We start from the raw sequence: 57,671 nt of genomic DNA, 5'->3' as shown, positions 1-57,671 counted from the left end.
TATTTTAACATCAAATTAAAACACTTTTAGCAGCATTTTATTCAACAGAAATAATAGTATAAATTAAGGATATTTGCCCTACGATAATTAAAATTCTTATGGCGTATTATTGGCTCTAGCAATTAGGCTTCAGGTTATCTACTAGACTTGTATTGATAAAAATTAAAGATTTACAAAACAAAATCTTAGCAATTCGCTGAAGTACTGCGAGATGATAATTAATAACAACACATAAAAAATACGGTGCAAAGATACTTTTTTAAACCCATTATAATACCATTTTCTTAAATTATAAAACAGCCAAAATCATAACGATTAATATCATCTAAACATGTTTATATATATCTATACCCCCTAGTGCTAATTCTCACGAATTAATATCTAGCGCTTTAGTAAAGCTCATTTTAAATATTATAAGCATGAAAAAATTAATCTATTTCAGATAAAAACGCATATTATAAAACTAAATTAAAACGAGCCACCAAATACACTATCTTTGCCCAATTAAATAATACGATGGCTTCTACATTACTTTCATCACCTTTACAAGGTTTTACAGATTTTAGATTTCGCAACGCTTTTCATCATTACTTTGGAGGTATTGATACATTTTACGCGCCTTATATTAGGCTTAACGGAAAATTAAAAATCAAACAGTCGTATCAAAACGATTTACTTCCAGAAAACAACAGCACTTTAGAGGTGATTCCGCAAGTTATTACCAATGATGCCGATGAGTTTATATATGTTGCAAAATATGTACAGAGTTTAGGTTACAAAGAATTAAACTGGAATTTAGGTTGTCCATATCCAATGGTTACAAAATCTGGAATGGGATCGGGTTTAATATGTAATCCGGCAAAAATCAATGATATTTTACATCGCGCACATAATGAAACCGATATTTTGGTGTCTATGAAAATGCGAATGGGTTATGAACATGCCGAAGAAATACTAGACGCTTTTCCTATTTTGGATGCCTATCCGTTAAAAAATATCGCAATTCATGCGCGTATTGGAAAACAACTTTATAAAGGTCCGGTAAACTTAGATGCTTTTGAAAAATGCATGAGTAGCACCAAACACAAGCTGTATTATAATGGAGATATTACTAGTGTTTCGGCTTATAAAGCTATTGAAAAACGCTTTCCTAATATTGATCATTTTATGATAGGTCGCGGCTTAATTGCTGATCCTTTTTTACCAAGTATGATAAAAAACGATACTACAGAATATCCTAAAGATCGTTGGCAGATTTTTGCAGAATTCCATGATACTATTTACCAACAATATGATGAATATTTATCGGGACCAACGCCTATAAAAATGAAAATGCTAGGGTTTTGGGAGTTCTTTGCACAATCTACATCCAATCCTCAAAAAACATATAAAGCGATTAAAAAAGCAACTAATCCTAAAAAATACAGATTAGCTGTAGATAGTATTATAAATACCGAAAGTAAATTGTAAACCCATTTGGTTTAAGATATAATCACTAACTTTAGTACATAAATTCGTCCTATTATGAAATTAAACTTATTGTCTTGCGATGCGCAAAGACCAGATAAAAGAGCTATTGCAAAATGTATTACAGAATTATCTTCTCAAGTGGGTTCTAGCTTAGCAAACGAACTTACTGATATTTTACTAGAAGGCGATCCCGTAGATATTGAGGTTGATGATAAAAATTCTGGATCGGCATTGAGAGCTTTAAGAAAGCTAGATATTGACTACGAAATTATAGAATAACCCGCATTTCTTCTACCTAAAAAAAACATAATACAACATCATAAAAAGTATTAAGTGATTTTTAACGCTTTACAGTTTAGGCGTGTCTAAATATTATTTATCTTTGCATAAACTAATATTTTTATGCTTACAAAATCCGAAGAAAATTACATCAAAGAGATTTATGCTTTAGAGCAGAAACACAAAACAGATGTAAACACAAATTTACTCGCTGAGAAAATTGACACCAAAGCATCTTCGGTGTCTGATATGCTAAAAAAATTAGCTAAAAAAGACTTATTAATCTATCAGAAATATAAAGGCGCAAAACTCAATACTAAAGGTGAAAAAATCGCGCTTTCAGTAATTAGAAAACACCGCCTTTGGGAAACCTTTTTGGTTCAGAAGTTAAATTTCTCTTGGGATGAAGTTCATGAAATTGCCGAACAATTAGAGCATATTCATTCTGAAAAACTCACCAATCAATTAGATGCATTTTTAAATTTCCCAAAAGTTGATCCGCATGGCGACCCCATTCCTGATGCTAATGGAAATTTCATTACTATAAAAACCATTTGTTTAAGCGCATTAGCTATTAATGACGAAGGTGTTTTTGTAGAAGTAAAAGATGATTCGGATAAATTCTTAAAATATCTTACCAAAAACAACATCACTATTGGCGCTAAAATTAAGGTGATAGATAAAGAAGATTTTGATAATTCTATCACTATTGAAATTGATAAAAAGCAGTTTAATATTTCTGAAGACGTCATTAATAATTTATACTTAAAACGATGACTTATAATCCACTCACAGCGCTCGCTATCTTTTTTGGGGTAAGCTTGTTATTATTTTTGGTTTTCAGACCTAAAAAAGGTTTGTATTTCAATCTTAAAAACACGTATCATCAAAAAGACAAAACGATTATAGAAGACATTTTAAAGTTTCTGTATCACAATCATATTTCAGAAAACACAATCACCACTAATGATTTAACGAATGCTTTAAGTTTTTCGAATTCATTAATTATTGAAAGTCTAAATAAAATGATTGATACTGACCTTATTTTTCTAGAAAAGGACGGTTATAATTTAACCACAAACGGTAATGAATACGCGCTACAAATTATTAGAGCACACCGTTTATGGGAAAAATACCTTTCTGAAAAGACAGGATTTCATAAAAAAGAATGGCACGAAAGAGCCGAAAAAATGGAGCATGAATTAAGCGCTGCCGAAATTAATAATTTATCAAGTCTTTTAGGAAACCCAAAGTTTGATCCACATGGCGATCCAATTCCTACAAGTAAAGGTAAAATGATGCGTAAACGCGGAGTGCAATTATCATCATTAAAAGTAGATACTATTGGTAAAATTATTCATATTGAAGATGAGCCCGATATTATTTACAAGCAAATTTTAGCCGAAAACATTCACCTCTACTCTACCATTCGTATTATTGAAAGCAACCAAACACGTGTTGTTTTTCATTCGGAAGGAGAGCAATTTGTACTCGCTCCAATTGTAGCAGGAAACATTACAGTATCGGTCTTAGAAAAAACAGAAATTGAAGAAGAAAACATTGCCCGTTTATCTAGTTTACAACTCGATGAAAAAGCTATAATTGTTGGACTCTCAAAAGAATCTCGTGGAGAAAGCAGACGTCGTTTATTAGATTTAGGCTTTGTAAGAGGTGCCACCGTTGAGATTGATTTACTAAACCCATTAGGCGACCCCAAAGGTTATCTTATAAAAGGGACCACTATTGCATTGCGAAAAGATCAAGCTGCAAAAATTTTAATCAATAAAAGTAGTCATGGAAAACAAAACTAAAAGTGCTTGCGAAACTTGTGGACATTTTAATGCTGACGGACTTAAAAAACTAGGTATAAAAACCGATGATTTTGATTTTGTAGTTGCGCTTGCAGGAAATCCAAATACCGGAAAAAGCACCGTTTTTAACGCGCTTACCGGATTGAGACAACATACAGGAAATTGGCCTGGAAAAACAGTTACAAGAGCTGAAGGTGGTTTTGAATATAACGATCAAAAATACAAATTGGTAGATTTACCAGGAACCTATTCGCTTTTATCAACATCAGAAGATGAAGAAGTTGCTAGAGATTTTATTCTTTTTGGAAAACCTACGGTTACGGTAATTGTTGTGGATGCCAGTAGACTGGAACGTAACCTAAATTTAGTCTTACAAATTTTAGAAATTACAAACAATGCCGTTTTGTGCTTAAACTTAATTGATGAAGCTGAAAGAAACCATATTGAAATTGACACTAGAGTTTTAGCTAAAGATTTAGGAATTCCTGTGGTACCAACAAGTGCGAGATTTCAAAGAGGGATTCCTGAGTTAATTCAAACCATAAGTGAATTAGCAACCGGAAAAATAAAGTGTAAACCTCGTAGAATAAAGAATATCCCTAAAAACATAGAAGATTCCGTTAAGGAATTGAGCGAAAGTATAGAAAAGGAATATCCAAATATTTCAAATAGTAGATGGATTGCTTTTAGACTTTTGGAAGGTGACACGCAAATTATAGATGCATTACGAACAGGAAAAATAGCCACTAATGAAAACTAAAAACATAGACGATATTATTGCTTTATCGGAAGAATTACGTTGGAAAATTGGTGATGATTTTCACGATAATTTAGCCGAAAGTATTTATGCTGATGCTTCAAAAATTGTTGAAGATGCAGTAACAAAAGACGATAAAAAATCTAAATTTAGACTAGACGCTAAAATCGATAAAATTGTAACGAGCAAAATTTGGGGTTTCCCTATTATGTTATTCATTTTAGGTGTGGTATTATGGCTAACCATTATTGGCGCTAATTATCCATCATCCATGTTAGCAACCTTATTATTGGATAATGTACATCCATTTTTAAAAGGTTTAGGAACAGATATTGGTTTCCCTTGGTGGTTAAACGGCTTTTTATTTGATGGTGTTTACCTCTCCGTAGCCTGGGTAATTGCAGTAATGCTTCCCCCTATGGCAATCTTTTTCCCTTTATTTACACTGTTAGAAGACTTTGGTTACTTACCAAGAGTCGCTTTTAATATGGATAATCTTTTTAAGAAATCTGGAGCACACGGAAAACAAGCTTTAACCATGAGCATGGGATTTGGTTGTAATGCCGCAGGTGTTGTAGCTACTCGTATTATTGACAGTCCTAGAGAACGATTAATAGCGATTATTACCAACAACTTTTCGTTATGTAACGGACGTTGGCCAACGCAAATACTATTAGCTACTATTTTTATTGGCGCTGTAGTACCAGAAACTTATTCTAGTTTAGCTTCTTTATCTGCCGTAATAGGCATTGCTGTTTTAGGAATTTTCTTTATGTTTTTCTTTTCTTGGGCCTTATCAAAGACGGTTTTAAAAGGAGAAGTTTCAACCTTTAATTTAGAATTACCGCCTTATAGACCACCCGTATTTTGGAAAACAATTTATACCTCATTAATTGACCGAACCGCTATTGTATTGTGGAGAGCTATTGTATTTGCTGCACCAGCAGGAGCGGTAATTTGGCTGATTTCTAATATTTTTATAGGTGATGAGAGTATTGCCACATGGACAATTAACTCCTTAGATGGTTTTGGTTTTCTATTAGGCTTAAACGGTGTTATTTTACTAGCTTATATAGTCGCAATTCCTGCAAATGAAATTGTAATACCAACCATATTAATGCTAACCGTAATGGTAACAGGTGTTGCCGGAGGTGTTGGTGACGGTGTTATGTTTGAGCTAGACTCTGTAACTGCCACAGCCGATATTTTACATTCTGGAGGTTGGACGCTACTTACCGCTGTAAACGTGATGCTTTTCAGCTTACTTCACAACCCTTGTAGCACCACGATTTATACCATATATAAAGAAACAAATAGTGTAAAATGGACAACAGTTGCTTCAATATTACCCGTTATTGCTGGTTTTATTATCACCTTTTTAGTGGCTCAAATTTGGAGAATATTTGTTTAGAAAATATATCATGAGCTATAAACACAACATTTATAGCTCATAATCTGGTTGTTTTTGAGCTATAAAATTATTTCAAATACAAAACAGCACTTTTTTCATAAATGGGGATATGTTATCATCGCTTTCAAAACAGTTCTTTTTTTTTTATAAAAATTGATTAGAATCCCCTTAATAACTAATCATAGAAGCTACTTATACTCCTTTTTATAAAGTTAACTACACCCAACTTAATTCTCACAAAGTCAATAATTTTTATAAAAAAATACTACTTTTAACCCAATCAAAAACTTATTGTTAATAAGTTTCATATAAAAGATGAGACCCAAGCTCCCGATAATTAGATTAATGACTAAAAAGCGATCATGAATAAAAGAAAATTAAAGAAAGCAATAAAGCGACTTTATTATTTACCTTTAAATAAAAATTTATTAATTTATTCATCCAATAAAATTAAGGGATTCTATTTTAAATTAATTAAATCTACAAAAGTAGCCTACCCTTCTACAATAATGCTAGAACTTACCAACCAATGTAATTTAGCATGTACAATTTGTCCTAGAGAGCATTTTTACGGAAAAGAAATGGATAAAGGGATGATGAATACCGACCATGCTAAAAGCGTTATTGACGAAGCACATCCTTATCTAGATTCTATTGGGCTTACCGGATTAGGTGAGACTTTTATGTATAAAAAAATTGAAGAGATTGTAGATTATATCAAGGCTAAAAACAAGGGAATTATTATCTCTATTTCTACAAACGCAGTACTACCTAATTTTATTGAAAAAGCAAAAGGAGTTATTGGTAAAATTGACACCATACAAATATCAATTGATGGTATGGATGATGTTTATGATGCTATTAGAATAAAATCTAGTTTTAAATTATTAGACAGTAATATTAGAGAATTAGCAATACTCTGCAAAGGTACAGATACTGAGTTGATGCTAAATATGGTGGTAACCAAAGAGAATTACACACATATGCCTAGATTGGTAAATTACGCACAAGAAGTTGGAATTACCTATTTAGATTTTTCTTTATTTAATCTTGCTGCAGTCACAGATACACCTATAGAATATTATGACTTTTATGAATCGGAAGCATTTTTAGCAGTTGCTAATGAGCTAGACCGTGTTAGTAAAACCGTTAAGGATGTTATTATTACCAACAAAAATTTCAAGACCGAAAACAGTTTTAAGACATGTAATTTCCCTTGGAATCATTTTTATGTAAGTCAAGATGGATATGTACCGCCATGTTGCGCAAAACCATTCCCCAAAGAAAAAAGTTTTGGTAGCGTAGGTTCAGATTCTTTAATTAATGTTTTAAACAGTGAAGACTATCAAGATTGGAGAAAATTATGGTTTAAAAACACGACACCAGATTTTTGCAAAAAATGTAATCTTGTAAATACCAATTGTAAAAGTAATTAGTTTAATATCATCTCATTCTACATGAAAAAAATAGCCTTTATGGTATGTACACTAGCTTTAGTTAGTTGTAAAACCGATACTAAAAACAACCACCAACCCGAAACGGTTTCAACAGAAAAAACGACAACAGAAGTTTCAAACATTACAGAAGTTGCTCATTTTAAAGGTCAGCAAGTTACTGGAGTTACGGTAAGTGATCAAGGGCGCATTTTTGCAAATTTCCCAAGATGGCGAACAGGTGTTAATAACGCTGTCGTGGAAGTTGATAGTACAGGAGCTTCTAAAGCATTTCCTGATGCCCGTTGGAACAACTGGGAGATTGACACCCCTGTAACAGATTCTACATTTATTGCCGTACAATCTGTAGTGGCTTTTGAAGATCAATTATATGTTTTAGACACCAGAAACCCACAATTTAAAGGACTTGTAGATAGCCCAAGAGTTTTTGTTTTTGATCTTAAAACACAACAATTAGCACACACTTATATATTAACAGAAGGGAGTTTTCATAACGATTCGTACATTAATGATTTACGTGTAGATAAGAAAAACCAAGTTATTTATTTTACAGACTCAGGACATGCAGGTCTTGTCATTTTAGACTTAAAAACTGGCGTTTCAAAACGTGTCTTAGATAATCACGCCTCAACATTAGCAGCAGTAGATTTCCTAACATTTAATGATAAAAAATGGGAGCGTAAAATACATTCAGATGGTATTGCTTTAGATACTAAAAACGATCTTTTATACTACCACGCGTTAACAGGTTACAATTTATTTTCGGTTCCTACCGAAACACTAATTAACGGTAGTAAAGAAGCTATTGAAAACAACGTAAAACTTGTTATGAAAACTTCGGCACCAGACGGTATGATTTTAGATGACAAGAACAATCTTTATTTAGCCGATTTAGAACATGATAAGATTATGAAAGTAGAATTATCAACAGGAAACAGTCGTGTTTTTGCTGAAGGCACACAGATAAAATGGGCTGATACATTTAGTATTTTCAACAATCAATTATATTATACTAATTCTAGAATTAACGAAATTGAAGGCGATATTAGTAACTTCACATTCACTATAAATAAAATAGATTTGTAGTACATTCTATTTTCAACATTTAAAAGCCCTAAAATTACACAATTAATTTTAGGGCTTTTTTTTTACAAGTTACTTTCCTTTGCTAAACGAGTAAAAAGGCACATATTTCAATTCATTTATTTTAAAGAAGACTATCTTTGCAGCATGCAGTCAAAAGTCCTTTTTATAACACCACCGTTTACGCAGTTAAACACCGCATACCCAGCAACCGCTTATTTAAAAGGTTTTCTGGAAGTGCATGATATTGTGATGCCACATTGCGATTTAAGCATTGAGCTATTTACGGCTGTTTTTTCTAGCGACTTTTTACAAGATATGTTTCGCGAAGCTGAAGATTTGGAGAATTATAATTATCCGGAAGTCAGCAACAAGAAAGCTCAATATATTTCTACTGTTGATACGGTGATTGCTTTTCTGCAACAGCATGATATTACAACGGCACAAGAACTATTAAAGTCTAATTTTTTACCCAAAGGGCACCGTTTAAAACACGTAAACACCCAAATTAAATGGGCCGATGGCGATGTGGGGATTATAGATAAAGCCAAACATCACGCCACGCTTTATATTGAAGAAATTGGCGATTTTATTCAAGCTAATGTTGATGAGTTTTTTGCATTCACTAAATATGCCGAACAGATTGCCACTTCTGCAAGTAGTTTTGATCAGTTAGATGAATTTTTAAGCTATCAACCCACACTTATCGAGGAGACAATGTTGGATCTTTTGGTGGCTCAAATTGAAACACATCAACCAAAACTTGTCTGTTTTACAATTCCTTTTCCAGGGAATTTATTCGCAGCCTTACGCTGTTCGCAATTTATAAAACAATTATTCCCAGACATTAAAGTCGCTTTTGGTGGTGGCTATTGTAATACCGAATTACGCTCATTAGAAGACCCACGTATTTTTGAATTTGTAGATTTTATTTCTTTAGATGATGGCGAAGGTCCGTTGCTTAAAATTGTAAATTATATTGACGGAAAAGTAGATATTAATCAACTAGAACGCACCTTTATTCTAGAAGATGAACAAGTGGTTTACAAGAATAAAATTCCCAATACCATTTACCATCACAAAAATTTACCAGCGCCTAATTATTCGGGGTTGCCTTATCATAAATATGTCTCGTTTTTAGACGTTGTAAATCCCATGCACCGTATGTGGACGGACGCCCGATGGAACAAGCTCACCATTTCTCACGGTTGTTATTGGAAACAATGTTCTTTTTGCGATGTTAATCTTGATTATATTGGAAATTACCAGAATACTACTGCTGAAGATTTAGTTCATAAAATTGAAAAAATAATTAACGATACCGGTATTACAGGCTTTCATTTTGTAGATGAAGCTGCACCACCAAAAATGCTCCGTGCACTATCAAACGCATTAATTGAACGACAGGTAAAAATCACATGGTGGACCAACATTAGGTTTGAAAAAACCTTCTCTTTTGAGCTCTGTCAACTTATGGAAAAATCGGGATGCATTGCTGTAACAGGTGGATTAGAAGTCGCCTCAGACCGTTTACTTTCTAAAATGAAAAAAGGTGTAGACATTGCTCAAGTTGCCCGAGTAACACATAATTTCTCGCAAAACAACATCATGGTTCACGCCTATTTGATGTATGGTTTTCCTACACAAACCGAACAAGAAACCATTGATTCGCTTGAAATTGTACGTCAATTATTTCAAAAAAACTGTATTCAGTCGGCATTTTGGCATCAATTTACCACCACAATCCACAGTCCGATTGGTCAGAATCCCGAAGAATTTGGTATCACTATTACTGGTCCCGAATTTCAAGGATTTGCTCAAAATGATTTACACCACAACGATCCTCAAGGTGCCGATCATCCTAAATACACCAAAGGTTTAAATTTGGCATTACACAACTATTTAAACAAAGCAGGATTTGATCTTTCGTTACAAGAATGGTTTCAATTTCCGGTACCAAAAACCACACATTCAAAAGATTTAGTTGAACGTTTTTTAACTGCTACAACCGTAAAATAATTTGGGCGTTACCGCAAGGGTCGCGCTTTACGTTACAAGTCCTCGTGCCAAAAAACTTCGTGGCACTGTGGGCTTTTCACTACAATCCCTAACGCAGAATTTTCAAACATCATAAAAAAAAATAGCCCCCAAAACGGCAGCTATTCAGTATTAAAAATCTTATTTTAAAAAAACTTAAAAATCACATATTAACGGTGTTTAACTTATGTAAGGCCACACCAATTAAAGTCTCTCCTTTTATAATTTCGAAAGTGGCATTATGCGCCACATCATCGTTAAGTGTACGCACTAAAGTTTGTGCCACATCATCTCTACTAATTTCACCGCGCTTATTTAGTTTTTCTTCTAATTCAATAGCGTTTGTTAAGCCCATATTTGTTAAACTTCCTGGTCTAACAATAGTGTAATTGAGTCCGCTAGCTTTTAAGTAATTATCGGCATTTTGTTTTGCCTTTAAATAGTCTTGTAACGCTGTTGCTTCCTCTGGATGATCTGCTCCCATTGAACTTAGCATTACAAATTTCTTAATATTATTTTTAGTTGCTTGGTCAATAAGACGTTTTGCCCCATCTTGATCTACTCCTATTACATTTTTTCCACCTGAACCAGCTGCAAAAAGCACTTTATGAATAGTGTTGTTTTTAAATATATGAGACATTTCCTTTTCTAAATCTCCTAAAACACTGTCTATTTGTTTTGCTTTAAAAAAAGCTTGCTGTTCCTCTTTTCTCACCATTGCGATGGGATTAAAATATTGAGATTCTTGCAAAAGATTAACTATTTTTTTTCCTGTAGTACCGTTGGCACCTGCTATTAAAATGTTTTCCATATGCATAAGGTAACTCTTGTTTTATGGTATTCAAAATAACACAAACGGTTTAACTTCAATTTAATATAAAACGGTCTGAACACATTAAACTGCTAAAATTTTTAACAATTTATTTTAGTTTAAAAGTATAACTAAATCTTCTAAAATTAGATTTTCATAATTAGGTCTTCGTCTTAAAAACATTTCTAAGGCCTTTAAAATTTGAGCATAAACATTAGGATAACACATTTTAAAGCTCAAAATTTAAGAAAATGTTATAACGACGCTAAAATTGATCGAAAACATTGTAAATTCTTACTATTTAAGTAAAACTTCCGCATCTTTGCATCTAAACTAGACACTGTGGATTTTACAAACAAAACACTTATTATATTTGATTTTGATGGTACACTTATTAACAGTATCCCAGATTTAACCTTGGCGGTCAACAAAATGTTAGTACATTATAAAGCCACACCGTTAACAATACAAGATGTTACTCCGTTTATTGGAAATGGTGCAAAACCACTTGTACAACGTGCTTTAGCTGAAGCAATGCCCGAAAAAGAGATTACCGATGCGTTTTTTAAAGAGGCATTTGACATTTATTTTTCGGCATATACCGAAGTTACTTGCCAACATACTTTTATGTATCCTGGTGTTTTTGATACGTTAACTAAGTTAGATAAAAAAGGCTATAAGTTAGTGATTTGCACAAATAAGCCTTCTAATTTTATTGCCCCTATTTTAGAAAAACTAGAGATAAAACATCTCTTTAAACTTTGGATTGGAGAAGACTCTTTAGCAACTAAAAAACCAGATGCAGCACCACTTTTACATTTAGCAAAGGAAATGCAAACCCCCATAGCACACTGCATCATGGTAGGAGATTCAAAGAATGATATTCTGGCAGCTCAAAATGCAAAAATGGATAGTATTGGTGTGAGTTACGGTTATAATTACAACGAAAATATTGCCGATTACAACCCAACAATGGTTGTGGATCGTTTTACAGATTTAGAAGCGCTTTTTTAGTATGAATACGAGTCATGATGTTGGAATTATTGGAGGTGGTGTTTCGGGTGTTGTAATTGCATTACAATTGGCCGAATATGGCATAGATCATATTTTGTTTGAACAAGAAGATAGCGTGGTAAATGGTCCGCCATTTTGCCATTTGCATGCTGGAGGGAATTTATATCCAGACATTTCTGATGAGCAATGTAGAATTCTCTTAAAACAATCGATAGAAATGGCGCGTTTATTTCCGCAGTCTATTGATGAAAGACCAACATTTATAAGTATTCCGAAGACAGAAAAATACGCGGTTTCTCAAATTGAAAACCGACTAGATATGTTGGTGGATTATTACAAAACATTAATTGCTGAAGATCCAGAAAACCAAATTCTTGGTGCTCCAGAAGATTATTATAAACTTTACAATAAAGCCGATTTACAAATTTTAGCAGCACAACCTACTACAGCTGTCCCAAATACGGCAGATGAATGGATGTGTAATGCTATTAAATTGATAGATTATAAAAAACTAAAAACACCTGTAATTTTAGTACAAGAATACGGGTGGAATCTTTTTAGATTGGGAGCACAAGCACAATTGGCGTTGAATGCTTCTGAAAAATGTGCTTTAAAAACAAATACTTTTGTTACCGATATTAAAGATGTTAGAGCTAAAAACCTGACTCATAATTGGGAAATATGTACAAAAGACGCTACATATAAGGTGAAATATTTAGTAAATTCTTCGGGGTTTAAAACGGGGAAAATTGATAATACGTTACACTTAAAATCTGAACGTTTAATTGAGTTTAAGGCGGCTTATGTCTCTAAATGGCACCCTATTGCTGGATTAATTCCGGAGTTAATTTTTCATGGTGAACGTGGTACGCCACATGGTATGGCACAACTTACGCCTTACTGTGATGATTATTACCAAATTCACGGTATGACTACAGATATTACGTTGTTTGATGATGGTTTGGTACAATCTAAAACCGATGATGCGCAACCTGAATTTAATGCTGATATTGAACAAAAACTCTCTCGTAAATGGACTGCAGAAGCTATAAAAACCAGAACTGAAAATGCTATTGCTTTTGTAGGGCAATTTGTGCCATCATTTGTAAATGCCACTGTTGGCGGACCTCCGTTATATGGTGCACAACAAATTTTTGGTGACGATCCTAACTTAAGGGTTGGAGAGGTACGTTTTCCTAGTCCGTTTTATGCACGTAGTGAGATTATAAAAGCGTCTTCGGCATTAACAGTTGCAAATCAAATTATACAAAAAATTATTGAGGAAGGTATTGTTGCTGAGCTTTCAAATGATTTGAAATCTACTACTTTACTGAATCATGTATTAAAAACCGATATTGATGTTTTAGCTGGAAAGTTTGCAGTAGATAGAGGTTATCCTGAAGCCTTATCAAAATTAGTGATTGACAAAGCCTAGTTATGATTTACCTAAGTAAACAACAAAGCATCTGCTACCTTAACGTATAACACCACAGCCTAAACCCCTAACTTTTAGTCTTAACTATGTTATGGCTTATTCTCTAATACAACTCTTGTTTTAAAACATTTACTGTGCTATTTTTTACAGTATTTTGTAGTACTTACTATTCTCCCCTCCTTCCTTTGGTGGTATTTGAAGTATACGGCTTGTTCTTTAGCTATTTGTAGTATTTTAATTCACATGAGGTATATACCTCCTCTTCTTTCTGTTTATCCTCCTATGAGGTATGTATTAATTTAGGTTGGCATAAAGTCGGCATATACTCGGCATAAAGTCGGTATAAGCATGGATAATCTAAGTCTGTTAGACTTGTTTTACACGTATTAAGTTAGGCTGGTGATTTGGTTGTTTTTGGATATTACCATGTGATCATACTGTGTGTACTTTTTGCTTTTTGAATAGGACTATGGACTAAAGTGACAAGTATTTTTTAATGGTCTTTAAAAAAAAAGATACTGATTACGGATTCCCGTAATGTTCTTGTTTTAATATTATTTACATTTGGGTGATTGCTTGAATATATTGTTGTTTCGTTTTAACATGTTTAAAATGTTAATTGTAGTTTTATTACTTACATTTTTTTCAATATATTTAACAAAAACATATTACAACCTGTTTTATACTTACGGGATAACAATACTAACAAACCTAGCATATCCTGACTTATTTACGGGATATCAGTAATAAAAGTAATTATATAACGAGTTAGCTAACATATAAATGAACAACATTTTCAAAACCATATTTCTTTTTATTATTAGTGTCAATTGCTTTTCACAAGAACTAAAAGTATTTGAAATTGATAGCCTTTTTGGATATAAAAATGATGCAGGAATTATTATTAAACCTCAATACCAATATGCTAATGAATTTGTTGATAACAAGGCAATCGTTTATAAAAACAATAAGGCTGGTGTTATTAATACCAATAACAAATTAATCATTCCATTTGAATATGATAAAATATACTTTTTTAATGATTCATTGATTTATGTTAAAAACCGAACTAAATATTCACACGAGTACAATTGTGGTGTTTTAAGTAAAAATAATAATGAAATTCTTCCATTAAAATTCAGCAAAATTTATCTAAAAGACGAAAAGTTATTTGTAGAAAAACGAAAAGATAGTCTGATTTCAAAAACACGTTTTACAGACACGAGAAGTATTAAAAAAACTTATGGTATATATAATTTAAACGGCAACCCAATATTGGAACCTATTTACGATTGGTTTAATAAAATCGGTTCGGATACTTTACGAGTAAGTAAAGGACAATATTATGCTATGGTTAAAAGCAATGGGGAATTTCTAACTAATTTGAAATATACCGCATTTGGAGATTTTCATAATAATAGAGCAGCTGTTAGAATAGATAGCTCATATGGATTTATCGATAAAAGTGGGTATGAAGTTATAAAACCTGAATTCTATTCGGTTAGCAAATATTATAACAAAATAACTGTATTCAGAAAACATAATGGTCAAGTAGGTTTTATGGACATTAACGGTAAAATATTTTTTGAATCCGACTATGAAATTTTACGTTATCCTCATTTAGAATGTGCAGCTGCAAGAAAAAATAAAAAATGGGGACTGATTGATTTAAAAGGAAACACTCTAGTTCCATTTATGCATAATGATTATATAAGAGAGTTTGAAGGAATAATTGCATTTAAGAAAAATAATAAATGGGCAATATTTGACCGAAAAGGCAATCAATTAACAGAGTATAAGTTTGAATCAGTATTTGTGTTTGGAAGCAAAGAATCACCATCTAGCTCTTTTTGGAAATTAAAGGAAAATGGATTTAAAGAATCTCTTGCCTTCGTTCAAGAATCAAATATGTATACTGTTATTAATGATAAAGGAGAATATATTATTCCATTAAACGAATCTAAAAATCAAGTTTTTGAGTCATTGGACAAACTAAAAATACGTTAGCTAACACCGTATATAATTTATTGCTAGTTCTAGCCTACTTACGAAAGTCCTCTCGGACTTTCTTGGTCGGTAATTATTTACTAAATTAGGTGCTTGAAACACGCAACAAACCATATACAACAACGTTATGTGTAACCTAAAAAAAAATGAGAAAAAGAACGAAAGTTGGAAAATGTAAACTATGCTTAGAAACCAAAGAACTAAATTTTGAGCATATTCCTCCACGTTCTGCATTTAATAAAGAAACAAAATATTACATAGTAGATCAAACGGAATATTATAAAAAAGCGAAAGAATATACTTTTGAAAACCTTAAACCAAAATCAAGAAAAGAACAAGGAGGTGTTGGAGAATATAGTTTTTGTATAGATTGTAATGGATTTTTAGGTTCTAAATACGTTAGAACTTATAAGGAATTTGCTCATATAGCAATGAATATAATTCAATCGAGTGACAAAAATGCTAAAGCCTTTCAATTTGATATTTCAGATATTAATCTTCTGAATTTCCTGAAACAAATAACTTCAATTTTTATTGCTTCTAATAATTTAATATTTACAGAATGTTATCCTGAATTGTTAGATTTTGTTAAAAATGAGAACTTAACAAAATTGCCTGAAAAATATAGATTTTATATGTATTTGAATAATGAAGGTCAAGCAAGAAATGGAAACATTCATTATACAAATTTGTACGGAGCAATATGTGAATTTACTTTCGCTCCTTTTGGTTTTGTCTTGAGTATTGACAATCCAAATCAATTAATGAAATTTACTGAAATAACGAGTTTCAAAAATTATGAAAAAAACAGGAAATTGATAAATCCATTAATTATTTTGAATAAATATGCTACATATTATCCTTTTCCAATGGACTATAGAACTAAAGATGAAATAAAAGGCAACACATAACACCGTATAAACTTTATTGCTGGTTTTAGCTCACTTGGGAAATTCCTTCGGAATTTCGCCGTTCGTGTTTTATTTACTAAATTCACTGCTTAAACAACGCAACAAAGCTTATACAACAACGTTAGCAACAATCTGAACAAAACATGATGTTATTTTATTCATTAGGAATTATTTCTCTGATTTCAATTGGAATTTATTATTTCATTTGGAAAGATAGGCTGAGTGACAAAAAAAATTTAGAAAAGGATTGGCAAAGGTTTCTTAAATCTGAATCCTTGAATGACGTAAAAGGAATTGCTTCTAATGGAGATAAATTGATTTGGAATAAATATCTTCTGACTGAACAACTTGACAAAATAATTGATGTGGTAAATTCAAGAATATCTGATTTTCCTGAATTAAAAAAACTAGAAAATAATGCATTCAATAAAAAATTGCATTACGACCGACCTTTGCCATATTCAGGGAGTAACGGAGGAAAAAAACAAAGTTGGTAACTCCGGAAAAATAAAGACTGTTGCTAACACCGTATAAAAAAAATTGCTAATTTTAGCTAAACCAAAGTTAGTTGCTTGTTTGCTAGCTTCTGATTTTCCTTCGGAAAATCCTCGCACACAAACACGCAACTTTCCTTATACATAAACGTTGTAAGTAATTTACCAGAACAATAGAAAATGAAGAAAATATTGACAAACGTTATTTTAATTTTTATAACATTAGCAAGTCAAGCACAGGTTAAAAAGATTGAATTAGAAAATCGTAATGGTAAATATTATGAAATAGGAAAAGAGATTCCTTTTACTGGAGAATCTTATACCTTCTATTCTGAAAACAAAAAAGAAACATTTACAGAATTCACTGATGGAGAATTGAACGGTGAAATGAAAAAATGGTTTCCTAACGGAAAAATTGAAGTTTCCGGAAAAATGGTTAAAGGAAAAAAAAATGGTAATTGGATAGCTTGGTTTTCTAATGGTAATAAACTGAGAGAAGGAATATACAAAGACAATAAAGAAGAAGGAAAATTTACTTGGTGGTATGAAAACGGAAAATTAAAAAAGAGAGGTTTTTATAAAAATGGAACTTCTAATGGGAAATGGACTTGGTACTTTAATAACGGACAAAAAGAGTCTGAAGGAAAATTATTAAGCGAAACTAATATTGGAAAATGGTTTTGGTGGAATGAAAAAGGAGAATTAATTCACGAAAAGGATTTTTCTGAAAAATTAGAAAATAAAGCCTTTAATAAATTAATAATTGGGAAATGGAATTATATAAAATCTACTGACAAAGAAAATAAATCTATTAAACACGTTATTCGTAAATACCCAAATGGGAAAGAAATGAAAATTGTTGCAAGTGGGCCAAATATTATTATTAAAAATGATGGTACTTACGAGAAAAAATTCACGAAAGAAAATACAGATTACGGGAATTGGGAAATGCTAAAAAAAGATGAAATTAAATTTGAAATGGTTATTCCTAAATAATTCTGAACAAGCAAAATTTATTGCTATAGCTCAAAAAGCTATGGGTAAAAAATGGAAAGAAGATGAAAAAGGAAATTATCTTGATTCTTCTACAAGTAAAATAATTTCATTAACAGATACAATAATGAAAATCGAATATGAAAAAAATTACGTTTTGATTTATAAAAAAGAATCCGAATAAAAACTACTTACAACACCGTATATAATTTATTGCTGGCTTCTCGCCTACTTACGAAAGTCCTCGCGGACTTTCTTGGTCGGTAATTATTTACTAAATTAGGTGCTTGAAACACGCAACAAACCATATACAACAACGTTGTGCATAATTTGAGAAAAATGAAATTCATAGGAAAATTTATCGTTTTGATTTTACTTGTTTCTTGTTCAAACAATGAAAACACTTTGGAACAATATGCGAATTTCCCAGTAAAATTTGCTAAACAGAAAGTCAACTATCCGAATAACGATTTCTCAATATTTATCCAAAAAGATTGGGAATGGAAAGTGGAAAATTATGACAATGAAAACATCCTTTTAGGAATTGACGCAAGTTCTAAACCTGACAAAGACGGATTTATAGATATAATCTCTATTCAAAAAATAAAAAGTTTCGGGGAAAATAAAGACCTAAAATCTGAATTTGAATATTGTCTAAATTTAATAGAAACGAACTCGCAGAACAGAAAAATAATTGAATCTGGACAAACGGAAATCTTAAATCAAAAATCCTATTTTTTGCATACGAAATCAGACACAGGAAAATATGGAGAAGCGGAAATTATTAGTTTTATTTTAGATAGCGGAATTGATGGCGTTTTTTATAATTTAACAGCATCAGCATCCCAAACATCGGATTTAAAGAAAAATATGTCGATTTTAATTCAATCTTTAAAGACATTTGAAAAGCTGAATAATGAATAAAAAAACTATGCACAACAACGTATATAATTTATTGCTGGTTCTAGCCTGCTTACGAAAACCCTCGCGGATTTTCTATTCGGTTTTTATTTGCTAAATTACGTTCTTAACCACGCAACAAACCATATACAAACACGTTGGGCATAATTAGAGCGACATCATCAAATTAAAAGAATATAGAAAAATTTATGGCTATAAATAAATCGACAAAAGCACCTGAAATTAATCCTACTTCTGAGAAGATAGATAAATTATTAAACAGAATTAATTCAGGAGATATCAAAATCCCAGCATTTCAAAGGTCATATGTTTGGAAACAAAATCAAATAATTGAATTACTTGATAGTGTATTAAACAATTATCCTATTGGAAGTGTATTATTATGGAATTCTTCAGAAAAATTGAGACACACAAGAAATATCGCTGGCTTTAATATTCCCGATAATACAGAAGAATATCCCGTAAACTATATTTTAGATGGACAACAACGTATATCTTCGATTTATGCTGTTTTTGCAAATAATTATATTGAAGACGAAACAACTTCAGAATATAACCCAGATATTGCTCTTTTTGATATCTATTTTGATTTTAATAAAAACACGTTTATACCTAGAGCCGAAATAGATGAAATTACTGATTCAATGATTTGTTTAAGAAACTTTCTTGATGCTTCTAAACTTATTGATTCATTAATGACTTTAAACACAGTACACCATATTAGTGCGAAAGAATTATATTCAAAATTCATAAATTATGAAGTTCCAGTTGTTACAATAAAGAATAGGTCAAAGCAAGAAGTAGGAATAATTTTCGAAAGAATTAATAATACTGGAACCAAATTAGGAACATTAGATTTAATGACAGCTTGGACTTGGACAGATGATTTTCATCTTCAAGAAAAAACAGCTGAACTTTTTGACGAATTAGACGAAAAAGGATTTGGAAAGTTAACTCAAAACATACTTTTACAATCACTTTCAGGTGTTATTCAAGGAGATTCAACAACTAAAGCGATTATTAACCTAGAAGGAAATACGATTAGAGATAATTGGGAATTCTATTGTGAAACATTAAGAAAAACTATTGATTTTTTATCAACTGAACTTCTTTGTAAAAATATTGACTTTTTACCATATCAACAGCAGATTACAGGATTAGCAAAGTTCTTTAGTATTTCAGGAAGACCACAAGCGGAAGAATTAAAAATTCTAAAAAGATGGTTCTGGAGAGGAGCTTTTTCTAATAGATATTCATCTGGTACAACAACCGCAAAAATGAATGCTGATATAGAATTTGTAACAAAAATCAGAAATAAAGATTATTCAGATTTAGAAGAATACAAAGTAACTGTTTCTGAATTAGAACTAATCAAAACAAAGTTTTCTAAAGCGAATTCAACTACTAGAGCTCTTCTACTTTTAATGGCTCAATTCACACCTAGAGATTTAGCAAAAAATATAAACGTAGATTTAGACAATGCATTATCAAAATATAATAGAAAAGAATTTCATCACGTTTTCCCTAACGCATTCTTGAAAGAGAAAGGTTTTGATAAAAATGAAATATTTTCATTAGTTAATTTTTGTTTTCTACCTTCAGATTCTAACAAATTAATATCAAGAAAAAGTCCATCAGATTATTTTTTCTCAATAATTAATCAAAATGAATTTAATGAAATCTTACAAAGTAATTTATTCCCTTTAGATAAGTCAATATATTCTAAAGATGACTACTTAAAATTTAGAGAAAGAAGAGCTGAATTAATAATTAATGAGCTTAAAGAAAGAATATAACTATGCCCAACACCGTGTATAATTAATTGCTTGGTTATCGCCTACTTACGAAAGTCCTCGCGGACTTTCTATCTGTGTTTTATTTACTAACTTTAGTGCTTAAAACACGCAACTAATCATACACAACAACGTTGGCAAACATTTGATGAAAAAACTGAACTACATATTAATTTTCTTTCTGATTTTAAGTTCTTGCTCTAATTTGGACGAAAAAAAGAATCTTAATGAATTGTACTCGCAGGATTTTAAAAAATTCCAAGTTGATAATGAAATCGGAATTGTTGATTTAGATTCCGTAATGAACTTCTCGGAATTAATAGAAAAAATGGGAGAATTGACTTGCTTGGGAAAAATTTCTGGTTTAAAATTTGAGCTAAACGAAACACGCTATTACATTACAGGGTTTTCAGATTGCCCAACTTCAGGAGAAATTGGATGTTACTTCAGAAGAAATCATTTGACAATTAGAAACGATTCATTAATACTTGGATATGGAAAAGAGAAAAAGAAAAAACCAATAAATTACTTGAAAACTGAACTGAATAATATTATGGCGAAACCTCATAATTTTAAATATAACGAAAACAAAGTCAAGCCAGCTTTAATTCATTTCTACGTAGAAGACAAATATCCGATTTTAACGACAAAAACTGTTTTAAAAGAAATAGCTGAACAATTTTCAGCCTTAAATACTAAAAACGATTCGGATTTTTTTACATATAATATACTTTTTGAGGGTTATGACATTTCAAGCATTCCACCACCACCACCACCAATACCGAATGAATTTGATACTGATAAATAAAAAACGATTTGCCAACACCGTATATAATTTATTGCTAGTTCTAGCCTGCTTACGAAAACCCTCGCGGATTTTCTATTCGGTTTTTATTTGCTAAATTACGTACTTAATGACGCAACAAACCATATACAAACACGTTAGCTGTAATACCAAAAAAAATCGTAATTGAGAAGAAACTAAATGGTAAATAGAAAAATAGATAGTAATTCTGGAGTTCAAGCTAATGTAGGTTTTGACTTTCAAAGAAATACGTGCATTTACGTTTTTTTAGAAAAGTACAATACTTTGAAAACTCAAGAGTATTTTATTATGCTTGAGCATTATGATGATATCGTATTTGGGTTTTTAAACCAAAACGGAGAACTATCAGAAGTTACAACTTATCAAGCAAAAAAATCTTCAAATGTTTGGACGACGAACAAAGTTTACGAAATTATTCAAAAAATTTCTAATTCTGGAATAGTATTACAGAAAGACAAACTTAAAAAATCTAAAGACTACAACCAATCTCAATTTTTTATTACAAACCATACTATTGCACTTGACTATAAATGTTCTGCTACTCATAAAAAAAAGAAGATTTATATAAATGAGACTAACGAAACTTTAGCTTATTCTACCTTAAACGAAGATTGTAAAACTGCATTAAAAAAAGGTAATTCAGATATCAATTTTGATAGTGAACAAATTAAACATTTTAAAAATTTAAACTTCTCATTTATTGATTTAGGAAGAAATACAAAGTCACAATTAGAACTTTTAACGGGCAAGTTTAAAGATGTTTTTGGTAACACAATTTTAGACCATAAAGCTGCAAGAGATACTTTAATTTATCATTTAAAAGAAATTGAGAGCACATATAATCAAGGAGATATACCTAAATTGAGTGATAAATATAAACGACTTGAATCAACGAAAATAGATTACATCTTAAATATATTTACTACTAAAAAATTAGCTCTTGATTTTTGCAGACAAAAAGCAGAAAGAATTTGCGAGGAACTAAATATAAATGTTTTTGACGCAATGTCATTTGAACTTGATTTTGAAAATAGTTTAGAGGCTTTTAAAGACTTAAAACAAGGAGAACATCAAAAAATAATTCGTTTTATTGAAAACAAAAAAAGTGTAATGATGAAATTTACAAATGATATTCTTTGTATTAAAGAATTATATAATTTGTTCCTAAAAGAGAAAAATTCAACACTAATTCCAAATCAATTAAAAGCGTCAATAGCTGCAGGTTACTTTTTAATACTTATGCAAAAATGAAAACATACTTAACAATTAATAAATTATTCATCCATAGCGAAGTCAACGATAAAAGTTTTTATACCGAATTTGGAAAAAGACTTAATGTAGTTTATGGTGCAAATACATCTGGTAAAAGCACTTTGATACAATTGATTTTATTCACTTTCGGTATAAATGATAATAAAGCAAAACTAATAAAAATCTTATCCGAAGATATTTTCACAAGACTTGATATAACAATCAAAAAAGGAAATGATAGCGTTGATTACTCTTTTGTAAGAAAGGATGAAACATTATATATAAAAGATTCGGTTTCAAAAAAAGTATCAATATTTAAAGGTATTAGTGGTAATAATTCGGTTGAACATTATAAATTAAAAGAATTTTTTAATGAGTTGTTTGATTTTGATTTATTGCTTGAAACTAAATCAGGAATCTCTAAAGCACCCATAGAAACAATGTTTCTACCCTATTATGTTTCTCAAGATGTAGGTTGGGTTTATTTGAGAAAATCATTCAGTAATTTGGAGTTTTACAAAAATTTCAAAGAAGATTTTTTAGATTATTATTTAGGTATTACGAAGTTAGAAAACAAAGAAGAAAGAAAAATACTTGAAAATCAATTGAAAGAATTAAATGAAAAAAACAATTTTTACATACAATTTGAAAAAACAGATTCTGAAATTGAAAATTCTAAAATAGTCAATGCATCTTTCAAAGGAAAAGGGAACGAATTTATAAATGAAATTACCGAAAGGAAATCTGAACTATTGAAGCTTGAAAATAAATATGTTCAAAAATCAAATTTACAAACTTATAATACTCAACGATTATCCGTAATATCAAAAGTAAGTCGTAATCATTCTCATCAATTTCCTGGTAAAGATAATTGTCCAATTTGCCAACAGATTTTACCAAGTAACACAAGTGAAATATATCAATTTTATCAAGAAGAAAATGATACTGTTAAGATTAAAGAGGAAATAAGAGATAAAAACAAAAAATTACAATCTGAACTTAATTCATTGAATAAAAAAATAAATGATTTAAGAGAATCTTTAGCTAATGACTATCATAAACATATAATATATTCTAACAACAATATTACTCTTGACGATTGGATAAAAGCGCAAGCTGATGTGAAATTAGAAAGTTCAATAAATGAAAATATTGGAAAATTAACAATTGAAATTGCAAAAGTAAAAGAGAAGTTAAAGGAATTTAAGGATGATGAAGATATTGAAAATGAAAGACTTGAAAAAAATAAAAAATTTAAGCAATATTATAACATTAACAATATAAAGTTAGGTGTGCCTAAATTAAAAGACAGCAGGTTCAATTATATCTACGAGCTATCAAGTTTCCCGTTTCAAGGAGTTGAATTACATTTAGCTGTTTTGAGTTATCATTTTTCATTCAATAAAATAATTAATGAAACTGAAAATATTCATAGGCTTCCGTTAATTTTAGATAGTATTTTTAAAGAAGATTTAGACGCAAATAGTAAAGAAATGATTCTTGAATTTATTTTCAAGAATCAACCAAATGATACACAAACTATTATTTCAGTAGCAGATAATAAATCAAAAGAACCAAAAATTGAATATTATAAAAATAATTTTTTCGATGACGCTACAAAATTAATTTGTATTGGAGATTCTATCAATAAAGAGTCAATCTTAAAAAGGCATAATAATTCTTGGGATAAGATCTTAAATGAAACTTTTGAAATAATGGAATACGTGTAGAAAGTACTACAGCTAACACCGTATATAATTTATTGCTAGCTTCTTGCCTACTTACGAAAGTCCTCGCGGACTTTCTTGGTCGGGAATTATTTACTAAATTAGTTGCTTGAAACACGCAACAAACCATATACAACAACGTTGTGTGTAAGCTGAAAATCCGAACTAACGAATGAAAAAAATCTTAAAATTTAAACATTGGCATCTATTTATATTAATTGTTCTGACAGGAGCTTGGACATCACCAAGTCCATTAAAGGAGATTATTAATTCAATTGCTCTTGTAACATTTTTGATTTGGATTTATGCTGTTGGAATTTATGGACAAGCGAAATTGGAATCTCTAAAACTTCCGACTTTAAATATGAAATTCTTTAAAATCAACATAATTCTATTTCCGATTTTATTAATCGTTTCATTTCTACTTTCACCTGAACAAACTGCTGAAAATACTCAAGCGGAATTTAACACTCAAACAATTTTACTAATACCGATTTCTCTTTATATGTTTTTTGCGCTCTTTCAAACAATAATTTTTTCTTGTAAAACACTTGCAATGATTGAATTGAAAAGAGAAGTGAAATTTTCTGATTATTTATTGAATTTAATACTAATTCTATTTTTAATGTTTGGTGTTTGGATTTTACAACCGAAAATAACTAAATTAATAGCTGAAACTGAAAATAAATGAGCGGAATGAAAAAAAGCCTACACACAACACCGTATAAACTTTATTGCTGGTTTTGGCTCACTTGGGAAATTCCTCTGGAATTTCGCCGTTCGTGTTTTATTTACTAAATTCACTGCTTAATCAACGCAACAAAGCTTATACAACAACGTTAGCTGTAATTAAAACAAAAAAAATGAGTGATATAAACGATTTACATAAGAATTACCTGAATGCTAAGAAAGCTTTGAATAAGGCTTTAGATATATATGCCGAAAATATTTCTACAGGAATTACGAAAATGAAAGATAAAAAAGAAAGAGTCGATTATTTAAACAATATGGCTAAAGTGCCTAGCGCTAGAGTTCTAAAAAAAGTTAATGAAAAAGCACTTGAAAATGAAGACTATGAAACTTGTGGTGCTTTAAAAGAGTATGCTAAACAGCAAAACATAAAGTTTTAATTAATAAACTTATATAAGATATAAACCTTATCTGTAATTTTAATGAACAAGAAAGAACAATTAAAACAAGATTTAGATAAGATTACTAAAAGTATCGTTACCTTTCTTCAAGCCTTTGAATTTTGCTACTATCTTAACTATCCTAAAACTGACAATAAATTAGATGAGAAGCACCTAAAATATATTACCAATTCAGGTTTTTTTTCATTTTCTAGATATGCACTTTGGCGAGTAACAATTATAGAAATACATAAGTTAACAAATGACAATAAAGGTACAGACAAATACAACCTTCATCATTTATTGAGAAAACTGAAAAAAGGTGGAATTTATCAGTCATTAAAAATAGATGAATTGAAAATTCGTGAATGGGAAACCGAATTAAAAAAGCAGGATGAATCTATAGGACAAGTCAGTACTTTGAGATTTAAGCTTTATGCTCATACAGATAATAACTATGAAAATGTAATTAACAATTCAGAATTGACTTTAAAAGCAACTGAGGAATTAATAAATGTTATAGTTAAAATTATTTTCGAAATATACTTAATTGTCTTCGATAATCATTTTGCTTTCAAACCAATTCACGAAAAGAAAACTGTTAGAAAAATTATAGAAGACATTTTAATTAAACGAGAATCTGACAGTAATAGAGCTGTTGAAAAGTTCATAAAAAATGCGAATAAAAAAAACTACAGCTAACACCGTATATAATTTATTGCTGGCTTCTCGCCTACTTACGAAAGTCCTCGCGGACTTTCTTGGTCGGTAATTATTTACTAAATTAGTTGCTTGAAACACGCAACAAACCATATACAACAACGTTAGCTGTAATTTAAAAAAAATGAAACATATTAATATTATAATCCTTTTTTGTCTGATAACAATATCTGTTCAGAGTCAATGCGAATCGCTTTCTAAAGAAATTTGGAATATAATTAAGATAGAAGAATATGAAAGGTTCGATAGTCTTATAATGAGTATTGAGCAACAAAGAAAAATTTTGCATTGGACTAAATCCGAGGAAACCGATAAAATACTTTTAAAAATTAAAGGTTCTTTGAAAACTGAATTAATATCTAGCGCAAAAAAATTAAGGCTTGAAATTTCAGAAAAAGGTTTTGATTTGAAAGAAACGGTCTTTAAACGATGTGAAATTAATGAAGACAACGAACTTAAAATAATCGTTTGCTACAACGAAAAAGAATACAATTTTGAAATCGTGACATTGAAAACTGACAAATTTTATATTACACTTCCAATAAATAGCAATGCAATTAAGTTACCGAAATTCAAACCAACTAAAGAAGAATTAGCAAATTCTAGTATCATTATTGCTGGAGAGAAATTTAAAAGTATTGTCGCAACTGAAAAGGAAAAGAAAAAAGGTATGAAAATACTAAAAAACTGTATCAAAAATAAGGACACATTAACACGGAATATAGTTTTTGTGGACGGAATGAAAGATAAAAATAATATGATTTTATTGACTTATATGTCGATTGCAAAATCGGATATTAAAAGATACAGAGTTAACCTTGATAAGGAAATTTGCGAAACGGAATAAAAACTACAGCTAACATTGTATATAATTTATTGCTAGTTTTAGCTTGCTTACGAAAGTCCTCGCGGACTTTCTATCTGTGATTTATTTGCTAACTTTAGTGCTTAAAACACGCAATTAATCTTATACAACAACGTTGTAACCAATACAAGAAAAATCCGAACTAAGAATGACATTAGGACTAATAATTACAATTTTAGCTTTAGGAATTACTTTATTTATTGTTCTAAATAAATGTAAGAAAACAAAAATCAAATTTAATTCAGAACTTTCGACAAAAATTGAAGAAAACAAGAAACTTAATTCAAATTTAGAAAAATATAGCGGAATTATTTCAATCGAAAATGAAATTGAATCAAAGAATAAAGAGTTTTCTGAAATTCAATCAAATGCAACAGTATTGAACGATAAGTTCATAAATGCAAAATCAATCTTCAAAGAATTAGAGAAAGATATTAAGCTCTACCAAAACGATTTAGAATTTGTAGAACTTGGAATTTATGAACCAATTTTTGATTTAGAAACTTCAGAAAAATACAAAGAGAGAATTACACAAATTGTAACAAGTCAAAAACAACTTATAAAAGAAGGAAATGCCTGTGTTTGTAATACAGAATGGAGTGTTGGAAATAGCCGAAAACAAGGCGAAATAATGACAAGAAGATACATTAATCTGACTTTAAGAGCATTTAATGGAGAATGTGACGCATTAATTTCAAAAGTGCGTTGGAATAATATAAAACGCTTTGAAGAAAGAATAAAAAAGGCTTTTATTGCAATTAATAAACTCGGTAAATCTAACAACACTTTTATAACTGACAAGTATCTTAAATTAAAATTAGATGAACTTAATTTAATTTATGAATTAGCTCACAAAAAATATCAAGAAAAAGAGGAAGCTAAAGCAATTAGAGACGAACAAAGAGAAGAAGAAAGAGCGCAACGAGAATTTGAAAAAGCGAGAAAAGATGCAGAAATAGAAGAAAAGCGTTTCCAAAAAGCATTAGAACGTGCGAAAAAAGATTTAGGATTAGTTAGTGGAGAAAAGTTAGACGAACTAAATTCTCAAATCGCACAATTAGAAGAGAATTTAAAAGAGGCTCACGAAGCGAAGGAAAGAGCAATTTCAAGAGCGCAAGAAACCAAATCTGGACACGTTTATATAATATCTAACCTTGGCTCGTTTGGGGAAAATGTTTACAAAATCGGAATGACGAGAAGACTTGAACCAATGGATAGAGTAAAAGAGTTAGGAGATGCTTCTGTTCCTTTTACATTTGATTTACACGCAATGATATTTTCAGAAAACGCACCTGAATTAGAGAATCTATTACATAAGGAATTTGATGATAGACGTATCAATAAAGTTAATTACAGAAAAGAATATTTTAGAGTTTCATTAGACGAAATCGAAAAAGTTATTATTGAGAAATATGAAAAAGAAGTTGATTTTATAAAAGTTATAGAAGCTCAACAATTCAGAGAAACAAAATCTATAATTAAACAAATGCAGGAAGCTAAAGATGAACAAGCTGAAAAAGAAATTGAGAAGTATCCAGATAGCTTATTCTAAAGAAGTACTGGTTACAACAAAGTACTGTGGTAAAAAACAAGTAAAAACTCATTAATTTCTCACTAAAACACTTCTGTAATTGTTATCGTATGTTAATCCTGATTTCGCGATAGCAAAAGCCTGTTTTAGCAGCTTATTACAAACCGCAATTAAGGCTAGTTTTTTACTCTTTCCTTTGGCTACTAATCGCTCATAAATTGCCTTGCAAGCATGGTTATATTTACACGCATTAAAACTGCACATAAATAATAAATTTCGAAGTTTTTGATTCCCTATTTTACTAATTCTCGGACGTCCTTTTACGCTACTTCCACTTTGCCGAATCACGGGAGTTAAACCTGCGTAACTACACAATTCACTGCCGCTTGTAAAACGATCAAAACCATCGGTTAGAACAACTAGCATTAGGGATGTTTTAGGACCTATTCCTGGAATACTTTTTAAGCGAGTTAAAACATCTTGATGTGCTTCTTTTACCAAAATAAGTAATTTATCTTCTATCGTTTTCATCTCTTTCTGAACCTGTTTTAAATTTCGTTTTAAGGAGCTCACAACTGCTTTACTTGGATTGCCTAAAACAGCTTCTCCATGTAGTTTATTTTTAAGCATGGTGCTTTGTTTTGTATACACAGAAAGGAGTCTGGTCATTTGAAGACATTCTAATTGATGTTTTGAGTTGCCTTTCCATAGCTTTAATTCTACATGTTTAGCATACTCACATATTAGTTTCGAATCGCTTTTATCGGTCTTAATTTTTGATAGTTTCATCTGAATAAATCGTTTTACCGATAATGGATTTTCTACCGAAACTTTAATGCCTTCTTCTTGTAAATAATAGGCCAATTGGTAATGATAATAACCTGTGGCTTCCATCACACAATGGCTATTAAAATCTAACAGTTTTACGAACTTTTTAAAGCCCGAACTATTATTTTTAAACTGGTAATAATTCCCTTGGGAATCTGTAACATCAAAAACTAAATGACTGATGTCAAGTCCAAAATATTTTATATCTTTATTCATAAGAAATGTTTTTTGAAATCAAGGAACGAAGATTCACGATTTCCAATTTATTGAAATATTATAGAATGAGTAAAGGACAAGCTACGCGAGTTTCAATACTTCGACAAGCTCTGTACAGGCTATAAAATCGAGGTCTAAAGCCTCATAGAACTGTACGAAATCTGTGTAGTAAAAGAGAGGGGATTTTCAATGTTGACGAGATCTGTAGTCTCTACGTATATAATAACCTTATTCCTCTCTTTTGTCTTTTCTAATTATGTATCTAATTTAATAAAAAACAAACTTAAGATGTATATAAAACATAGGGCTTTTGTGCTAACTCCAAAGGTCTGTATTTATTTACAAAGTCCACTAAATATAAAATTTGGCATTTAAACGAAGATTAAAAACAAAATATTTATATTTAGCTAAGTGTTAAATCTGAAATGTAGTGCTTATTAACTGCTCTACTTTCCATATTCTAACCCGCTGCCAGTAATTAAAAAAATCTCAAGTTGTTTTCAATACAATCTATAGAAGCAAAATATTTTATTAAAAATTATAATGTTCCCTTGTATTCCATTATTTTATTAGATGACGAGTCGGATTTTTCTGTGAATTTTGTAAAATATAAAACGAAACGAAAGTCTATTTTATTCCTTTCTCCTTATCAAAATTTAAAATGGTTCGGTTCTACTTCTTCAAAAGTGAAATTACTACAATTTCACGGAGATTTTTATTGTATTGAGTATCATAAAAAAGAAGTTGCTTGTAATGGATTGTTATTTAATAATATCTATTTGCAACCATACATTTCACTCAATAAAATTAAATTTCAAGAACTATCGCAACTAGTCGATAAAATGGAAAAAGAAGTTGGAGCCAATAAAAGGTTTTCAGAATCTGTTATAAAATCTTATCTACAGCTCATATTAGCTATTTGTAGTAGTGAAAAAGATGAACAACTTGGCAATAGACTCACACAACAAACTAATGAAAATGAGCTGCTCATATTTCAAGGTTTGTTAGAATTGCATTTTCATAAAGAACGTAATTCTTCATTCTATGCCAATAAGTTAAATATGTCCCTTTCTTCATTTAGTAAAAAAATAAAATCTCAAGTAGGAAAAACACCAACGCAACTCATTCAGGAGCGTGTTATTTTAGAAGCTAAGAAATTATTGCACCTAACTTTTAAAACTGTAAAAGAAGTTTCAATTGAGTTAAATTTTGATGACGAATTTTATTTTAGCAGATATTTTAAAAAAGAAGTTGGATTATCACCCACACATTTTCGCGAGAAAGCAGGGATTTCTATAGTGGCAAAATAATCCATTATTCATCCGATTTAATCCATTCTTTAGCTTATTCTTAATATATAGTTTTGCTCTCAAATAAATATAATTATGAATAACTTACTTAATTTCCTAATAAACAGTCAAACTAACTTTATCCATTTTATTCGTTTTGCCATTTTTATAGTGATGGTATGGATTGGTGGTCTAAAAGCTTATCAATACGAAGCAGATGGAATAGTTCCTTTCGTAACAAATAGCCCCTTAATGAGCTTCTTTTATGAAAACACTAACAAAACAGCCATCAATGAAGAAGGAAAAACCGTTAAAGAATACATGCTACACAAAAACCCAGAAGGTAAAATGGTAGAGAAAAATATAGAATGGCATAAATCCAATAATACATATGCCTTTTCTTATGGGTTAGGAAGTGTAATTGTTATTATAGGACTTTTGACATTTTTGGGAATTTGGTTTCCAAAAATCGGTCTTTGGGGTGGATTGTTGACGTTTGGAATGTCCATTGTTACTTTAACTTTCCTCATAAGCACTCCAGAAGTATATGTTCCAAATTTAGGAGGCGATATGCCAACACCTCAATTTGGATTTCCTTTTCTATCTGGAGCTGGAAGATTGGTTTTAAAAGACATTATTATGATGGCAGCTGGATTAATAATTGCATCTGACTGTGCAAAGAAGATAAAGACTACTGGCAACACCATTTAAACTTAATTGCTGGTTATAGCCTACTTACGAAAGTTCTCGCGTATGTTATATTCAGTTTTTATTTACTAAATTTAGTGCTTAAAACACGCAAAAAACCATATACAACAACGTTGTAATGCATTTGCCTAACCCAAAAACTAGTGTTACAAACCTAATAACTTGTTTCACTCATTTATGCTTTTGCAGCAGCAAAAAACCGAATAGATTTATCAAAAAAAACAATGAACAAAACCAATCTAATTTTAGCTTTTTCATTAATATGGTTTTCATTTTCCTATGGTCAACAAAAAGATACGATTTATGGACAAGTAAAATCTGTTAGAGAGCAACTCAATTTCCTTGATGAAGATCAGCAGAACATGAAATTATTTAGCGATGAAGGAGATTATGGTCATCACGGTTTTTCAAGTCCTAAATTTACTAAAAGCAGATTTCATAATTGGTGGTATAATACACCTTGGGTTCATTATTCAAATTACTACAAAGAATTAAATAAAAATGGAAAACCAACATATGAAATTTGGTTTTATAAAAATGGTGATACAGTTGCTTATTTCAATTATAAGTATGACAAGAATAACAATCTTATTCAAGAAAAAGAGCACTACGATAGGAACGACTATACAGTTAGAAATTACAAATACAACAAAAACAATAAATTAAAATCAACAATTTATTACGCTTCAGATGACCCAAACCTATATTCATATTCGGAATTTATTTACGATGAAAATGATAACCTAATCCAATCTCAAGATTTCAATAATGATGGGGAAACCTATGGCACAAAATATACTCATTATCCAAATGGAAAAATCAAAGAAGTAATTAGCTACTCGCCTTTTAAAATTATTGTAAAAAATAATAAGAGAATATTATTTAAAGATGGTAGAGGTTATAATAAATTAGACCGTAAATTTATTTATAATGAAAATGGAGACATTATCGAAATACAAGCTTACGACGGTGAATTTTACAGTGAAACTGTACCTAAAATCAAAAGAAAAACACTAAAAGAATATAATAGCGGATTTTTGGTAAAAGAAACAACTTTGAATAGAGCAGGAAAGATTGAGAAATATACTTCATACTCTCACAATGAACAAAAGCAAAAAACAAATGAAAAGCATATAGTTCCTGAATATCCTGAAAACAATCTTTCGTATGAATATTTTTACGATGAAAATAGCAATATCAAAAAGCTTATATATACAGATAAAAACAACCCCATATCTGTAGAATTTGAATACGAATTTGACCATCAAAATAATTGGACAAAACAAATCAAGTCGGTAAATGGAAAGAAACTATTTATTTGGACAAGAAAGATTGAATATTATAAATAAAAAGACATTAATTTCTCACTAAAAACACTTCTGTAATTGTTATCGTATGTTAATCCTGATTTTGCGATAGCAAATATCTGTTTTAGTAGCTTATTACAAGCCGTAATTAAGGCTAGTTTTTTGCTCTTTCCTTTGGCTACTAATCGCTCATAAATTGCTTTGCAAGCATAGTTGCATTTACAGGCATTAAAACTGCACATAAATAATAAGTTTCGAAGTTTTTGATTCCCTATTTTACTAATTCTCGGACGACCTTTTACGCTACTTCCACTTTGTCTAATCACGGGAGTTAAACCTGCGTAATTACACCATTCACAACTACTTGTAAAACGATCAAAGCCATCAGTTAAAACCACTAACATTACTGCTGCTTTTGGTCCAATTCCTAAATTACTTTTTAAGCATGGTGCTTTATTTTGTATTCACAACAAGGAATTTGATCATTTGAAGGCATTCTAATTGATATTTTGAGTTGCCTTTCCACAGCTTTAATTCTACATGTTTAGCATACTCACATATTAGTTTCGAATCACTTTCATCGGTCTTAATTTTTGATAGCTTCATCTGAATAAATCGTTTTACCGATAATGGATTTTCCACCGAAACTTTAATGCCTTCTTCTTGTAAATAATAGACCAATTGGTAATGATAATACCCTATGGCTTCCATCACACAATGGTTATTAAAATCTAACAATTTTACGAACTTTTTAAAGCCCAAACTGTTGTTTATAAACTGCTAATAATTCCCTTCGGAATCTGTAACATCAAAAACTAAATGACTGATGTCAAGTCCAAAATATTTTATTCAAAAAGGCCTGACGATAAATAACGATCACCACGATCACAAATAATACTCACAATAACACCACTTTTTAATTCACTTGCGAGTTTTAATGCTGCTGTTGTGGCACCTCCACTACTCATACCTGCAAGAATCCCTTCTTCTCTTGCTAATCTTCTAGTCATTGAGATTGCTTCTTCACGGCTCACCTCTATTGTTCTATCTACTTTATTAGCATTAAATATTTTAGGTAGGTACTCTTTTGGCCATTTACGTATTCCAGGTATACTAGCACCATCTGTAGGTTGAACTCCCACTATCTGTATAGCTTCATTCTGTTCTTTTAAAAAACTAGAAGTCCCCATAATGGTTCCTGTAGTCCCCATAGAAGAAACAAAGTGCGTAATCTCACCATTAGTATCTCTCCATATTTCAGGTCCTGTGGTTTTGTAGTGCGCTTTCCAGTTGTCTTCATTTGCAAATTGATTAAAGGTATAATACCCTTCATTTTCAACTTTTGCAATAGCATAATCACGAGCTCCTTCTATGCCGTCAGGGTGTAAAGTAACTTTAGCGCCATAGGCTTTCATTGTTTGAACACGCTCTATAGTAGCCTTAGCTGGCATTACTAATTCTATGTCTAGTTTAAATATACCAGCAATCATAGCTAAGGCAATACCCGTATTACCGCTAGTAGCTTCTATAAGTTTTGATTGTTGATTTATACTCCCATTATCGAGCGCATTTTTAATCATATTGTATGCTGCTCTATCTTTTACACTCCCTCCTGGATTGTTGCCTTCAAGTTTAAAATACAAACTCACATTAGGATTTGTATTTAATACCATCGATTTTACAAGGGGTGTGTTTCCTATTTGATCAATTAATGTATTATTCATTCTTTTTATATGATTTTGTAATAATTTGTAATTCTGGAGTATGCAAAACTCTAGAGTTTTTTGGGATTGACGCCGTTAGCCACGTGTTGCCCCCTACCATACTATTTTCTCCTATAATAGTATCCCCGCCTAGTATAGACGCATTTGCATAAATAACAACATTTTTTTCTATGGTAGGATGCCTTTTACTATTTTTAAGATGCTTTTTAACCTTAAGCGCCCCTAGAGTTACACCTTGATAAATCTTAACATTATCGTGTATTTCTGTAGTTTCGCCTATGACAATACCTGTTCCGTGATCAATAAAAAAAGAATTCCCAATCTGCGCACCTGGATGAATATCAATACCTGTAAGTTGATGTGCATATTCTGTCATTAATCTTGGTATAAGTGGTAACCCTAATTTTAAGAACTCTCTTGCCATTCTGTAAATAGAAATGGCAAAAAAACCAGGATATGCTAAATATATCTCTTCAATAGATTTTGCCGCAGGATCGTTATTAAAGATCGCTGTTGCATCTTTTTTTAGACTACAAAATAAATCAGGAATGCTTTGAGTGAAGTCTTCCCAAGTTTTACAAGGTTTACCTACAATGTCTGGACAGGCTAAATTTCTTATTTTTAAAAATAGCACTTCAAGTTCTACAAGTGCCTTTTCTGTTTCTGTACCTTGATCAAACAAGGCATTAAAAAGTAAAATTGTAAACCGCTGAGATTCTTGCTTTAGCGCAACAGAAACTCTAATTTCCTCTTTTTGTTTGTTTATCGCTTGTATTAATTTTGATTGTTTCATAATATTCTTCAAAGACACAAATTTTTAAAATAAAACATAATTAAAAGAGCGTTAAAATTATATTTATTTTACCACCTCTTTTACTTAGCACTACTTCCTGTCTTATTTGTTTAGGAGCTCATTTTTCAAATTATGTCTAAATTAACCAAAAAAAATCACTCTTAAAAACGCTACTGTTGATTCTGTTTCAGTGAGACATTAGTATTAAGACGTGAAAATCATTAATCTCTCACTAAAACGCCTCTAGTTGTTGTCTATATGTTAAGACTAATTTTTAGATGTCATTTGGCTACTAATCGCTCATAAATTCCTTTATAATCCTCTCTAATTTGCTTCGTTTTCATTAAATTAGGCACTTAAACACCACATAGATGACATCGAGAAAATTATTAATGATACCTGGTCCTATAGAATTTGAAAGTGAAGTTATGCAATGTATGGCAGTCCCAACTCCTAGTCATGTGGATCCTGATTTTATAGATTGCTTTGCTAATAGCTTAAAACTAATGAAAGACGTTTGGCAATCTCCATCTGGTCAGGCATTCATAGTTGCAGGAACGGGTACACTTGCAATGGACATGGCCGCAGCAAATTTGATAGAAACCGGAGATAAAGCGCTTGTAATATCTACGGGCTATTTTGGATTGCGTTATGCCGAAATCTTAAAAAGATATGGTGCTGAAGTAGATATCCTTGAAGCTGAAACAGGTAACATTGTCCCCTTAGAGCTGATAGAGCAACACCTACAATCTAAAAGCTATAAACTTTTAACTTTTACACATGTTGACACCTCAACAGCTGTTTTAAATGACGCAAAAAGTATTGGAGCTTTAGGTAAGAAACACAAAGTATTAACCATTCTAGATGGTGTTTGTTCGGTTGCGGGCGAAGAAATTAAACAAGACGATTGGGGTATTGATGTTGTACTTACAGCGTCCCAAAAAGCAATAGGAGTTCCTCCAGGACTTGCACTTTTGGTAGCCTCTCAAAATGCCATACAAGCTTTTGAACAACGCACAACTCCTGTTACTAATTACTATGGAGATTGGACCAACTGGTTACCAATAATGAAAGCATATGAAAATAAACAAGCCTCTTATTTTGGAACACCTGCCGTAAATCTTGTAATAGCATTAGAAAAAAGTTTACAACTTATTTTAAAGGAAGGTCTAGATAACCGTTTTGACAGACACCAAAGAGCAGGAAAAGCCATGCGAGCTGCAATGAAAGCTTTAGGCTTAGACTTATTATCAAAAAACGACGCCGTTTCTGCAAACACTTTATCAGCGCCTTTATATCCTAGCCAAATAGATACTGCCTCTTTTTTAAAGGCCGTAAATAAAGAAGGGGTTATACTTGCTGGAGGTCTTTTACCTCAACTAAAAAATAATTACTTTAGAATTGGACACATGGGGTCGGTAAACAAGAATGATTTACTCGCCACGGTAGGTGCCATTGAATCAGCATTGAAAAACAATAGCTATTCACATGAATTAGGATTAGGAACAACTCAAATATTAAAACACTTCTAATTTAAAGAACAGCTCTTTTTTTAACATCTGCTATAATTTATTCTTCGGTTAAAATAAAAGTTACCCATAAAAAAAAGCGCTTGAAAAGAAGAATAAAAACAATACGTAGATTAGCGCTTAAACCAAGAATAGTGTACTTTTACTAGCTTTTAATTTATTGCAAAAAACATTCTCACACAAAGGTTACCCCCATTTTCAACCCACAAATTAGACACTATACTTAACCATGAGTAACAAACAGGAATCAAATGAACTAGCGCTTCTTAAAAGGGAAATTGCCTTTCAAAAAGTAGAAATTGAAACACAAGCAACAGAGTTAACCCTCATAAAGAAAGAGCATGTAATTCAAAATGAAGAAAAACAAAAGCGTGCTGATGAATTGTTCATTGCTAACAAAGAGCTTGCTTTTCAAAATGAAGAAAAGCAGAAACGTGCTGATGAGTTATCCATTGCTAACAAAGAACTTGCTTTTCAAAATGAAGAGAAACAGAAGCGTGCTGATGAGTTATTAATTATCAATAAAAAGCTTGCTTTTCAAAATGAAGAGAAACACAAGCGTGCTGATGAGTTGTTCATTGCCAACAAAGAGCTTGCTTTTCAAAATGAAGAAAAACAAAAACGTGCTGATGAGTTATTAATTGCCAACAAAGAACTTGCTTTTCAAAATGAAGAGAAACAGAAACGTGCTGATGAGTTATCCATTGCTAACAAAGAACTTGCTTTTCAAAATGAAGAGAAACAGAAACGTGCTGATGAATTATTAATTGCCAACAAAGAGCTTGATTTACAATACCACGTAAAAATGGAAATGGCAACAGAACTGACCATGGCTTATGACGAACTTAAAAAAGTTGAAGCATACCTAAGAGACTACATTAAAGGCTTGGAAGAAATGATGTTTATAACTTCACATAAAGTGAGACAACCTGTTTCGCATATTTTAGGGGTCTCAGATTTACTTGAATTAACTACGGATTACTCTGTGGATGAGTTAAAAAAAATTGTCGGTTATATTAAAAATTCCGCACTTTCTTTAGATAATTTTATAAAAGAGCTTACCGCATTTATGAGCAATCTAAGGGATGGAAAAAACTAAACATAACACCATAATCTCATGTATTGAATTCAGTTCAATATTCCTATTAAGATGCAATGAATTGGTCTGTTTATAAAAATTTATAGTATAAAATTAAGAACTGCGAAAAGTTGTTTCCTAAAAGCTATTACTTCTTACACATTTCCATTACCAACAACTTATTAGTCGCTTAATTTATTGACATAGGTCAAACAGTTTTACTTATAACACCATTAGTTTTGCTGTTAGAATAGTTAAATACAATTTAAGATGATACTTACAGAATTAGAGACACTACAAAGACTTTGTAAAGAAAGGCTTACGAACTATTAAAACAGTTTGAAAAGCAAATACTAAAAGCAACGATTTAGCAAAACCAGGTCATATTTTTCCTTTACGAGTGCATGACAACGGAGTACTTAAGAGAAAAGGACATACAGAAGGAAGCGTAGATTTAATGAAGTTAGCTGGTTTGTAACCAGAAGCCGTTCTCTGTGAATTGATGAATGACGATAGAACTCTAGCCAAAATTGATACGATTTTGGAATTTGCACATACGCACAATTTGGTGGTGCTATCTATTCAGGATATTATTCATTATCGTAAATTTGTAAGAGATTATAACTAAATGACAAATCATACAGAACTCACTCATTTCATAAGAGAAACTAATAAAATAGACGATGACGAGTTAAAAATTGTGTTGTCGTCTTTTAAAATAATTAAGAAGAGGAAAAATGATATTTTATTCTCAAATGGAAAAAAACAGTCAGGTAAGTTATTTTGTAAAAAAAGGTTGCTTAAGTCTCTTTTATATTGATGAAGAAGGGAAAGATGTGATGCGTTATATTGCCTTTTGAAAATCAATTTGCCAAAGAGTTAGTGAGTTTTTAAAAACGAATAGCAAAGCACAACTAGAAAAAAGGCATCTTTTCCAATAAGATGGTATATTTACCGCACATAAACAATGTTAGCATTGATAATGAAAAGGGGTTTTATAATGTATAAAAAAAAATGTTCATTTTAAACTTAACCAAAGGTCGTTGCTAGTTTACTACGTTTGATTTACTTGTGAAAAATCCACGAGTATAAAACCAGACTACTCTTATACCTCACCGTTACCAATTGAAAACAAAAAGAGATGACCTTGCAAATAGATCTAAAAAATCATAGAGTAACATGTTACAAATGTATGAGGCCTTCAAGCACTTGTATTTGTAAACACATTAGTCCTTTACAGACTAAAACGCGTTTTATTATCCTTATGCACCCGAAAGAGTACAAAAAGGAAAAAAATGGAACGGGACATATGACGCATCTTCAGCTTGAAAATTCAGAAATTATAGTTGGTGTTGATTTCACTCATAATAATCGTGTAAATGCCATACTAGCTCAAGAAGATTGTTCTTCTTTCTTACTTTATCCGGGAAAAGATAATTTCAATTTATCACTAAGGGAAAGTTCCGAAATAAATTCTTTTATGGGGCATCAACCTCATATCTTTATTATAGATGGTACATGGCCGTGTGCTCGTAAAATGCTAAAACTAAGTAAAAACTTGCAACAGCTAAAAAGAGTAAGTTTTGACAATGAGATAACATCAAAATTTATTATCAAACAACAACCAGAATCGCTTTGTCTTAGCACTATTGAGTCTGTTTATACCGTTTTAAATTCACTTAATAAAGGCGACTTAGAACACTGTAAAATGGAGGATTTTCTTATTCCTTTTGAAAAAATGATTGCCTACCAACTGGACTATATTCTAAACCCTAATAGTAAAAACTATTGCGCAACTGCAAATGGTGAGGTAATTCCTAAAAACATGTATAAGAAAAAGTCCGAAAGACGTATTATTTTTGAAAAAAAATAGATATAATTCCGTAATCACCTTCAAGAAATGAACAATAACTTTTTAAAGATTAAGACTTATATTGCTATCACTTGAGACAGATTTTATGACTGAAAATAATTTCAGCAATCTGATAGCTAATTGAAATTGCTTTTTTCACCTTTTCTTTCTTATTTGTTAGTTCTGCCATGAAAATCCCTGATACTTACAAAGTAGTAATATCGGAAATTGAAGGAATAACAGGTCACGGAATGATGCTTACTGGTCATGTTAATATTTCAAATAACTATCGAGATGTATTATTTGAAATAAAGCTATAATATAGCATAGAGAGAAACGAAGACACTAGTAAACTATCGTTTTTTAGGGAATTAGAAATATCATAATATATGTACTTACTTAAAGGCTAAAAGTGCCTTATTTGGCTTGTATGGAATTAAAAGAGAGTTTAAGATTTAGCATTACACATAATAATAAGGTTGAATTTAAAAACTAAATAGATGTGCTTTAATCTGTATCAATACCATATAATCTCTAACGCTTATCTTTAGTATTCGTAAACATTTTAGAGCCTAAAAATTTAATTTTTATAAACAAATCGTGTACGCGACTGTGTACGCTATATAAAAATAAGATTATAGGGAATAAAAAAACCCATCAACTATTTCTAGTGATGGGTCTTACTTAGTAGCGGGAACTGGACTCGAACCAGTGACCTTCGGGTTATGAGCCCCAAGTCATCCTTGAATAACACCCTTCTAGAGGTGTTTCGCGCTATATAAATTTAAAAACGTATGCAAAAACGTATGCAGTTTAGGTTTTTAGATTATCAATAATATATAGTGCAATATATACGATTATTTAATAATATTTTAATCTTTATTCATTTATTTTTTGATATCAAAAAACATCACTAAACATAAATTAAGCTAAAAGTTTAACGATGATTTCCGCACAAACAACAACCTTAATATTTTCTACTTTTACTTGAAATTAATTTCTAAATACATAACATCATTAAGTACAAAACAGAAAATTATAGTATATTTAATTCCTTAATTTTTAAGTGAAAATTGCATTTCAAAAAATCAAACCCTAATAAAAACTAAATTCGATTAATGATTAAAATACTGAATAACTACTGCAATAAAGAAAACGGACTTTTGTTATTCAATCCTCCTACAGGCTCTGGAAAAACTCACAATGTACTACAGTGGATTTTTGATAATTATAAAGATTATTGTAAAGAGAATAAGAAAATATTTTTTTTAACTAATTTAAAGAAAAACCTCCCTTTTGAGGAATTAGAAAACGATTTTTTTATTCCAAACAACAAAAAATTAGACTTTGATAAAGATATTTTATTCCTCGATTCAAATTCAGATAGTCTTTTAAAAAGATTTGATCAAGTTGAAGACTCTATAAATAAATATTTTAAAAATCATACTGTTTTTTATTCGATAAAACATTGTGTTACACAAATAACGAAACACAAAAACAATAATGAACTTAAAGGTATTGTTGGAGATTTAAAAAACAAATTAAGAAATGAACTTGAACCTCAGTTTAGAAGGATTATAGAGAAATTTTTAAAAGAAAATTATCCTAATAAAAAAGAAAGGATAAAGGCTATTGAACAAGACAAAGAGCTAAAATGGATTGGTGAATTATACCCCTCTGTTTTTTCTTCAAAAAGGAAAGTCTTTTTTCTAAGTATTGATAAATTTTATTATAAAAATAGCACACTGGTTGAACCTTCCTATTCCTTTTTAGAAAGCGACATAACCAAAGATGCAATAATATTTATAGATGAATTTGATGCTACAAAAGATAATCTTCTTAAAAACATCATTGAAAAAGGGAAAAAACAAAGAATAGATTTTATTCATCTTTTTACAGAAATATATTGGGCTTTATCTAATAATATATTTCCTGAAAAATTCATAACACATTCAGAAAAGAGAGAAGAATTAATAAAGAAATCTAGCAATGAATATAATTTAAAACTTGAAAATATACAAGAGACTCTACTAAAAAAAGCAGAAGAAATTGTAGATAAATATAAAACTAATTATAGTTTTAAATCCATAAATAATGAAAATGAAAATCAAAGAAATTTACTTTTTCACGATTTTCAATATCATTCAGTATATAGAAATGAAAAAAAATTCATTCGTCTAAACACCAATGTCAATTCAAAGGTAAATGAAATTATATTTGAAACTGAACGTCCAAATTCAGGTGAAAATATTGTTGCCTTATTAAATCAAATAAAAGGTTTTATTAATTATTTCAGTGGAGTTATAAAAAGTATTGCTGAAAACTATCAGCAATTAGAAACCCAAGAACGAATAAAAAATCCAAATCGTTTAGAGTTTACTTTTGATCTAGCTCTGAGTTCCGTAATTGAAGAATTTGGTTTTGACAATCGCTACAAAAACTATATTATAGAAAACATAATAAGCGCAAGGGAAAAACCTAAGAAAAAAAATTTTGAATTAAACTACGATTTTAGCATATACGAAAATGGGTTTAGGTATTATGATTTTGTTGATAACGATTTACACCAATCAAAAACTAAAACATACATATATAATTTTCAAAACACCCCTGAAAAATTTATACTAAAATTAGCTGAAAAATCAAAAGTTATCGGAATTTCAGCAACTGCATTAATTAAAACAGTAACGGGGAATTATGATATTTCATATTTCAAAAGACAATTAGGACAACATTTTTTCGAATTAAAAGAAAATGAAAAAAAACACCTTTCTGAATTATTTGACAATCAAAACAAGCATTATGACAAAGTTCAAATAGATACTAATTGGTTATCATTCACAGACTACCAATCTGACTTTGAAAACCTTTTTGAAGATAAAGAATTAGCAGATGATATTATAGGACAAATAAAAAGTGACAACCCCAACATAACAGACTATCTTTTAAACAGATACACTAAGCTTGGATTCTGTTTTAAAGAATTTCTTACCAAAGATAAAATAAGAGGGTTTTTATGTTTATTAAATAAAGAACCTAAATGGAACGATAAAAATTTAAATTTAAAAATACTTGAAGAAATATTTTCTATATTAATAGAAGAAACAACTAATACAAAAGAACTTTTTACAAAAGGAAAAAACAAGTATCAAGTACAAAACTCTTACACAATAATAAACAGTAATGATTTTGATAATAAAAAACAATCATTTATAACTCGTTTAGAAAATGGAAATAAAATATTTATTATATCCATGTATCAAACAATGGGTGCAGGTCAAAATCTTCAATTTGTAGCTCCTAATCCAAAAGAACTAATCAATGTAAAAGATAAAAAACTACCAAATTGGAATACAGAAAACAAAACAGATATTAATGCTATTTACTTAGATAAGCCTACTCATTTAATTCAACAAATAAATAAAAACTTAAATGAAGAAGGATTTATTAAATACCTTTTCCAATTAGAATTTTTATTACAAGTTGGTAAAATATCAATTAGTCAATTAAACAAAGAAGTAACAATTGCATTTAAACATTTATTAGCATCGTTTAATACTACCACCAAACTAGATAGACCTCAAAATGGTTTCCTTTATAGTGATGATAATATAAAACAGCATTTTGCAAAATATATAATCCAAGCATTAGGTAGGATTTGTAGGACAAATTTAAAATCAACAAATATTTATATTTACGCAGATTCAGAATTAGATAAATTAATTTGTGATTTTGACATTGAGAATAATATTGTTTTAAACGAATTTAAAGAACTTGTCAAGTCTTCTAAGCATCGAACAAACACACCTCGTAATTCTGAAAAATCTCTTTTAAATCTAGCTAATTTAACAAATAAAAAAATCAACTCTTACATTAAAAAATTCATTAATTCGGATTGGAATTGGAAAGAAGGCCAGAAAAAAGAATGGGAAAATCTAAGAGAAATGTGTTTAATTTTTCCAACTATTTCAAATCAAGATGTAATAGACAGAAATTTAAATAGAGTATTAGACTTATATATAGAACAACCTAAGCCAAACAACAATTACTCTTACAATCAAGAACAAGATTTTGCTAATATAAAAATAGATTTTGAAAATAATTTACCCTTTAAGGTGTCTCAAGAATCTGCTAGATTGACAGAATTATTAGAAATAACAGGAGTAAAATCACTTTTTGAACGCAAAAAATGGGCTACTAAATTTGAAATCAAAGACTACATATTGCCTCCTGAACTATTCAATAACATATACAAGGGAGCTTTAGGTGAACAAATTGGTAAATTCATTTTTGAAAAACATCTAAAAATTGAATTAGAGGAACTCCCTCTAGACAAATATGAGCTTTTTGACTTTAAAATTAAAGGCGAAAATATTTATATTGATTTTAAGCATTGGAAAGAAGAAACAAAAATTGATTCAAAAGAACAAATTGAAAAGATTAGAAAAAAATTAAATACTGTAAAAGGAGAGAAAGTATTAATCATAAATATTTTATCTACTTCTAGTTTAAAAACAATTAAAACTGCTGATAATAAAATTATCGAAGTCCCTTCTTTATGGAATTCCAATACCAAACAATTTAATCAAGAAATTCTAAATTTAATATCGTAAATGAAAAATATTAAGACAAATAAACTTTCTATAGATATTAATCATGAGCAAATTCTCAATGATTTTTCAATAATTAAGTTTTCTACATCTGAAAAATATATAAAATATGGAGCTTTATTTTTAGATGAAATAAATTTAGAAACAAATGCAAAAAGTATTGTTTTTGAGCAGGGTAATTCATTCTATGCCCTCTATGAAAAAATAGAAATATCAAAACTTGACCTTTCAAAAAAATTACAATCTTTAAAACATAGTGATTCATTAACCTATAAATTAATTGACAATAAAAAAGAATTGTTAGAAATACCTAAACATCTTTTATCACAGTTGTTAATCAATTCCATTTCAACTCCAAAACACAAACGATTATCTTTTAATAATTTAACAGGAAAACTATATTTATTCAACCCAAATCATTTTCAAATTAGCAAAACCAGAGATAAGGAACTCATTTTCAAAATCGTTGGATTAGAATTTAAGATTAATAACGAGATTTCTCTTGAATTAAATGTGAAAACGTTTTCGAATGTATTGCTATCTAAAAAAATGAATTTTAGCAAAAAGAAATTTAAAGAGTTTCCTAAATACACCTTCATATATTCTACAAACTCACTAAAACGAATACTTAGTTCTGATAGTTCAAATGAAAATCAATTCATTTTAAAACAAACTTCTAAAAATGGGATTTTAGAGAAAAACAATATCACTTTTTTAGATTTTAAAAATTTAGAAAACTTTAAAATAAGTAAGATTGGATTTTTAAAAGACATATTATTAACCATCGAACAAAAGCTCTCTAAATATTTAACTATATCATTTTTAAGTAATAAATCAGAGAACATAGAAAGGTTTAAAAGTAAATTTAAGATAGAAGACCAAAAATTAAACTTGACTTTAATCGATTTGTCTGATACTGAAGATTCGATTGATATAATTAATGAGCTACAATCTGAAATAAAAAATATTTCTCCATTAAGTTCTGTAAAAATAGCTTTAAAAGAAAACAAAAATGGTAATAATATTAAGCTTATAAACAACAAAAATCATTACAAAAAATATAATTTAAAAGACCCTTATAAATCAAGTATTAAAACACAGCATTTAACTTTACAAGATTTTAAACTAAGTTCTAAAGCTTCAATAAAAGCTATTCTTAAAGAATTAATCTTAAAAAATGACATTCTAAACAAAAAAGTAAGCATTATAGATTGGGAATCTTTCAACTTTACTAATGATTGGATATTCGGAAGTAAACTAGAAGATATTTTTTATTTTATAATCATAAAACCAAATGGTAGTTTATCGTTTGAAAAATTTATTCCTGATTTATTTAGTCAAAATGAATTTAATGATTTGTGTGCTATTTTTGATAATGATGTAAATACTGAATTTATTGTTAAAGACAATCAAGGTAATCTTAATTGCATAAAAAAAACAAAAAACTACACTATTCCTGAGTTTGATATAATTTATAACACATTGTATCAAGAATCAGAACCTATAGAATTAACAAAAAAAGAAGCCGACAAATATATTCGAGAATGTATTGAAGATAAATCAAAATTAAACATTGTTTTAACTAATCTGAACGCAATAAATGAATGGAATAAACAATCATTATTAAATTGTTTTTCAAACAGAAATGATAAAAAAATATTTGTTGATTTTGTAGAGTCCAAAACAGGAGAAATATTAAAATCTTATTTACGAGATAAAACACGTTATGAAATTTTAGACAGCCAATTAGATATTCATCAATTTAGAGAAAATGATAGGTTTTATTATTTTGTAGGTGTAAAAGGTACAGGAATTCAACAACATATATCAAGAGCTTCTGTAATTAGAGAAATTGAAATCATTAATAACTCGGAATTTCTATTTGACAAATTACTACCTTTAATGAATGTTGATTTTGTAAAAAATGGAGAACTAACTGTATTACCTTTTCCTTTAAAATATTTAAGAGAATGGATAAAAAGTATTAGCCTTGATGAAATTTCACAAAAGTCATAAACACATTTTAATAAAAATATCTAAATAAGCTAAACAAAGACTTCAAATAGAAATAAGTATTATTTAAACTTTATTGCTGCTCCAAATTATGTTTATTTGAAATGCGGAAATTCGAAAGCATTTTTAGAATAATGCCAATTTTCAGTAATAGATCACAAACTATTGACACCATATTAGAGAAAAACAAATGACACAATTTCAAATAAATGACCCTAGTTTAGAATCTCAATGGAGAGCTTTAATTCTGTTTGGAAAAAATAGTGCTACTTATAAATTTGCATTTGCTAAAAGTTTATTAGAACTTGTAAATAAGGAAACAACTAAAATTACATTAGCTGAATTATCTCAACCATTTTCTAAAAATATAATTGAGCATTTAAAAGAAAACGATAAACAAGGAAATTCAAAATCAAGTAGTTTTTTAAATATTTGTAGAAGTCATATAAAAGGTGAAGTTTCAGATACCGAGTTATGGTCTAAAACTGAAAAGTTAGGTTTTGTAAATGTAGTAGATGCTTTTCAAAACTTAAACGGATCTCAAATTCCTGATATTTTTTATGAAAAAAACTATAAATCAGGCAATAAAGAAATAATCATTAAAGACAACCTTTTAAAACTAAAAGAATCTTTTCATTTCCAAAACTTTAATCAAGAAGTTGAAGCTCGTTGGAACTTAGTTGAAACCGCTTGGAACCTTAATATAAACCCTAAACTTCTAGAGGTTAAATATGATGAAGACAAGTCCCTGTTCTTTTTAGAAAATGATTTTATGAGAAGAACCGACATAACTTCTGTTAGAGATTCTTTAAATGGATATCAGAAAGGTAAATGTTTTTATAGTTTTCAAGATATTTCAGTTGTAAGTGGTTCTTCTAATTTATGTGAAGTTGACCATTTTTTTCCACACGTAAATAAAACAATACATAATGAATATGGAGCAAATATAAATGGTGTATGGAATCTTGTTTTAGCCAACAAAGAAGTTAATAGGAATAAATCTGCTCGTATTCCTGAAGAAAGATATTTACAACGATTGTTTAACAGAAATGAATTTTATATTCAAAGTAAACACCCTTTAGCTGAAACAATTGTTAATCAAACTGGTAATACAAAACATAAAAGAATAGATTTTTTAAATAAACAATATCAATTAGCATTAAATTCTGCAATTATTAATTGGAAACCAGAATTTGAATTAAATGGAAATTTTTAATGAGCGTATTTAACAACATAGAAGAAAAAAGAATTATACATCAAGGGAAACATTTTTTCTTAATAAAAGATGGATATCCAGTTTCCCCTGGACATATTTTAATTATATCTAATAAAGAAAAAATAGATTATTTTGAATTAGGTGAAAATGAACTTAAAGAGTTAACAGAACTCATTCATAAAGCAAAAGAAATTATAGAAAATGAATATAATCCTGATGGTTATAATATAGGAATGAATTGCGGAGAAGTTGCAGGACAGTCTGTAATGCATTTTCACTGTCATATTATCCCAAGGTTTAAAGGAGATATGAAAAACCCAAAAGGAGGCATCAGACATTGTGTAAAAGGCAAGGGAAGCTACTAAATTAATTACTACAATCTACTCCCCTTTGGTTACCCTCCTTAACAAAGAATAGTCTAAATAAGTTTTTCTTATTTGGGTTTACTAATATAAATACATCTATTGTTCTTCGGCTCAACAAAATAAACGATTAAATCTCATACAGAGTAAAGATCTTTTCACTAAAACTAAAAGCTTCTATTTTTTTTAATGAATTAAAAACTAATAACGTTACTCCCTACAAAATATATCAAAAAAAAAGTCCCACCGAAGCAGGACTAAAGATTTTCATCTACGGCATATAGCCTTATTGTGATAAGATTAAAGATTAGAAATTTTAATCTGACACAAATATAGTAAAAAAATAATATCCTGTTTTACGGATATCCTCAATATAGATATTTTTCTTTTATGTAACTTGTTAGCTGTATAAATATGACATTAATATGAGTAGAATATTAGGATTAGATTTAGGTACCAACAGTATAGGTTGGGCAATTGTAGATGAAGAAAAAAACAAAAAAGAATACACTTTAATAGATAAAGGTGTTAGAATCTTTAGTGAAGGTGTAAATATAGAACCTAAAACAAATGGAGAAAGTTCAAAAGCTGCACAACGTACAGAATATAGAAGTGGCAGAAAATTAAAATACAGGAGAAAACTTAGAAAACTAGCTCTACTAAAGGTTCTTTCAGATAATAATTTATGCCCAACTCTAACTGATGAAGAATTACACCTATGGCGCTATAAAAAAATATATCCTAATAATGATGCGTTCAGACTTTGGTTAAGCACAGATAATCAAGATGAAAAAGTAGAACGAAAAAAACAAACAAAAAACCCATATCACTTTCGTTTTAAATCTTCTACTCAAAAGTTAGATTTAAATAATATTCTAGAAAAACATGAGTTAGGGAGAGCTTTTTACCATATGGCTCAACGTCGTGGTTTTTTAAGTAACAGATTAGATACATCTGATAATTCTATTGTTGAAGAAAAAAACAGTGAGATAGAAGAAATTATTCAGAAGGCTATCAATTCTGATGATTTTTTAAATATCTATAGTGATTTTTTAGAAGCTTACGATAAATCTGAAGCTTACAGTAAAGCATTATTTACTTTAGAAAGAGCTTTTAAGGCAATCTTAAAAGAGAGCTCTACTGAAACGTTTAACCTTATTAAAGAAAAACTACTAGAGCGTTTAAATAGAAAAGAATTTTTAGGTAAAGTAAAAAGTGCTATTAGTGATTTGTCCGCTAAAATTGAAGAAGCCAATTGTAATACATTAGGTGAATACTTTTATGACTTACACAAAGAAGGATTAAAAATAAGAAATAATTACACCCATAGAGAAGAACATTACTTACATGAGTTTCATGTTATTTGTGACAAACAAAATCTTCCTGTACATTTAAAAAAAGATATAGAAAATGCTATATTTTTTCAAAGGCCTTTAAAATCTCAAAAAGGGTTAGTAGCGAAATGCCCGCTAGAAAATGACAAAGCAAGAGTACCTATATCTCATCCTGATTTTGAATTATTTAGAATGCTTAGCTTTCTTAATACTATAAAAATAAAGACAAAAAATGATGACCAATTAAGATTTTTAAATCCAAACGAAAAAGCAACTATAACCCCTCTCTTTTATAGAAAATCAAAACCTAATTTTGATTTTGAAGAAATAATAAAAAAACTAACTCCTAAAAACTTAAAATCTGGATATTATAAATCTCAAAAATCAAAAGAGTATGACATTCTATTTAATTATGGAAGTTACACTAATATAACTGGATGCCCTACTATAGCAAACTTAAAATCTGTTTTTGGAGAAGACTGGAAACCTTATCTATTAAACAATTTCACTAAAAACAACAAAGATAATACAGCTAAAACAGAAGATCAAATTGTTGATGCAATTTGGCATGTTCTTTTTAGATTTGATAACACCGAAAAGTTAAAACTTTTTGTAATTAACAACTTAGGGTGTAATGAAACAACCGCTTCTAAGTTTTCTAAAATAAAATTAAAACAAGATTATGGCTCATTAAGCTTAAAGGCTATTAGAAATATTTTACCATACCTAAAAAAGGACTTACTATATTCTCATGCTGTATTTTTAGCAAACATGAAAACTGTATTACCTAAAACAGTATGGGATATAGAGGAGAATAAAAAAATCATAAATAAAGAAGTCTTCTCTATTATTGAAAACTATAACCATTATAAAACTATAATTGACATTGTTAATGGAGTTATTAAAAATGTAAAGGATAACAAGGAAACATGGAATGCAACAAACTCTTTTGTTGTTGATGTATATAAAAAAGATATTAATAAAAGCGTTGAAAGTTATTACGGAGCAAAACGATGGAGTTCTTTTTCTGAAGAAGAAAAAAAGGAAACTGTAAATAATTGTTTTGATACTTTTTCTTCTCAAATGGAATTAAATTTAGGGAGAGGTGAGTTTCTAAAAAAAGAAACTTTAGAAGAGCGTATAAAAGGGTTTTTAAGAGATAATTTTGATGTTGATGAAAATTTATTAAAGAAACTATACCACCCATCAGCTATAGAAGTTTACAACAAAGCTGAACGGAGTGATACAGATGGTAAATTATACCTAGGAAGTCCGTTAATTTCTTCTATAAAAAACCCAATGGCAATGCGTGCCTTACATCAACTACGTAAAGTTATCAACCAACTTATAAAGGATGATACTATAGATGAGAACACCACTATACGTATTGAAATGGCCAGAGAACTTAAAAGCGCAAATGAAAGAGTTGCAATAAAGCAAAGGCAAACAGACTTACAGAATAACAGAAAAAATTATATAGATACAATACAGCAACTCTATAAAGAACAATGTGGAAAAAACATTGAGCCTTCTGAAAATGAAATTTTAAAATATCAACTTTGGCTGGAGCAAAATAAGGTTTGTTTATACACAGGAAAAACTATTCCCATTTGTGATTTTATAGGTGCAAATCCAAAATTTGATATTGAACATACAATCCCAAGAAGTAAAAGTTTAGACAATTCTCAAATTAATAAAACATTATGTTGCTCTAGATATAATAGAGAGGTTAAAAAAAATAAAATACCAACGGAGTGTAATGATCATGGAGAAATACTTTTACGCATAAACCATTGGTTTGCTCAATATAAAAGTTTAGAAAGACAGATTAGAGATATAACTAAAAAAGTAAGAGGAGCAACAACAAAAGAAAACAGAGATACTAACATACAAAAAAGAACAAAACTTCGCTTTGAGTATAATTATTTAAAAAGCAAATACGAAACCTTTACTATGGTTGAGATACCAAGAGGCTTCAAAAACAGTCAATCAGTTGATATTGGAATTATTAGTAAATATGGAAATTTATTTTTAAAATCATTATTTACAAAGGTATATCCTGTAAAAGGAAAAACTACATCTAACTTAAGAGATGTTTGGGGATTAGAAAAGAAAGAACGTATTAACCATGCTCATCACGCAAAAGATGCTGTTGTTGTAGCTTGTTGCTCAAAAGATATTAACGATGCTTTAGCAGTTTATTATCACAACTACGAAGATTATAAATATTACGGAAAAACAAAACCGTCTTTCTCACACAGAATACCATGGAAAGGATTTAATACCGATGTTAAAAATTTTGATAACAACACCTTAATAAGTCATCATACGCCAGATGTTTTACCTATACAAAGTAAAAAAGCTATTAGAAAACGTGGTACCATACAACGTAATAAAAAAGGTGAAATTAAATATAAACAAGGAGATACCGTTAGAGGTGCTTTACATAAAGAAAGTTTTTATGGCGCTATAAAAAGAGAAGAAAAAAACAAAAAAGGTGAAGTGATAGATACTATTAAATATGTATTACGGAAACCTATAGAGAGTTTTAAAGATACTGACTTGAAGCACATAGTAGATGATAAAATTAAAGAAATAGTAACTAATGCGAGGCAACAAGAAAAGATTTTAAAGAAAGAAATTGAAACATTAAAAAAGCAAATCAATAAAGTAAATGATGCTGAAGAGGCCATTTTAAAAGCAAGAATTGAAACATTAACTCATGAAATTGATCATAATCTTTATGTATTACCAAACAAGAATGGGAACTCAATACCTATAAAAAAGATTAGATATTTTACAACAGATGTAAAAACACCTTTAGAGATAAAAAAACATAGAGATGTATCCAAACATGAGCACAAACAACATTATTTCGCAAAGAATGATAGTAATTATTGCATGGCAATTTATGAAAGTATTGATACAAAAGGAAAAGTAAAAAGGTCTAATTTATTAATTAATAATTTTGATGCAGGTAGCTATTTTAAAAAGAGTAATACTAATAATCAACTTTATCCAGTTGCCCCTGAGAAAGATGAAAGTAATAATCCATTAAAATACATTTTAACAAAAGGAAAAATGATCCTTCTTTATGATAAAAACCCTGATGAATTATTTGAAATGAATGAATTACAACTATTAGAACGCCTATTTCAAATTACTCAAATAGATGTAGAAAAATCAGCAGAAATCAAGTTATTACACCATTCAGAAGCTAGAGACAAGAAAACACTAACATCTTTTATGGGATTAAAAACAGGAATGAAAGGTGGTAAAAATATTGGATATTATAAAAAATACCCATGGATTAAAATAGGCGTTAATAGTTTTGACTGCCTTATCGAAGGCTATGAATTTAAAATATCATCTACAGGAAAAATAGAAATATTATAGTTTTTTAAATTCAGATATAAAAGTTCATTGACATAATTTTCAAACTTCTATAAACCTACCTTATAGACGTCGCTAAATATTAAAAAACACGATATTTACTTTATCTTTTCGTATGCAACAGGTGAAGTTGTGGTTTGATTAAAGATTAGAAAACACGATATTATAATGTTTTATATTAGTTTATCGCTTAAAGTTGTGGTTTGATTAAAGATTAGAAAACACGATATTTTAAGATTAACGCTCGTAGGTGTTATATTAGTTGTGGTTTGATTAAAGATTAGAAAACACGATATTGTGCTTAATTCAATAGCTAGCCATTGGCTTGTTGTGGTTTGATTAAAGATTAGAAAACACGATATTAATTGATATTTTTCTGAAGACATACTACTGGTTGTGGTTTGATTAAAGATTAGAAAACACGATATTTAAATGGGGATACAAAGTTTATAAGGAAAAGTTGTGGTTTGATTAAAGATTAGAAAACACGATATTTTTTGCAAGTTCGATCGCTTTTTTTGTCAAGTTGTGGTTTGATTAAAGATTAGAAAACACGATATTAAGACACTCAAATATTTATTAATCCAAATAGTTGTGGTTTGATTAAAGATTAGAAAACACGATATTACTCTATTAAATATAGATATTCAAGGCGCAGTTGTGGTTTGATTAAAGATTAGAAAACACGATATTCTTTGAAACTGTTAAATTGGTTTTACAAAGGTTGTGGTTTGATTAAAGATTAGAAAACACGATATTTGATATAGTAAACAAGAGTAATACCAGCAGGTTGTGGTTTGATTAAAGATTAGAAAACACGATATTGAGCAAATAGGAGTTTCAACTGTTGACGCTGTTGTGGTTTGATTAAAGATTAGAAAACACGATATTAAAAGAAACTGAATTATTAGCTTTAGCGAGGTTGTGGTTTGATTAAAGATTAGAAAACACGATATTTTGGTATAACAAATTCAGTAGAAAAAAGTTGTTGTGGTTTGATTAAAGATTAGAAAACACGATATTAATATTTTATTAATTGCAGCGTCTTTGTATGTTGTGGTTTGATTAAAGATTAGAAAACACGATATTTTCACCTTCTGCTGGTGTTCCTTCAAAAGTGTTGTGGTTTGATTAAAGATTAGAAAACACGATATTATACTTGGAACGCTCTAAACCTTAACGGGGGTTGTGGTTTGATTAAAGATTAGAAAACACGATATTGTTAGTTTCGCATCTTGGTTTATAAGCAAAGTTGTGGTTTGATTAAAGATTAGAAAACACGATATTTAAATCAAAAAAATAATTGCCACCCCAAAGTTGTGGTTTGATTAAAGATTAGAAAACACGATATTTTTTTTTGTGGCTAATGCTGCAAGTGAAAGGTTGTGGTTTGATTAAAGATTAGAAAACACGATATTAAATCCAGCGTCACACCCTCAACCTTTAAGGTTGTGGTTTGATTAAAGATTAGAAAACACGATATTAATCATATCTTTTTGTAGGTTTCATAATTAGTTGTGGTTTGATTAAAGATTAGAAAACACGATATTGCCAATGCAATCACTCCAAGCGGTTCAACTGTTGTGGTTTGATTAAAGATTAGAAAACACGATATTAACCGCAGCGCCTTTTATAGCTCCTGTGAAGTTGTGGTTTGATTAAAGATTAGAAAACACGATATTTCTAACAGGTGATTATATTGGTGATACAATGTTGTGGTTTGATTAAAGATTAGAAAACACGATATTGCTAACTCCATTAAATATACCTATCGCTTTGTTGTGGTTTGATTAAAGATTAGAAAACACGATATTGATAACGGTACGTTAGCAAAACAAGATAGTGTTGTGGTTTGATTAAAGATTAGAAAACACGATATTCGATATATTGCCGAAGAGTTCGCCCGTTAAGTTGTGGTTTGATTAAAGATTAGAAAACACGATATTAGTCTTGATTAATATTTATTATCTCAAAGAGTTGTGGTTTGATTAAAGATTAGAAAACACGATATTGAATGTACAAAAAAGGAGGTATGTATTATGGTTGTGGTTTGATTAAAGATTAGAAAACACGATATTGAATAGTGAGCGCGTATGCTAATTTTATTGGTTGTGGTTTGATTAAAGATTAGAAAACACGATATTAGGAATATTACTATTTATCCATTCTAAAGGTTGTGGTTTGATTAAAGATTAGAAAACACGATATTAAACGACCAAAAAGAATGTAGTATATTTTGGTTGTGGTTTGATTAAAGATTAGAAAACACGATATTTCTATGCTGCTATTATTGGCAAAGACAATGGTTGTGGTTTGATTAAAGATTAGAAAACACGATATTTATATTAATTGAGATGTTAGGACAGCCTAAGTTGTGGTTTGATTAAAGATTAGAAAACACGATATTAGTTATCTCAAAACCCTCTATAAACTAAAGGGTTAAGAATAAATATCGATTAAAAAAATGCTTCTTTATTGCAGTGATAAGGCAATATTGAAGCATTTTTTTATTTTAAAACAACTCTAATTGAGTTGGTTGCCGTTCTTTTTCAACTTCTGTCTTACCCCAAAAATTCATAATATTTCCAAATTGCTTATCAGTAATTCTTAAAATACTCACTTTTCCAAAAGGAGGTAGTAAACGTTTTATTCTTTTCTCATGTGCATCAGCACTTTCGCTACTAGCACAGTGTCGCATATAAACAGAATATTGCATCATGTTAAAACCATCTTTTAGTAAATTTTTTCTAAATCCTGATGCATTTTTACGATCTTTAGGAGTGTCTGTTGGTAAATCAAAGAAAACAAATAACCACATAATTCTATAACCGTTTAATTCCATAATTTTGGATATGTTATTTTCTTACGCTTACCAGTATAACATTGTTGGAGTGAGCTTGCTGTTTTTTGTAACGCCACCATGAGTGGGCTTTTTTCATTTTTAAAATATACAGTTCGTGTTAATATATTAAGTAGTACAGATTTTATTTCGGTATTTAATTCTTGTTCATCATAGTGCGCCATTATAGTATGAACAACTTCATCAACTATAGGTCTATATGGCTCCATAATATCATCAGCTAAAGCAAATGCATTATATTTACTTTTATGATGTATTCCCAAAGTATTTAATAAGCCACTTCCAGAAAGCGCTCTTGCTGTTGCAGCTCTTAAAATAGCATATCCATAATTAAGAAAATTATTAGGGTAATTACCAAAGCGTTCTCGTTTAAAATCTAATTGAAAGAAAGATTTCCAATAAAAACTAGCAGCAACGGCTTCCATATTTGTTGTATCTCCACTGGTTACTTTGCTTTCTAGATATTCAAACTTGTTAGAAGCTCCTGTTATTTTTTGAAGTAATATTCCCTGATTTTTAATCTTCTCTTTTATAGTTTGCTGCCATAATTGCTTTTTAAGCGGTGCAGTTGCATTTATTTGATGCTTAAAAATTTCTTGCTGTATATGGTGACTATTTAAGTTTAAAAATAAACCATTAGGTGTATGCGTATTGTCACATATTATAACTGCTGTATTATTGCTAACAAGTAAATTTAGCGCAGGAATACTAATATAAATTTCAGGATTATCTACAACAATAAAACCTATATCTTCAATAGGTATTGTAGCATTTCGTGTTTCACTTTTAATATTAAGCTGTAGGTTTTGAGTTGTTATTTTACTCTTTTTTTCAATAAGTAGGGTCTTTTTTAACATAGTTGATCATAAAGTTTAATAGATTTAACAAAAACTCAACTAACTAGTTTACAGGATATTTACTAAAGTAATAAAATAGAACAAGAATACATTATTCGAAGTAAAAAACAATTCGTTTACTTTCAAAATTATCACTATTAAATAATCATTGTTTTACCAAAAACACAGCTAAACACATAAATAAACACACTTAAACAATCTTTTAAAACATAAAAAGAGCAAAAACAAAAAAGTGATAATTATTTATCACTTTTTTATCACTAATAATATCACCTAAATATCATCGCTTTTTTTTATAAAATACACAGCTATTTAATAGTAAGTAAATACGCTTCTAAAAGCATAAAATTAAACTCTGGACTTGAAGAGTAAGATCTTGCAAATTCATAATTCTTAGAATACTTAGATTTTTCATTCTTAACTCTAAGTATATCTAATAATACTTTATCAAATTCTATAGATAAATTTTTAGGGAGATGCATTTCTATTTTCTTCAAAATTCTAATATACCTATCAAGATCTTCTTCAGTTTCCTGAAAAGAGTTTTTATTCCGTTTAGAATACATCCATACAATTAATTGTAAAAAATCAATAGAAGTGAAAAAAGTATCTTCTTTAACAACCTCTTTCTCCTCAACACAAAGTGTTCCATCAAAATAATTAGACAATAATTCACGAATATACTTAGACACAGTTAGGCCTTCAAAATCTGACTTCTCCTTAATCCTTCTCTTTAACTCTTCTGATAGTTTTAAGTTTATAGAAGGTTGCACTACTCCTTTAGACATTGTTCTTTTATTTATAATAATTATACCTGCTTTATATTAAAAACCGTTTCTAACAAAAAGGTTTCTGCCGCTTCTTTTGTTATTAAAGGTTGTTTCTTTTTTGCCCTAGTTACTCTTGGTTTATTTTTCACCTCTAAAGGTTTTATAATTTTTTCTGTTTCTTTATTTAAAGACAAAGCTGAT

Annotated in this window: 45 protein-coding genes, 3 pseudogenes and 1 CRISPR repeat array (1 of these 49 running past the window's edge); of the genes and pseudogenes, 39 read left to right on the top strand and 9 right to left on the bottom strand. The window is 29.8% G+C overall.

What is annotated here, in order from left to right:
* Positions 1–516 precede the first annotated feature (516 nt).
* The 8 genes and pseudogenes from ACU4C5_RS08690 (at position 517) to ACU4C5_RS08655 (ending at position 10,284) form a co-directional block, all read left to right on the top strand.
* Positions 517–1,470 (top strand): tRNA dihydrouridine synthase, encoded by a 954-nt coding sequence (locus tag ACU4C5_RS08690; RefSeq protein WP_446843809.1) that lies wholly within the window; start codon positions 517–519, stop codon positions 1,468–1,470.
* A 54-nt stretch (positions 1,471–1,524) separates the two neighbouring features.
* Positions 1,525–1,749, top strand: coding sequence for a hypothetical protein (locus ACU4C5_RS08685; protein ID WP_446843808.1), 225 nt, complete (start codon positions 1,525–1,527; stop codon positions 1,747–1,749).
* Between the two features lie 123 nt (positions 1,750–1,872).
* Entirely contained in the window at positions 1,873–2,526 is a 654-nt protein-coding gene (locus ACU4C5_RS08680) for a metal-dependent transcriptional regulator (RefSeq protein WP_446843807.1), read from the top strand.
* Positions 2,523–3,560 (top strand): metal-dependent transcriptional regulator, encoded by a 1,038-nt coding sequence (locus tag ACU4C5_RS08675; protein ID WP_446843806.1) that lies wholly within the window; start codon positions 2,523–2,525, stop codon positions 3,558–3,560. Before ACU4C5_RS08680 ends, ACU4C5_RS08675 begins: the two co-directional genes overlap by 4 nt.
* Positions 3,544–5,728 (top strand): annotated as a pseudogene (gene feoB / locus ACU4C5_RS08670) (ferrous iron transport protein B). The gene ACU4C5_RS08675 and the pseudogene feoB overlap by 17 nt, the downstream one beginning before the upstream one ends.
* A gap of 362 nt (positions 5,729–6,090) precedes the next feature.
* Positions 6,091–7,164, top strand: a complete 1,074-nt coding sequence (locus ACU4C5_RS08665; protein ID WP_446843805.1) for a radical SAM protein — start codon at positions 6,091–6,093, stop codon at positions 7,162–7,164.
* 21 nt (positions 7,165–7,185) lie between these two features.
* Positions 7,186–8,268, top strand: coding sequence for an L-dopachrome tautomerase-related protein (locus tag ACU4C5_RS08660; RefSeq protein ID WP_446843804.1), 1,083 nt, complete (start codon positions 7,186–7,188; stop codon positions 8,266–8,268).
* A 144-nt stretch (positions 8,269–8,412) separates the two neighbouring features.
* Positions 8,413–10,284: a B12-binding domain-containing radical SAM protein gene (locus tag ACU4C5_RS08655; protein WP_446843803.1), complete on the top strand. Its 1,872-nt coding sequence runs from the start codon at positions 8,413–8,415 to the stop codon at positions 10,282–10,284.
* A gap of 181 nt (positions 10,285–10,465) precedes the next feature.
* Here ACU4C5_RS08655 and ACU4C5_RS08650 read toward each other — a convergent pair whose 3' ends face one another.
* Positions 10,466–11,113 (bottom strand): SDR family oxidoreductase, encoded by a 648-nt coding sequence (locus tag ACU4C5_RS08650; protein ID WP_446843802.1) that lies wholly within the window; start codon positions 11,111–11,113, stop codon positions 10,466–10,468.
* Between the two features lie 342 nt (positions 11,114–11,455).
* Between ACU4C5_RS08650 and ACU4C5_RS08645 the strand changes: the two genes are divergently transcribed.
* From ACU4C5_RS08645 to ACU4C5_RS08565, 17 genes are all read left to right on the top strand, one after another.
* Complete coding sequence (locus ACU4C5_RS08645) at positions 11,456–12,127, top strand: phosphoglycolate phosphatase (protein WP_446843801.1); 672 nt, start codon at positions 11,456–11,458, stop codon at positions 12,125–12,127.
* A 1-nt stretch (position 12,128) separates the two neighbouring features.
* Positions 12,129–13,562: a hypothetical protein gene (locus tag ACU4C5_RS08640; protein ID WP_446843800.1), complete on the top strand. Its 1,434-nt coding sequence runs from the start codon at positions 12,129–12,131 to the stop codon at positions 13,560–13,562.
* Positions 13,563–14,345: 783 nt separating this feature from the next.
* The gene (locus ACU4C5_RS08635; protein ID WP_446843799.1) at positions 14,346–15,569 is read left to right on the top strand and encodes a WG repeat-containing protein; all 1,224 of its coding nucleotides are present in this window, start codon (positions 14,346–14,348) and stop codon (positions 15,567–15,569) included.
* A gap of 146 nt (positions 15,570–15,715) precedes the next feature.
* Complete coding sequence (locus tag ACU4C5_RS08630; RefSeq protein ID WP_319811565.1) at positions 15,716–16,480, top strand: hypothetical protein; 765 nt, start codon at positions 15,716–15,718, stop codon at positions 16,478–16,480.
* A gap of 143 nt (positions 16,481–16,623) precedes the next feature.
* On the top strand, positions 16,624–16,977 hold the full coding sequence (locus ACU4C5_RS08625) for a hypothetical protein (RefSeq protein WP_446843798.1): 354 nt from the start codon (positions 16,624–16,626) through the stop codon (positions 16,975–16,977).
* A 177-nt stretch (positions 16,978–17,154) separates the two neighbouring features.
* Complete coding sequence (locus ACU4C5_RS08620) at positions 17,155–17,970, top strand: toxin-antitoxin system YwqK family antitoxin (protein WP_446843797.1); 816 nt, start codon at positions 17,155–17,157, stop codon at positions 17,968–17,970.
* Positions 17,936–18,151 carry a hypothetical protein gene (locus ACU4C5_RS08615; RefSeq protein ID WP_446843796.1) on the top strand — a complete coding sequence of 72 codons (216 nt, stop codon included), beginning with the start codon at positions 17,936–17,938 and terminating at the stop codon, positions 18,149–18,151. Before ACU4C5_RS08620 ends, ACU4C5_RS08615 begins: the two co-directional genes overlap by 35 nt.
* A 155-nt stretch (positions 18,152–18,306) precedes the next feature.
* Positions 18,307–18,891, top strand: coding sequence for a hypothetical protein (locus ACU4C5_RS08610; RefSeq protein WP_446843795.1), 585 nt, complete (start codon positions 18,307–18,309; stop codon positions 18,889–18,891).
* Positions 18,892–19,076: 185 nt separating this feature from the next.
* Positions 19,077–20,684: a GmrSD restriction endonuclease domain-containing protein gene (locus ACU4C5_RS08605; RefSeq protein WP_446843794.1), complete on the top strand. Its 1,608-nt coding sequence runs from the start codon at positions 19,077–19,079 to the stop codon at positions 20,682–20,684.
* A 145-nt stretch (positions 20,685–20,829) separates the two neighbouring features.
* Positions 20,830–21,489, top strand: coding sequence for a hypothetical protein (locus ACU4C5_RS08600; RefSeq protein ID WP_446843793.1), 660 nt, complete (start codon positions 20,830–20,832; stop codon positions 21,487–21,489).
* A 177-nt stretch (positions 21,490–21,666) separates the two neighbouring features.
* The gene (locus tag ACU4C5_RS08595) at positions 21,667–22,758 is read left to right on the top strand and encodes a hypothetical protein (protein ID WP_446843792.1); all 1,092 of its coding nucleotides are present in this window, start codon (positions 21,667–21,669) and stop codon (positions 22,756–22,758) included.
* Positions 22,755–24,488, top strand: coding sequence for an AAA family ATPase (locus tag ACU4C5_RS08590; protein ID WP_446843791.1), 1,734 nt, complete (start codon positions 22,755–22,757; stop codon positions 24,486–24,488). The genes ACU4C5_RS08595 and ACU4C5_RS08590 overlap by 4 nt, the downstream gene beginning before the upstream one ends.
* 169 nt (positions 24,489–24,657) lie before the next feature.
* Entirely contained in the window at positions 24,658–25,176 is a 519-nt protein-coding gene (locus tag ACU4C5_RS08585; RefSeq protein WP_446843790.1) for a hypothetical protein, read from the top strand.
* A 172-nt stretch (positions 25,177–25,348) separates the two neighbouring features.
* Positions 25,349–25,615, top strand: a complete 267-nt coding sequence (locus ACU4C5_RS08580) for a hypothetical protein (protein WP_446843789.1) — start codon at positions 25,349–25,351, stop codon at positions 25,613–25,615.
* 42 nt (positions 25,616–25,657) lie between these two features.
* The gene (locus ACU4C5_RS08575) at positions 25,658–26,317 is read left to right on the top strand and encodes an AbiU2 domain-containing protein (protein WP_446843788.1); all 660 of its coding nucleotides are present in this window, start codon (positions 25,658–25,660) and stop codon (positions 26,315–26,317) included.
* A 142-nt stretch (positions 26,318–26,459) separates the two neighbouring features.
* Entirely contained in the window at positions 26,460–27,182 is a 723-nt protein-coding gene (locus tag ACU4C5_RS08570) for a hypothetical protein (protein WP_446843787.1), read from the top strand.
* Between the two features lie 166 nt (positions 27,183–27,348).
* Complete coding sequence (locus ACU4C5_RS08565) at positions 27,349–28,752, top strand: SNIPE associated domain-containing protein (RefSeq protein WP_446843785.1); 1,404 nt, start codon at positions 27,349–27,351, stop codon at positions 28,750–28,752.
* A 51-nt stretch (positions 28,753–28,803) separates the two neighbouring features.
* Here ACU4C5_RS08565 and ACU4C5_RS08560 read toward each other — a convergent pair whose 3' ends face one another.
* Entirely contained in the window at positions 28,804–29,775 is a 972-nt protein-coding gene (locus tag ACU4C5_RS08560; protein ID WP_446843784.1) for an IS110 family RNA-guided transposase, read from the bottom strand.
* Between the two features lie 494 nt (positions 29,776–30,269).
* On the opposite strand from ACU4C5_RS08560, the gene ACU4C5_RS08555 reads away from it, so the two are divergent.
* The 3 genes from ACU4C5_RS08555 to ACU4C5_RS08545 all read left to right on the top strand — a co-directional run bounded on the left by ACU4C5_RS08555 (position 30,270) and on the right by ACU4C5_RS08545 (position 33,121).
* Positions 30,270–31,085, top strand: a complete 816-nt coding sequence (locus tag ACU4C5_RS08555; RefSeq protein WP_446843783.1) for a helix-turn-helix domain-containing protein — start codon at positions 30,270–30,272, stop codon at positions 31,083–31,085.
* Positions 31,086–31,160: 75 nt separating this feature from the next.
* A complete protein-coding gene (locus ACU4C5_RS08550; protein ID WP_446843782.1) occupies positions 31,161–31,775 on the top strand; it encodes a DUF417 family protein in 615 nt (204 codons plus the stop codon).
* A 221-nt stretch (positions 31,776–31,996) separates the two neighbouring features.
* On the top strand, positions 31,997–33,121 hold the full coding sequence (locus ACU4C5_RS08545) for a hypothetical protein (protein WP_446843781.1): 1,125 nt from the start codon (positions 31,997–31,999) through the stop codon (positions 33,119–33,121).
* Here ACU4C5_RS08545 and ACU4C5_RS08540 read toward each other — a convergent pair.
* The 3 genes and pseudogenes from ACU4C5_RS08540 to epsC form a co-directional block, all read right to left on the bottom strand.
* Positions 33,112–33,928 (bottom strand): annotated as a pseudogene (locus tag ACU4C5_RS08540) (IS110 family transposase). The gene ACU4C5_RS08545 and the pseudogene ACU4C5_RS08540 sit on opposite strands and share 10 nt — an antisense overlap.
* Positions 33,925–34,803, bottom strand: a complete 879-nt coding sequence (gene cysM, locus ACU4C5_RS08535) for a cysteine synthase CysM (protein ID WP_446843780.1) — start codon at positions 34,801–34,803, stop codon at positions 33,925–33,927. Before cysM ends, ACU4C5_RS08540 begins: the two are co-directional and overlap by 4 nt.
* Positions 34,796–35,596, bottom strand: coding sequence for a serine O-acetyltransferase EpsC (gene epsC, locus ACU4C5_RS08530; RefSeq protein WP_446843779.1), 801 nt, complete (start codon positions 35,594–35,596; stop codon positions 34,796–34,798). Before epsC ends, cysM begins: the two co-directional genes overlap by 8 nt.
* Before the next feature lie 371 nt (positions 35,597–35,967).
* Between epsC and ACU4C5_RS08525 the strand changes: the two genes are divergently transcribed.
* From ACU4C5_RS08525 to cas9, 11 genes and pseudogenes are all read left to right on the top strand, one after another.
* Positions 35,968–37,128, top strand: a complete 1,161-nt coding sequence (locus tag ACU4C5_RS08525; protein ID WP_446843778.1) for a pyridoxal-phosphate-dependent aminotransferase family protein — start codon at positions 35,968–35,970, stop codon at positions 37,126–37,128.
* Positions 37,129–37,354: 226 nt separating this feature from the next.
* Positions 37,355–38,224, top strand: a complete 870-nt coding sequence (locus tag ACU4C5_RS08520; RefSeq protein ID WP_446843777.1) for a diguanylate cyclase — start codon at positions 37,355–37,357, stop codon at positions 38,222–38,224.
* A 328-nt stretch (positions 38,225–38,552) separates the two neighbouring features.
* Positions 38,553–38,831 (top strand): annotated as a pseudogene (locus tag ACU4C5_RS08515) (3,4-dihydroxy-2-butanone-4-phosphate synthase); the annotation flags it as partial.
* Between the two features lie 109 nt (positions 38,832–38,940).
* Positions 38,941–39,063, top strand: a complete 123-nt coding sequence (locus tag ACU4C5_RS08510) for a hypothetical protein (RefSeq protein WP_446843776.1) — start codon at positions 38,941–38,943, stop codon at positions 39,061–39,063.
* 281 nt (positions 39,064–39,344) lie between these two features.
* On the top strand, positions 39,345–40,076 hold the full coding sequence (locus ACU4C5_RS08505) for a tRNA-uridine aminocarboxypropyltransferase (protein WP_446843775.1): 732 nt from the start codon (positions 39,345–39,347) through the stop codon (positions 40,074–40,076).
* Positions 40,077–40,243: 167 nt separating this feature from the next.
* Complete coding sequence (locus tag ACU4C5_RS08500; RefSeq protein WP_446843774.1) at positions 40,244–40,375, top strand: hypothetical protein; 132 nt, start codon at positions 40,244–40,246, stop codon at positions 40,373–40,375.
* Positions 40,376–41,173: 798 nt separating this feature from the next.
* Positions 41,174–44,668, top strand: coding sequence for a P-loop NTPase family protein (locus tag ACU4C5_RS08495; RefSeq protein ID WP_446843773.1), 3,495 nt, complete (start codon positions 41,174–41,176; stop codon positions 44,666–44,668).
* The gene (locus tag ACU4C5_RS08490; protein WP_446843772.1) at positions 44,669–46,681 is read left to right on the top strand and encodes a hypothetical protein; all 2,013 of its coding nucleotides are present in this window, start codon (positions 44,669–44,671) and stop codon (positions 46,679–46,681) included.
* Positions 46,682–46,868: 187 nt separating this feature from the next.
* Positions 46,869–47,894 (top strand): HNH endonuclease domain-containing protein, encoded by a 1,026-nt coding sequence (locus ACU4C5_RS08485; RefSeq protein WP_446843771.1) that lies wholly within the window; start codon positions 46,869–46,871, stop codon positions 47,892–47,894.
* Positions 47,894–48,259 carry an HIT family protein gene (locus ACU4C5_RS08480; RefSeq protein WP_446843770.1) on the top strand — a complete coding sequence of 122 codons (366 nt, stop codon included), beginning with the start codon at positions 47,894–47,896 and terminating at the stop codon, positions 48,257–48,259. Before ACU4C5_RS08485 ends, ACU4C5_RS08480 begins: the two co-directional genes overlap by 1 nt.
* A 422-nt stretch (positions 48,260–48,681) precedes the next feature.
* On the top strand, positions 48,682–52,986 hold the full coding sequence (cas9, locus tag ACU4C5_RS08475; protein ID WP_446843769.1) for a type II CRISPR RNA-guided endonuclease Cas9: 4,305 nt from the start codon (positions 48,682–48,684) through the stop codon (positions 52,984–52,986).
* 126 nt (positions 52,987–53,112) lie between these two features.
* Positions 53,113–55,390: a CRISPR direct-repeat array (repeat unit 36 nt; unit sequence GTTGTGGTTTGATTAAAGATTAGAAAACACGATATT).
* Between the two features lie 105 nt (positions 55,391–55,495).
* Here the strand turns inward: cas9 and cas2 are convergent.
* The 4 genes from cas2 to ACU4C5_RS08455 all read right to left on the bottom strand — a co-directional run.
* Complete coding sequence (cas2, locus tag ACU4C5_RS08470; RefSeq protein WP_446843767.1) at positions 55,496–55,825, bottom strand: CRISPR-associated endonuclease Cas2; 330 nt, start codon at positions 55,823–55,825, stop codon at positions 55,496–55,498.
* Positions 55,816–56,700, bottom strand: coding sequence for a type II CRISPR-associated endonuclease Cas1 (gene cas1, locus ACU4C5_RS08465; protein ID WP_446843766.1), 885 nt, complete (start codon positions 56,698–56,700; stop codon positions 55,816–55,818). The genes cas2 and cas1 overlap by 10 nt, the downstream gene beginning before the upstream one ends.
* Before the next feature lie 308 nt (positions 56,701–57,008).
* Positions 57,009–57,488, bottom strand: a complete 480-nt coding sequence (locus tag ACU4C5_RS08460; RefSeq protein WP_446843765.1) for a hypothetical protein — start codon at positions 57,486–57,488, stop codon at positions 57,009–57,011.
* 20 nt (positions 57,489–57,508) lie between these two features.
* Positions 57,509–57,671, bottom strand: the 3' portion of a protein-coding gene (locus ACU4C5_RS08455) for a hypothetical protein (protein WP_446843764.1). It continues 509 nt past the right edge of the window; only the last 163 of its 672 coding nucleotides appear in the window; the start codon falls outside the window, past its right edge; its stop codon occupies positions 57,509–57,511.

Source organism: Lacinutrix undariae, from assembly GCF_052934785.1.
Note: the sequence above shows the minus strand (reverse complement) of the source record. Positions and strands in the feature narration are given on the sequence as shown.

Coding starts and splice junctions, on each gene's coding strand:
- ACU4C5_RS08485 (WP_446843771.1), top strand. CDS start 46,869: ATGACACAATTTCAAATAAATGACCCTAGTTTAGAATCTCAATGGAGA.
- ACU4C5_RS08680 (WP_446843807.1), top strand. CDS start 1,873: ATGCTTACAAAATCCGAAGAAAATTACATCAAAGAGATTTATGCTTTA.
- ACU4C5_RS08600 (WP_446843793.1), top strand. CDS start 20,830: ATGAAAAAACTGAACTACATATTAATTTTCTTTCTGATTTTAAGTTCT.
- ACU4C5_RS08685 (WP_446843808.1), top strand. CDS start 1,525: ATGAAATTAAACTTATTGTCTTGCGATGCGCAAAGACCAGATAAAAGA.
- cysM (WP_446843780.1), bottom strand. CDS start 34,803: ATGAATAATACATTAATTGATCAAATAGGAAACACACCCCTTGTAAAA.
- ACU4C5_RS08610 (WP_446843795.1), top strand. CDS start 18,307: ATGAAATTCATAGGAAAATTTATCGTTTTGATTTTACTTGTTTCTTGT.
- ACU4C5_RS08525 (WP_446843778.1), top strand. CDS start 35,968: ATGACATCGAGAAAATTATTAATGATACCTGGTCCTATAGAATTTGAA.
- ACU4C5_RS08635 (WP_446843799.1), top strand. CDS start 14,346: ATGAACAACATTTTCAAAACCATATTTCTTTTTATTATTAGTGTCAAT.
- ACU4C5_RS08675 (WP_446843806.1), top strand. CDS start 2,523: ATGACTTATAATCCACTCACAGCGCTCGCTATCTTTTTTGGGGTAAGC.
- epsC (WP_446843779.1), bottom strand. CDS start 35,596: ATGAAACAATCAAAATTAATACAAGCGATAAACAAACAAAAAGAGGAA.
- ACU4C5_RS08590 (WP_446843791.1), top strand. CDS start 22,755: ATGAAAACATACTTAACAATTAATAAATTATTCATCCATAGCGAAGTC.
- ACU4C5_RS08505 (WP_446843775.1), top strand. CDS start 39,345: ATGACCTTGCAAATAGATCTAAAAAATCATAGAGTAACATGTTACAAA.
- ACU4C5_RS08495 (WP_446843773.1), top strand. CDS start 41,174: ATGATTAAAATACTGAATAACTACTGCAATAAAGAAAACGGACTTTTG.
- ACU4C5_RS08510 (WP_446843776.1), top strand. CDS start 38,941: ATGATATTTTATTCTCAAATGGAAAAAAACAGTCAGGTAAGTTATTTT.
- ACU4C5_RS08605 (WP_446843794.1), top strand. CDS start 19,077: ATGGCTATAAATAAATCGACAAAAGCACCTGAAATTAATCCTACTTCT.
- ACU4C5_RS08620 (WP_446843797.1), top strand. CDS start 17,155: ATGAAGAAAATATTGACAAACGTTATTTTAATTTTTATAACATTAGCA.
- ACU4C5_RS08595 (WP_446843792.1), top strand. CDS start 21,667: ATGGTAAATAGAAAAATAGATAGTAATTCTGGAGTTCAAGCTAATGTA.
- ACU4C5_RS08575 (WP_446843788.1), top strand. CDS start 25,658: ATGAACAAGAAAGAACAATTAAAACAAGATTTAGATAAGATTACTAAA.
- ACU4C5_RS08625 (WP_446843798.1), top strand. CDS start 16,624: ATGATGTTATTTTATTCATTAGGAATTATTTCTCTGATTTCAATTGGA.
- ACU4C5_RS08550 (WP_446843782.1), top strand. CDS start 31,161: ATGAATAACTTACTTAATTTCCTAATAAACAGTCAAACTAACTTTATC.
- ACU4C5_RS08520 (WP_446843777.1), top strand. CDS start 37,355: ATGAGTAACAAACAGGAATCAAATGAACTAGCGCTTCTTAAAAGGGAA.
- ACU4C5_RS08690 (WP_446843809.1), top strand. CDS start 517: ATGGCTTCTACATTACTTTCATCACCTTTACAAGGTTTTACAGATTTT.
- ACU4C5_RS08545 (WP_446843781.1), top strand. CDS start 31,997: ATGAACAAAACCAATCTAATTTTAGCTTTTTCATTAATATGGTTTTCA.
- ACU4C5_RS08565 (WP_446843785.1), top strand. CDS start 27,349: ATGACATTAGGACTAATAATTACAATTTTAGCTTTAGGAATTACTTTA.
- ACU4C5_RS08560 (WP_446843784.1), bottom strand. CDS start 29,775: ATGAATAAAGATATAAAATATTTTGGACTTGACATCAGTCATTTAGTT.
- ACU4C5_RS08630 (WP_319811565.1), top strand. CDS start 15,716: ATGAGAAAAAGAACGAAAGTTGGAAAATGTAAACTATGCTTAGAAACC.
- ACU4C5_RS08480 (WP_446843770.1), top strand. CDS start 47,894: ATGAGCGTATTTAACAACATAGAAGAAAAAAGAATTATACATCAAGGG.
- cas1 (WP_446843766.1), bottom strand. CDS start 56,700: ATGTTAAAAAAGACCCTACTTATTGAAAAAAAGAGTAAAATAACAACT.
- cas9 (WP_446843769.1), top strand. CDS start 48,682: ATGAGTAGAATATTAGGATTAGATTTAGGTACCAACAGTATAGGTTGG.
- cas2 (WP_446843767.1), bottom strand. CDS start 55,825: ATGGAATTAAACGGTTATAGAATTATGTGGTTATTTGTTTTCTTTGAT.
- ACU4C5_RS08615 (WP_446843796.1), top strand. CDS start 17,936: ATGAAATTAAATTTGAAATGGTTATTCCTAAATAATTCTGAACAAGCA.
- ACU4C5_RS08490 (WP_446843772.1), top strand. CDS start 44,669: ATGAAAAATATTAAGACAAATAAACTTTCTATAGATATTAATCATGAG.
- ACU4C5_RS08570 (WP_446843787.1), top strand. CDS start 26,460: ATGAAACATATTAATATTATAATCCTTTTTTGTCTGATAACAATATCT.
- ACU4C5_RS08580 (WP_446843789.1), top strand. CDS start 25,349: ATGAGTGATATAAACGATTTACATAAGAATTACCTGAATGCTAAGAAA.
- ACU4C5_RS08665 (WP_446843805.1), top strand. CDS start 6,091: ATGAATAAAAGAAAATTAAAGAAAGCAATAAAGCGACTTTATTATTTA.
- ACU4C5_RS08650 (WP_446843802.1), bottom strand. CDS start 11,113: ATGGAAAACATTTTAATAGCAGGTGCCAACGGTACTACAGGAAAAAAA.
- ACU4C5_RS08640 (WP_446843800.1), top strand. CDS start 12,129: ATGAATACGAGTCATGATGTTGGAATTATTGGAGGTGGTGTTTCGGGT.
- ACU4C5_RS08655 (WP_446843803.1), top strand. CDS start 8,413: ATGCAGTCAAAAGTCCTTTTTATAACACCACCGTTTACGCAGTTAAAC.
- ACU4C5_RS08660 (WP_446843804.1), top strand. CDS start 7,186: ATGAAAAAAATAGCCTTTATGGTATGTACACTAGCTTTAGTTAGTTGT.
- ACU4C5_RS08460 (WP_446843765.1), bottom strand. CDS start 57,488: ATGTCTAAAGGAGTAGTGCAACCTTCTATAAACTTAAAACTATCAGAA.
- ACU4C5_RS08500 (WP_446843774.1), top strand. CDS start 40,244: ATGAAAATCCCTGATACTTACAAAGTAGTAATATCGGAAATTGAAGGA.
- ACU4C5_RS08585 (WP_446843790.1), top strand. CDS start 24,658: ATGAAAAAAATCTTAAAATTTAAACATTGGCATCTATTTATATTAATT.